This window comes from Thermostichus vulcanus str. 'Rupite', from assembly GCF_022848905.1.
Taxonomy (GTDB): domain Bacteria; phylum Cyanobacteriota; class Cyanobacteriia; order Thermostichales; family Thermostichaceae; genus Thermostichus; species Thermostichus vulcanus_A.
Map to the genome: position 1 here is coordinate 1 of NZ_JAFIRA010000034.1, position 43392 is coordinate 43392.

The 43392-nt window shown below is 53.8% G+C and carries 42 protein-coding genes, 2 tRNA genes and 2 pseudogenes; 30 read left to right on the top strand and 16 right to left on the bottom strand.

All coding sequences use genetic code 11. The features are described 5' to 3' along the window. Nucleotides 1–500: 500 nt before the first annotated feature. From JX360_RS12205 to JX360_RS12220, 4 genes are read left to right on the top strand one after another with little or no spacing between them, the layout of a single operon-like run. Nucleotides 501–1847 carry an ABC transporter substrate-binding protein gene (locus tag JX360_RS12205; protein WP_244351334.1) on the top strand — a complete coding sequence of 449 codons (1347 nt, stop codon included), beginning with the start codon at nt 501–503 and terminating at the stop codon, nt 1845–1847. A gap of 60 nt (nt 1848–1907) precedes the next feature. Then, nucleotides 1908–2759: a carbohydrate ABC transporter permease gene (locus tag JX360_RS12210; protein WP_244351337.1), complete on the top strand. Its 852-nt coding sequence runs from the start codon at nt 1908–1910 to the stop codon at nt 2757–2759. A 38-nt stretch (nt 2760–2797) separates the two neighbouring features. Next, nucleotides 2798–3607: a carbohydrate ABC transporter permease gene (locus JX360_RS12215; protein WP_244351340.1), complete on the top strand. Its 810-nt coding sequence runs from the start codon at nt 2798–2800 to the stop codon at nt 3605–3607. A gap of 57 nt (nt 3608–3664) precedes the next feature. Further along, nucleotides 3665–4447 (top strand): DeoR/GlpR family DNA-binding transcription regulator, encoded by a 783-nt coding sequence (locus tag JX360_RS12220; protein ID WP_244351342.1) that lies wholly within the window; start codon nt 3665–3667, stop codon nt 4445–4447. Here the strand turns inward: JX360_RS12220 and JX360_RS12225 are convergent. Then, nucleotides 4444–5640 (bottom strand): aspartate aminotransferase, encoded by a 1197-nt coding sequence (locus tag JX360_RS12225; RefSeq protein WP_244351344.1) that lies wholly within the window; start codon nt 5638–5640, stop codon nt 4444–4446. The two genes, JX360_RS12220 and JX360_RS12225, sit on opposite strands and share 4 nt — an antisense overlap. Before the next feature lie 160 nt (nt 5641–5800). Between JX360_RS12225 and der the strand changes: the two genes are divergently transcribed. From der to JX360_RS12245, 4 genes are all read left to right on the top strand, one after another. Then, nucleotides 5801–7177, top strand: coding sequence for a ribosome biogenesis GTPase Der (gene der / locus JX360_RS12230; RefSeq protein ID WP_244351346.1), 1377 nt, complete (start codon nt 5801–5803; stop codon nt 7175–7177). Nucleotides 7178–7240: 63 nt separating this feature from the next. Continuing rightward, nucleotides 7241–7705: an SsrA-binding protein SmpB gene (smpB, locus tag JX360_RS12235; RefSeq protein ID WP_244351348.1), complete on the top strand. Its 465-nt coding sequence runs from the start codon at nt 7241–7243 to the stop codon at nt 7703–7705. A gap of 233 nt (nt 7706–7938) precedes the next feature. Continuing rightward, entirely contained in the window at nt 7939–9186 is a 1248-nt protein-coding gene (locus JX360_RS12240; protein WP_244351350.1) for a sensor histidine kinase, read from the top strand. Between the two features lie 148 nt (nt 9187–9334). Then, complete coding sequence (locus JX360_RS12245; protein WP_244351353.1) at nt 9335–10540, top strand: BMP family lipoprotein; 1206 nt, start codon at nt 9335–9337, stop codon at nt 10538–10540. 124 nt (nt 10541–10664) lie between these two features. Here JX360_RS12245 and JX360_RS12250 read toward each other — a convergent pair whose 3' ends face one another. Next, nucleotides 10665–11267: a glutathione S-transferase family protein gene (locus tag JX360_RS12250; protein ID WP_279611474.1), complete on the bottom strand. Its 603-nt coding sequence runs from the start codon at nt 11265–11267 to the stop codon at nt 10665–10667. 436 nt (nt 11268–11703) lie between these two features. Here JX360_RS12250 and JX360_RS12255 point away from each other — a divergent pair, with 436 nt between their 5' ends. Next, nucleotides 11704–12933 (top strand): MFS transporter, encoded by a 1230-nt coding sequence (locus JX360_RS12255; protein WP_244351357.1) that lies wholly within the window; start codon nt 11704–11706, stop codon nt 12931–12933. A gap of 65 nt (nt 12934–12998) precedes the next feature. Continuing rightward, complete coding sequence (ispD, locus tag JX360_RS12260; protein WP_244351359.1) at nt 12999–13691, top strand: 2-C-methyl-D-erythritol 4-phosphate cytidylyltransferase; 693 nt, start codon at nt 12999–13001, stop codon at nt 13689–13691. A gap of 439 nt (nt 13692–14130) precedes the next feature. Here the strand turns inward: ispD and JX360_RS17980 are convergent, their stop codons facing one another. After that, entirely contained in the window at nt 14131–14322 is a 192-nt protein-coding gene (locus JX360_RS17980; RefSeq protein ID WP_425244399.1) for a hypothetical protein, read from the bottom strand. Between JX360_RS17980 and JX360_RS12270 the strand changes: the two genes are divergently transcribed. Beyond that, nucleotides 14257–14415 (top strand): hypothetical protein, encoded by a 159-nt coding sequence (locus JX360_RS12270; protein WP_244351363.1) that lies wholly within the window; start codon nt 14257–14259, stop codon nt 14413–14415. The genes JX360_RS17980 and JX360_RS12270 overlap by 66 nt on opposite strands. 73 nt (nt 14416–14488) lie before the next feature. Next, nucleotides 14489–14701 (top strand): annotated as a pseudogene (locus JX360_RS17985) (winged helix-turn-helix domain-containing protein); the annotation flags it as partial. A 39-nt stretch (nt 14702–14740) separates the two neighbouring features. On the opposite strand, the gene JX360_RS12280 reads toward JX360_RS17985, so the two are convergent. From JX360_RS12280 to gltX, 3 genes are all read right to left on the bottom strand, one after another. Beyond that, complete coding sequence (locus JX360_RS12280; protein ID WP_244351375.1) at nt 14741–15805, bottom strand: isocitrate/isopropylmalate dehydrogenase family protein; 1065 nt, start codon at nt 15803–15805, stop codon at nt 14741–14743. Nucleotides 15806–15993: 188 nt separating this feature from the next. After that, on the bottom strand, nt 15994–20610 hold the full coding sequence (locus JX360_RS12285) for a GAF domain-containing protein (RefSeq protein WP_244351377.1): 4617 nt from the start codon (nt 20608–20610) through the stop codon (nt 15994–15996). Between the two features lie 18 nt (nt 20611–20628). Then, the gene (gene gltX, locus JX360_RS12290) at nt 20629–22065 is read right to left on the bottom strand and encodes a glutamate--tRNA ligase (RefSeq protein ID WP_244351380.1); all 1437 of its coding nucleotides are present in this window, start codon (nt 22063–22065) and stop codon (nt 20629–20631) included. 242 nt (nt 22066–22307) lie between these two features. Between gltX and JX360_RS12295 the strand changes: the two genes are divergently transcribed. Together JX360_RS12295 and JX360_RS12300 are read left to right on the top strand one after the other, a co-directional pair. Continuing rightward, nucleotides 22308–22658 carry a hypothetical protein gene (locus JX360_RS12295; protein ID WP_244351383.1) on the top strand — a complete coding sequence of 117 codons (351 nt, stop codon included), beginning with the start codon at nt 22308–22310 and terminating at the stop codon, nt 22656–22658. A gap of 123 nt (nt 22659–22781) precedes the next feature. Beyond that, complete coding sequence (locus JX360_RS12300) at nt 22782–23009, top strand: DUF2555 domain-containing protein (protein ID WP_244351393.1); 228 nt, start codon at nt 22782–22784, stop codon at nt 23007–23009. Nucleotides 23010–23052: 43 nt separating this feature from the next. Here JX360_RS12300 and JX360_RS12305 read toward each other — a convergent pair whose 3' ends face one another. Both JX360_RS12305 and JX360_RS12310 read right to left on the bottom strand, forming a co-directional pair. Next, complete coding sequence (locus tag JX360_RS12305; protein WP_244351394.1) at nt 23053–23538, bottom strand: hypothetical protein; 486 nt, start codon at nt 23536–23538, stop codon at nt 23053–23055. Nucleotides 23539–23624: 86 nt separating this feature from the next. Then, nucleotides 23625–23882 (bottom strand): DUF4404 family protein, encoded by a 258-nt coding sequence (locus JX360_RS12310; RefSeq protein WP_244351395.1) that lies wholly within the window; start codon nt 23880–23882, stop codon nt 23625–23627. Between the two features lie 200 nt (nt 23883–24082). Here JX360_RS12310 and JX360_RS12315 point away from each other — a divergent pair, with 200 nt between their 5' ends. The 3 genes from JX360_RS12315 (at nt 24083) to JX360_RS12325 (ending at nt 26721) form a co-directional block, all read left to right on the top strand. After that, on the top strand, nt 24083–25255 hold the full coding sequence (locus tag JX360_RS12315; RefSeq protein WP_244351396.1) for an RNA-guided endonuclease TnpB family protein: 1173 nt from the start codon (nt 24083–24085) through the stop codon (nt 25253–25255). Nucleotides 25256–25391: 136 nt separating this feature from the next. Beyond that, nucleotides 25392–25700: a hypothetical protein gene (locus tag JX360_RS12320; RefSeq protein ID WP_244351398.1), complete on the top strand. Its 309-nt coding sequence runs from the start codon at nt 25392–25394 to the stop codon at nt 25698–25700. 226 nt (nt 25701–25926) lie between these two features. After that, nucleotides 25927–26721 (top strand): DUF4344 domain-containing metallopeptidase, encoded by a 795-nt coding sequence (locus JX360_RS12325; RefSeq protein WP_244351400.1) that lies wholly within the window; start codon nt 25927–25929, stop codon nt 26719–26721. 129 nt (nt 26722–26850) lie between these two features. On the opposite strand, the gene JX360_RS12330 is transcribed toward JX360_RS12325, so the two are convergent. Beyond that, nucleotides 26851–27213, bottom strand: coding sequence for a hypothetical protein (locus JX360_RS12330; RefSeq protein WP_244351402.1), 363 nt, complete (start codon nt 27211–27213; stop codon nt 26851–26853). Continuing rightward, nucleotides 27173–27802, bottom strand: a complete 630-nt coding sequence (locus tag JX360_RS12335; RefSeq protein WP_244351403.1) for a hypothetical protein — start codon at nt 27800–27802, stop codon at nt 27173–27175. Before JX360_RS12335 ends, JX360_RS12330 begins: the two co-directional genes overlap by 41 nt. A 383-nt stretch (nt 27803–28185) precedes the next feature. Here JX360_RS12335 and JX360_RS12340 point away from each other — a divergent pair, with 383 nt between their 5' ends. After that, nucleotides 28186–28365 carry a hypothetical protein gene (locus tag JX360_RS12340; protein WP_244351404.1) on the top strand — a complete coding sequence of 60 codons (180 nt, stop codon included), beginning with the start codon at nt 28186–28188 and terminating at the stop codon, nt 28363–28365. Between the two features lie 619 nt (nt 28366–28984). On the opposite strand, the gene JX360_RS12345 is transcribed toward JX360_RS12340, so the two are convergent. Next, nucleotides 28985–29056: transfer RNA gene (locus JX360_RS12345), tRNA-Thr, on the bottom strand. Nucleotides 29057–29064: 8 nt separating this feature from the next. Next, a tRNA-Tyr gene (locus JX360_RS12350) sits at nt 29065–29150 on the bottom strand. A 140-nt stretch (nt 29151–29290) separates the two neighbouring features. Here JX360_RS12350 and lysA point away from each other — a divergent pair. The 7 genes from lysA to JX360_RS12385 all read left to right on the top strand — a co-directional run bounded on the left by lysA (nt 29291) and on the right by JX360_RS12385 (nt 36925). Continuing rightward, the gene (gene lysA / locus JX360_RS12355; RefSeq protein ID WP_244351405.1) at nt 29291–30670 is read left to right on the top strand and encodes a diaminopimelate decarboxylase; all 1380 of its coding nucleotides are present in this window, start codon (nt 29291–29293) and stop codon (nt 30668–30670) included. A 158-nt stretch (nt 30671–30828) separates the two neighbouring features. Then, nucleotides 30829–31749 carry a diadenylate cyclase CdaA gene (gene cdaA, locus JX360_RS12360; protein ID WP_244351406.1) on the top strand — a complete coding sequence of 307 codons (921 nt, stop codon included), beginning with the start codon at nt 30829–30831 and terminating at the stop codon, nt 31747–31749. A 5-nt stretch (nt 31750–31754) separates the two neighbouring features. Continuing rightward, complete coding sequence (locus JX360_RS12365) at nt 31755–32501, top strand: isoprenyl transferase (protein WP_244351407.1); 747 nt, start codon at nt 31755–31757, stop codon at nt 32499–32501. 177 nt (nt 32502–32678) lie between these two features. Next, nucleotides 32679–34769 (top strand): dynamin family protein, encoded by a 2091-nt coding sequence (locus JX360_RS12370; RefSeq protein WP_244351408.1) that lies wholly within the window; start codon nt 32679–32681, stop codon nt 34767–34769. 58 nt (nt 34770–34827) lie between these two features. After that, nucleotides 34828–35100, top strand: a complete 273-nt coding sequence (locus JX360_RS12375) for a hypothetical protein (protein ID WP_244351410.1) — start codon at nt 34828–34830, stop codon at nt 35098–35100. Between the two features lie 4 nt (nt 35101–35104). Then, complete coding sequence (locus JX360_RS12380; protein ID WP_244351412.1) at nt 35105–35701, top strand: hypothetical protein; 597 nt, start codon at nt 35105–35107, stop codon at nt 35699–35701. 18 nt (nt 35702–35719) lie between these two features. Then, nucleotides 35720–36925, top strand: coding sequence for a hypothetical protein (locus tag JX360_RS12385; protein WP_244351414.1), 1206 nt, complete (start codon nt 35720–35722; stop codon nt 36923–36925). Between the two features lie 109 nt (nt 36926–37034). Here JX360_RS12385 and JX360_RS12390 read toward each other — a convergent pair whose 3' ends face one another. After that, entirely contained in the window at nt 37035–37496 is a 462-nt protein-coding gene (locus JX360_RS12390; RefSeq protein ID WP_244351415.1) for a DUF2996 domain-containing protein, read from the bottom strand. Nucleotides 37497–37569: 73 nt separating this feature from the next. Further along, nucleotides 37570–37935, bottom strand: a complete 366-nt coding sequence (locus JX360_RS12395; protein ID WP_244351416.1) for an NAD(P)H-quinone oxidoreductase subunit M — start codon at nt 37933–37935, stop codon at nt 37570–37572. 146 nt (nt 37936–38081) lie between these two features. On the opposite strand from JX360_RS12395, the gene JX360_RS12400 reads away from it, so the two are divergent. Next, on the top strand, nt 38082–38306 hold the full coding sequence (locus JX360_RS12400) for an aldo/keto reductase (protein WP_244351417.1): 225 nt from the start codon (nt 38082–38084) through the stop codon (nt 38304–38306). Then, entirely contained in the window at nt 38303–39106 is an 804-nt protein-coding gene (locus JX360_RS12405; protein WP_244351418.1) for a M55 family metallopeptidase, read from the top strand. The genes JX360_RS12400 and JX360_RS12405 overlap by 4 nt, the downstream gene beginning before the upstream one ends. On the opposite strand, the gene mnmH is transcribed toward JX360_RS12405, so the two are convergent. Beyond that, nucleotides 39090–40157, bottom strand: a complete 1068-nt coding sequence (gene mnmH / locus JX360_RS12410; protein ID WP_244351420.1) for a tRNA 2-selenouridine(34) synthase MnmH — start codon at nt 40155–40157, stop codon at nt 39090–39092. The genes JX360_RS12405 and mnmH overlap by 17 nt on opposite strands. A 178-nt stretch (nt 40158–40335) precedes the next feature. Here mnmH and biuH point away from each other — a divergent pair, with 178 nt between their 5' ends. The 3 genes and pseudogenes from biuH (at nt 40336) to JX360_RS12420 (ending at nt 42719) form a co-directional block, all read left to right on the top strand. After that, entirely contained in the window at nt 40336–41028 is a 693-nt protein-coding gene (gene biuH / locus JX360_RS12415; protein ID WP_244351422.1) for a biuret amidohydrolase, read from the top strand. Continuing rightward, a pseudogene (locus JX360_RS17990) lies at nt 41025–41124 on the top strand (type II toxin-antitoxin system HicB family antitoxin); the annotation flags it as partial. The gene biuH and the pseudogene JX360_RS17990, both read left to right, overlap by 4 nt. Before the next feature lie 50 nt (nt 41125–41174). After that, nucleotides 41175–42719: an ABC transporter ATP-binding protein gene (locus JX360_RS12420; RefSeq protein ID WP_244351424.1), complete on the top strand. Its 1545-nt coding sequence runs from the start codon at nt 41175–41177 to the stop codon at nt 42717–42719. A 439-nt stretch (nt 42720–43158) separates the two neighbouring features. On the opposite strand, the gene JX360_RS12425 is transcribed toward JX360_RS12420, so the two are convergent. After that, a partial coding sequence (locus JX360_RS12425) for an aminotransferase class V-fold PLP-dependent enzyme (protein ID WP_244351425.1) occupies nt 43159–43392 on the bottom strand: 234 nt, incomplete at its 5' end.

Sequence of the window (43392 nt, forward strand, 5' to 3'; positions counted from 1 at the left end):
CTTGAGTGTGGTGGTGACCCGTTTCATGGGGACTATTGTATGTACTATTTCTGTTGCTGAATAAATTCAGCCTGTGCGCTTATATCCCCCGGTTAGAAACCGGGGGCTTTACGCTGCTTTTCGTAACAGCAAGGCCAGGGATCCGGTTGCCCCACTCCAACGGAATCTCCATGAATGACCAAAACTCATAATGAACACTCCTCACAAGGCAAAGGGTCAAAGACCAACCTCGAAAGATTGGCATGACCCTCAACTGTAGGGGGCCAAATCCCTACAGACTGTATCCAATGTGCTTAATCCAATGTGCTTAAACGTGTTCGGCTATACAGTCACGTGCGGAATGGGTGGATAAATGTTTGTTTTTTCCTGTATTCAGGATATTTCTATCATTCTTAAACAAGATTCTAACAAAATTTTACCTCTGCTTAGTTTGCCCTTAACCTTAGGCGCTTATCGTGCAGCCAGAATGGTCAGCCAACCTGCCTGAGAGGAACTGGATTATGAGCATGCATCAAACCCCTGTAGAAAGGCCCTCTACGCAAGCCAAGGTCAAGTCCTTCCTACTGCCTGCCCTGTTGCTGGGGTTGTCTTTATTGGGAGAAGTCCAACCTGCTGCCAGCCAAGAGGTGACCGAGCTGACGTTTTACTATCCGGTGCTGGTGCCGGGGCCGATTACGGAGCTGTTTGACCAACTGGTGAGCGACTTTACCGCCAAAAACCCCGATGTTCGAATCACACCCGTCTATTCTGGAAGTTACGACGAAACCACCAATCGCATTCAAACGCAGCTACGGGCTGGCGGAGAGCTGCCCGATCTGGCAATTATCGGCAACCAGCACACGGTGATGTACGTGGATTTGGATGCCATTGTGCCGTTGGATGAGCGAATCCAAGCGGAGGGATCCGACTTCGAAGCCGATCTCGTGCCCGCCTTCATGCTCAACACCCGCTTCCGGGGCCAAACCTGGAGCATTCCCTTTCAACGCAGTACGCCGGTGATGTACTACAACAAGGATATGTTCCGGGCAGCAGGGCTGGATCCGGAGTCGCCCCCCACCAACTGGGCAGAAGTGATTGAGTATGCTCAAAAACTGACCCAACGGGATAGCAGTGGCAATGTCACCACCTGGGGGATCCAGATCCCTTCTGATATCGATGCTTGGGTGATCCAAGCGATGGCGGTGGGCAATGGGCAGCCTTGGGTGAACGAGACGGATGCCAACCGAGTCTTTTTCGACCATCCCGCCACCATTGGTGTGCTGCAACACCTGCGTGCCTTGGCGGAAGATTATCAGGTGATGCCGGGTGGGTTGATCCCATGGGCCCAAATTCCTGCCGAGTTCACCAGTGGCAAAGCCGCCATGGTTTATCACACCATCGGCAGCCAAACCAGCATCCTCAAGCAAACCGAAGGGAAATTTGAAGTAGGGGTGGCCTTTATCCCCGGCGGCCAAAAGTACGGGGTGATCACCGGCGGCGGCAACCTCGCCATTTTCAAACAAAGCAGCCCGGAAGAACAGAATGCCTCTTGGCGCTTTATTCGCTTCTTGCTGGAGCCAGAACAAATGGCCACCTGGTCTGCGGGCACAGGCTACTTGCCCGTTACCCGATCAGCCTATGAGCATCCGATCTTCCAAGAGTATCTGCAACGGGCACCGGGGGCGGCGGTAGCCTTTGAACAGTTGAACGTAGCTGCCAAACAAATGGCTGTACACGAGTTGCTACGGGTTACCGACGTGGTGAAAGCCGGGATCCAAGCCAGCATTACGGGAGAAAGCACCCCTGAACAAGCCATGCAGAGGGCCCAAGCAGAAGCCGATGCCATTCTCAGTCGTTACCGGGACTGATCCATGGGCCATCAGCCAAAACGGAGAGCCACTCGTACACAGCACTGGCTGGGATTTCTGTTGGTCTTACCTACCCTGGTCGTGGTGGTTCTCTTCACCCTCCTCCCTTTGGGTTTGGCTCTGTACAGCAGCCTCACCATCGACAAGTGGACGGATCCCTTCGGGGAGAATGGCACCTTTGTGGGTTGGGAAAATTACCGCACCCTGTTTGCCGATCCGGTATTCCAAAAAGTGCTACAGAATACGGGCCTCTTCATTGGGGTAACGGTACCGATCAGCCTGGCTCTGGCCTTTGGGCTGGCCCTATTGCTCAATCAGCAGATGGCTGGCCTAGGGCTGCTACGGCTGGGCTTTTTCTACCCGACTGTACTGCCGATGGTGGGGGCGGGTACCATTTGGTTGTTCATCTACAATCGCAACTTTGGTCTGGCCAATGACTTGGTGAGTTGGCTAGGGCTACCCCGGCAAAATTGGTTGGGTACGCCCCAGTGGGCTTTGTGGGCCGTGATGGTGATGAGCATTTGGAAATCCACCAGCTACTATTTGATCTTTTTTTTGGCGGGGTTACAAAGCCTACCCACAGAGGTGATGGAAGCAGGCCAACTGGATGGGGCCAATCGTTGGCAACGGTTTTGCTACCTAACTCTGCCCTTGATGCGTAACACTATCTTTTTTGTCACAGTGATTGCTCTGGCAGCCGCCTTTCAAACCTACGATCAAATAGCGGTTCTAACCAAAGATGGCGGCCCCAATCATGCCACCAATTTGCTGCTGTTCAACGTTCGTATTGCCTTCAGCAACGGGGATTACGATTTAGCCAATGCCCAAAGTATCCTGCTGGTGTTGATGGTCTTGTTTTTAACTTTACTGGCCTATGGACTGGCGGAAGCTGGACAAACAAAGGTGGACTGAGAATGCAAGGATACGAATTCAAGGGAGTTGAAATATCAATGCGTGGGATCCAAAACCGACTGGCAACACTGGCCACCTGGGGACTGATGGGGCTTTGGTTGGTACCTCTGGTCTGGGTGGTGGCCATTTCGTTGCGTCCAGAGGCGGTGCCTTTGGGGCGGGGATCCAGCCTGTATGCAGGGAGCTTCACCTGGCAAAATTATGAGCAGGCTTGGCGAACCATCGCCCCTAGCTATACCAATACCGTAATCATCGTGTTTGGAACCCTAGCGGTGCAGTTGGTCACGATTACGTTGGCAGGGTATGCTTTTGCTCGACTACGGTTTTGGGGCCGCGAGGGTTGGTTTCTACTGAGCCTAGTTCAGATCATGATCCCGATTACGGCATTGATTATCCCAAATTTTTTTATCATTCGCTCCCTTGGTCTTTATGACACCGTTTGGGCAGTGATGGTACCTTATTTTGGCTCCGCCTTTGGTACCTTTTTGATGCGACAAACCTTTCGAAGCGTACCGATTGAGCTAGAAGAATCCGCCCGCATAGATGGGGCTAACTTTCTACAGGTTTTACTCTATGTTTACCTGCCGATGGGGATCCCGGGTTTGGTGGCTTTTTCTTTGGCTTCAATCGTTTATCACTGGAACGACTTCTTGTTTCCTCTGTTGGTCACTGCTGACAAAGCTAGTCCCCTCAGTGTTCGTCTCTCCATTTTGGCTGCTACTGAAGGTGGGATCCAATGGCCACAATTGGCAGCAGCGACCGTTTGGGTAATTTTGCCCCTACTCTTGCTTTTCATGGTTTTACAGCGACAATTTGTACAGAGCTTTGCTCGCTCGGGCCTCAAATAGCCATAAAAAACTTCTGGTTTTAATTTTCCTTTAATTCTGTTTTAACCCCACTGATCAATGCTAGCCAAACTCTCTGCCGCTGAACGTCAGCAATATATCCTTGATCAGATCCAAAAAAAAGGATCCATCAGTGTTTCTGATACTGCTATTACTCTTAAAGTTTCAGAGATGACCGTGCGACGGGATTTGATGGAGTTGGAAAAACGGGGCTTACTGCAACGGCGACATGGAGGGGCAACTCTTCTGACCGCCCAACTTCTAGACGACCTCTACTCCTGGGAAACTCGGGTTCGCCACAATGTGGAGGCAAAGGTAGCCATTGCCAAGGTGGCGCTGGGATTGATTTCCGAGGGGGACAAATTAATTTTGCACAGTGGTACAACAGTTGCTTTGCTGGCGCGAATGTTGCGCAGTTATGGCAGCCTGACCATCGCCACCAACAGCATCTTGAGCATGGAAGAATTGCTCGGCTCTCCCCAGGTAGAAGTAATCTTAACTGGAGGGATCCTCAATCCTGACTTAAAACAATTGGCAGGCCCTTTGGCCTTACAATCCCTCAACTCGATTCGAGCTGATAAGGTCTTTTTAAGCTGTAGCAGTATTTCCACCCAGGATGGGCTATTTTTTACCAGCGCCATGGATGAAGTAGCCCTCGAACAAGCCTCCATCCGCAACTGTCGGGAGGCCTATTTGCTCGTGGATCACAGTAAGTTCCAACGTTCTGATTTTTGGGTGGTTGGGCAACTGACGCAACTTAAAGCCGTCATTACCGATGCCGGGATCCCTCCAGAACGAGTCAAAGAGATGGAAGCTGCTGGGATCCCTTGTATTGTCGCTTAGCTATAGCGGATCCCGGCCTCTCTCCAGCGATCCATCGCCTGCCCCATGCGCTCACAATCGGCAATCAAACTAATCCGCACATAGCCTTCGCCCCCTTCCCCAAAAGCATTGCCTGGAGTCACCACAACCCCCGTCGATTCCAAAACCCGCAAGGCAAATTCCGTCGAACCTTCTGCCCCACCACTGGCCGTGCGAGGGGTCGGGATCCAGAGGTACATCGTCGCCTGAGGAGGAGAGAGCCGCCAGCCCAATTCCGCCAACCGGCCAATCAGATAGTCGCGGCGGGTTCGGTAACGTTCTTGCACTTGGTGTAGGTAGCTATCCGGCAGGCGCAGAGCCGTTTCAGCAGCCTTCTGAATGGCAGCGAAAATGCCGTAATCCAGGTTGGTTTTCAGGGTACGCAGGCTTTGGATAATTTGGCGGTTGCCCACCACAAATCCCACCCGCCACCCGGCCATGTTGTAGGTTTTGGAGAGGGTGTGAAACTCCACCGCCAGCTCTTTAGCACCAGGGATCTGGAGCAAGCTGGTGGGCTGGTAGCCATCGAAAGCCAGCTCTGCATAACAGAGATCGTGCACCAGAATCAGATCGTAGCGGCGGGCAAATTCCACCACCGCCTCGAAAAAAGAGCGGGGTGCAACCGCCGCCGTCGGGTTGTTTGGGTAATTGAAATAGAGCACCCGCGCCTGCTGGGCCACTTCTGCGGGAATTTCCTCCAAATCGATCAGCCACCCGTTTTCGGCCCGCATCATCATTGGGTAAATTTGTCCACCGGCAATCATCGGGCCACGGAAATGAGCCGGATAGGCGGGGCTAGGCACCAACACCAAATCTCCCGGATCCACATAGGCCAAAGCCAGATGGGTGAGTCCTTCTTTGGATCCCAGTAGGGGCAAGGCTTCCCCATTGGCATCTAGCTCCACCCCATAGCGGCGGTAGTACCAATCCGTAATCGCCTGACGGAAACTGGCCGTGCCTTCAAAGGGCGGGTAACCATGATGAGCGGGATCCGCAATCGCCGCTTGGGCTGCCTCCACCACCGGCTGAGGGGTAGGACCGTCGGGATTCCCCATCCCCAAATCAATCAAGTCCAATCCCTGCTGGCGGGCGCGGGCCTTTAGCTCATCCAAACGGGCAAAGACATAGGCGGGCAGTTTATTCAGCCGTTGGGCAGGGATGAGGGCACGGTTCATAAAAAAAAAATACTGGGGGACTGAGGGATCCGGTGCAGCCGTCACTTGGGGTTAACTACCCAACTTACCGCCAGAGCCGGATCCAAAGCAATGGTTTGGTTTGGGCATTTGGGATCCCAAACAGTTAGGATAAATATCCCGATTTTCAACAGGTTGGACGGTGCCGTTACCGCTTGTGGCTATTGTTGGTCGCCCGAATGTGGGCAAATCCACCCTCGTCAATCGCATGGCAGGGACCCGTTCGGCCATTGTGCATGACGAGCCGGGAGTGACACGGGATCGTCTGTACCAGGAGGTGGAGTGGAATGGGCGTCGGTTGCGGGTGGTGGATACTGGCGGCCTGATTTTTGGGGATGATAGTGAATTTTTGCCCCATATTCGTCAGCAAGCGATGGCAGCACTAGCCGAGGCCCAAGCCGTGATCTTGGTGGTGGATGGCATGGAGGGGTTGCTTCCTGCCGATGTAGAAGTGGCCAGTTGGCTGCGCAAACAACCCCTGCCAGTGGTGGTGGCCGTGAACAAATGCGAATCGGGGCAAATGGGACTGGCCCAGGCAGCCGCCTTTTGGGAGCTGGGACTGGGGGAGCCGATCCCCTGTTCCGGCATTCATGGCAATGGCGTGGCAGAAGTGCTGGAAGCGGTGTTGCCGCATCTGCCAGAGTCAGTTCCAGACACCGCCGAGCAAGAACCGATTGCCATCTCTGTGGTGGGGCGGCCCAATGTTGGCAAATCCAGCCTACTGAATCGTTTGGTGGGATCCGAACGGGCCATCGTCAGCCCCATTTCCGGCACCACCCGCGATGCCATCGATACGGTGATCGAGTGGGAGGGACGGCCCTACCGGTTGATCGATACCGCCGGGATCCGCAAGAAAAACCGAGTCGATTATGGGGTGGAGTTTTTTAGCATCAACCGCGCCTTCAAAGCCATTCAACGCTCAGATGTCGTGTTGCTGGTGATCGATGCCCTGGATGGGGTGACGGAGCAGGATCAAAAGCTGGCCAGCCGTATCGAAGAAGAGGGCCGCGCCTGTGTGATCGTGGTCAACAAATGGGATGCCGTCGAAGACAAAGACACCTACACCCTCAACGAATTCACCTGCGACATCCGCGCCAAGCTCTACTTTTTGGAATGGGCACCACTCCTCTTTGTCAGCGCCCTGACTGGGCAACGCACCCAGAAAATCTTTGAACAGGTGGATACTGTTGTCGCCGCCCATCGTAAACGCATCTCTACTGCCGTGGTGAACGAAGTGCTCCAAGATGCCCTTTCCTGGCAATCCCCACCCACCAATCGCCAAGGCAAACAAGGAAAAATCTACTACGGCACCCAAGTTTCGGATCGGCCACCGACCTTTGTCTTATTTGTCAATGACCCGGATCTGTTTAAAGATAATTACCGACGCTTCATGGAGAAGCATTTTCGGCAAAACCTTGACTTTACGGGTACCCCGATTCGCTTTCGTTGGCGGGGAAAATCCGAGCGTTCGGTGGGGCGGGCTGTGCAGAAGTTAGAGGGATCCCCATCACCTCGCTAGGCCAAGATGGAAGTGTTTACAAGTTCCCTCTCTCCCAATGGAGTTCATTCCTAGTCCAAGCCTATGGCCGTTGATCCGAATGTTAAAACGATTGTGGATAACCGCCGTGCCCGGTTTGAGTACGAAATTTTGGAGACCTACGAAGCCGGGATCCAGCTGACCGGAACGGAGGTGAAATCCATCCGGGCGGGGAAGGCCAACCTGCAGGATGCCTTTGCTCTGTTTCGGGATGGAGAAGCCTGGCTGCACAATTTGCACATTTCCCCCCACGGCACCGCCAGCAAGGTGTTTAACCATGATCCCACCCGGCGGCGCAAGCTGCTGCTGCATCGCAAAGAGATCAACCGCATGATGGGCTTGGTGGAGCAAAAAGGGCTGACGGTGATCCCCCTGAAGTTGGTGCTGAATCGGGGCTGGATCAAGGCTCATCTCGGGGTGGCTCGCGGTAAAAAATTACACGATAAACGGCAAGCGATCAAAGACCGGCAAACCCAGCGGGATATCCAACGAGAATTGAAGGAGCGTTGACATAGCCCTGGTTGGAGCTTCGCCCCACCCCACTTGGCACGCGGGCCTAGCGGAGTATGCCGGGGGAGGGGATCCCGTAGAAACACGGTTGAATCGATGTATCTTTACCTAGATGTGATTCCAAGAAATTGTTGAATCTCTATATATTCTCGGTTTCCCCAGTTTTTTCCCTGTGGAAAGCTAGGATGGCGCATCCCACATCCTGAGCCTTTTTCAAAACAGGTTTTTGTAACGTGAGCAATTGGCTGCGTGAGTGGTTCTCCCCGCAAGGATTCATGCCCCATGGCCAGTGCTACCTATGGGAGCAAGATTTGCTTTGGCTACATGCCATCGCCGATAGCCTGATCAGCCTGGCTTATTTTTCGATTCCACTGTTGCTCATCTACTTCATTCGGCAGCGGCAGGATGTTCCCTTCAAGCGGGTCTTTGCTTTGTTTAGCCTGTTCATCATCTCCTGTGGCCTGACCCACCTGATGGGGGTATGGACGCTGTGGCACCCCGCCTATTGGATCTCTGGCTGGCTGAAAGCGTTGACAGCTCTCGTTTCTCTTTATACGGCTGTTGAATTGATCCCGATCATCCCGAAAGCCTTGAGTTTGCCGAGTCCTTCTGCTTTGGCAGCAATAAACCAAGCCTTGTCTCAGGAAATCCAGGAGCGACAAGCCGCCGAAGCACAAGTCCATCAGCTAAACGAACGGTTGCAAAAACAGGTGGATGAGCTGGAGCGGCTGAACCTCCTGAAAGATGACTTCTTGAGTACCCTTTCCCATGAGTTACGCACTCCCCTCACCAGCATTCGCCTTTCGGTGGAGCTGTTGCAGTTGTCTCTGGGGCAGTTTTCCCTTTCTGACAAGCAACAGCAGTATCTGAGCTTGCTTCGTCAAGAATGCCAACGGGAGATCGAGCTGGTGGAAGATCTGCTCATGCTACAAGAGCTGGAGACGAATTCCTATTCCAAAAACCCAGAAGACTTGAATTTCTCGCAGTGCCTAACCGCTTGGGTGCAACTGCTGCAGGAACAGGCACTGGCTGCTCAACAGTCTCTGAGCTTGCAGATTCGCTCTTTCTTTCCGCCACTGCGATTGGATGCCACCGGCTTAGAGCGCATTCTGCGGGAGCTGATCGTCAATGCCTGTAAGCATGGAGATCGCCCTGGTCAAATCCAGGTAGAAGCCACCCTAAATCCCAGACCCATTGGCGAAAACAGCCCCTACCACTTAGTACTGCAGGTGCGCAACACCGGAAACATTCCCCCAATGGAACTGCCCTATTTGTTTAATTCGTTCTATCGGGTGCCCCAGGCGGATCCCTGGAAACAAGGGGGGACAGGCTTAGGGCTAGCCTTGGTCAAAAAATTGGTGGACTCCATGCAGGGCAAAATAACCGTCAAAAGCAAGGATGGCTGGGTCAGCTTTTGGGTAGAGTTACCGGTGGCTCCGAGCCTTGAGGCAGAAACTGATATCTCCCTCAACTACCGTTAGAATCTTTCCCCTTTTTTCCCTTTGTCCAGCACCCATTTTTGGTAGCACTCGATACAATGCTCTGGGGTAGGATCCCCATGATGGAACTTGGGATTTCTAATTGAGTCCCTGCTTAGATCCCTGCCCTGCTGTATTGTCGGAGCTGCTTGTGAACTGGAACCTTACCCGTACCGTTTCTCCGCTGAAAAGTCTGGCTGTTGGCCTGTCGGTAGCTGCTTTGATGGGGGCTACACCCACTTCGGCACAGGATCCCTTCAAGGTGGGTATGGTGCTGGTGGGGCCGATGCAGGATGGAGGTTGGAGCCAGGCTCACGTACAGGGTAGCGAATACGTCAAGGCCCAGTTGCCCGGTGTGGAATTCGATTATCTGGACAAAGTCAACCCGGCGGATCGACCGAATGTGCGGGCCTCACAAGTGGCTGATGACATGATCGCCCAAGGGGCTAGGGTAATCATCTTCACCTCAGATGATCACAAAGATGATGCGGTTGAAACCGCCCGTCGGCATCCTGAAATTGCGGTCATTCACGCCTCCGGAGATATGGCCTGGCCGGAAGGAAAGAATTACATCGAGCAGCCCAACTTGGCCAACATCATGCCCCAGATGGAAGAAATGCGCATGGTGGCTGGATGTGCCGCAGCCCTGGGATCCGAAACCGGCAAAATCGGCATGCTGGGGCCCTTGATCAACGATGAAACCCGCCGTTATGCGGCTGCAGCCTACCTGGGAGCCAAGTATTGTTGGGATACCTATCGGGATCGCCCTGAAGAGCTGGAGTTCCGCGTCACCTGGATTGGTTTTTGGTTCAATATTCCCGGTGTCACCTTAGATCCGACCAAAGTCGCGGATGATTTTTATAATGGCGGCTTTGATGTGGTCATGTCGGCGCTGGATACTCCAGAAGCGGCGGTACAAGGGAAGCGGGCTGCCGAGGCTGGACAACGGGTACGCTACACTGGCTACGGTTTGGCAACAGGATGCGACTTTGCCCCCGACATTTGCTTAGGGGTTTCCTATTACAACTGGGGGCCCGGCTATAAAGAACTGATCGAAGCTGCCAAGGCTGGCACCTTTGAGAGCCAATTCGTTCGTCCCCCGATCGACTGGTCGGATATCAACAATCCCGATACCTCTTCTGCTGGCTTTGTGATCGGCGATGCTTTGGGAGCCGAGGAGCGGGCCAAGTTAGAGGAGTTTATCGCTGGCTTAGGGAATGGCAGCATCGAGCTGTTCAAGGGGCCATTGAACTTCCAGGATGGCACGCCTTTCCTCGCTGAGGGCGAAGTGGCTAGCGAAGCCGACATCTGGTACCTTGGTCAACTGCTCGAAGGGATGGATGGCGCCAGCAACTAACGACCCCAGCAGGGATCCCAATTATCAATTATTATAATTGTGCATTGGGTTCAGCAGTATGCTCTAAGCGCTCTAAGCAACGACATTGCACTTGCCAAGCATCAACGATGTGCCCCGCTGTTGGTCACGCTCCAGGTAGCGGGAAGAACTGATCCGTTTCTTGCACCCGTTGACACCAGGCTTGAATGCTGGGGAAGGGCTTGAGGTCGAACCCGCCCTGCTCTGCCACATGCGTATAGGTGAATAGAGCGACATCGGCAATGGTGTACCGCTCACCCACAAAAAAGGTTTTACCTTCTAGGTGGGTGTTCATGATGCGCAGAGCATCCGTGCCCAACTTGAGATTTTGTTCAATCAGACTGGCATTCGCTTCAGCTTGACCGGCACGCACCCAAAACCGGGTGGTGGCAATATAACGGGCAATGCGGGTTTGCTCAAAGAATAGCCATTTTAAAATCTCGGCTCGTTCCAGCTTGGTTTGGCCGTACATTGGGGTATCTTCTGCCAAGTAGACCAGAATGGCTGCTGACTCGGCCAGCACTACACCACTTTCCAGTTCTAGGGCCGGGATTTGCCCAAACGGATTCTTGGCCAAGTACTCCGGTAGACGGTTCTCTCCTTGCCTGGAATTGACCGATATCCCTTCGTAAGGGATCCCCAACTGTTTGAGGAGCAACTCCACCTTGTAGCAATTCCCAGAGGTCGGGATCCCGTACAGTCGCAACATCGTTAACCTCAGCCCAAAGCACTCAATATCAGCAACCCAAACCACCCTACCTCCAACACTTTAAAATTATAAAGATTGCCATAAAGGTTGCTGGGAAAAACGCCTCCCCTTGTGGGTGGGGATGAGAGGCAAGGCAGACGACGGGGTATGCCTACGGCAGGCTGCGCCAACAATACCCCCTGAGCCTGCCAGAAATCTATCGGGTTGAAGTGAAGTTAATCTGCTCTACAAGGTTGTGCGCGAAGCCCGTGATCCTGACCGGGTGCTCCTTATTTCTAGAGAGCACCTATGACGCTGCGGCTAATTTAGCCCATTGGGATAAAGCTGCCCTCAGACAAACTTGGTTTAAGTGAAAAGCATCTTGTTGGTTAGGCTCTGAAATGTCAGCATAGGTAAGCACGAGCTGACTTGGCTCCTGTTCTGGAAGGGATCCCTTGTGACGTTGAGTTTGCCCCTTGTCCTAACGGCGATTTTCCCATCTAAGCGCCGCCTGGAGGATCTGGATCCCCCCCTTTGGGTGAAACGGTTGTGGATTTTCTGCCTCTGTGGGGGCATGTTTGCCTTTTTTGCCCAAGCCACCGCCTTTTTCCCGATTCTGCCGGTTTATCTAACCGAACGCTGGGGATCCACGGCTCCGGTGGGGTTGGTGGTGGGGGCGATGGCGGCAGGGGTGTTGATGTTGCGGCCTTTGATTGGTATAGCCCTAGATAAGTGGGGGCGAAAGCCCTTGTTGTGTCTTGGATTATTGGCGGCATTGTTGATTCAGCCGTTGTACCTGCTGGCCCATAGCCCGGAGTGGTTGCTACCGGTGCGGATCTTACATGGCCTCAGTCAGGCGGGGGTGGCAACGGGATCCCAAACCCTTTTGGCAGACTTGGTTCCTCCAGAACGGCGGGCTGCGATGATGGGCTACCTGGCTATGGCCAATACCCTGGGGTTTGCCTTTGGGCCGTGGTTGGGCACCCGCCTCTACCAAGCAGGAGGATTTGAACAGTTCATTGTCGGTCTGCTCTGGCTGCTCATTCTCGGGATCCTGCTCAGCTTTGTGTTGCCCTGGTTACCCCCTCCCCAAAAGTCGGACTTTCCCCATGATGGAACCCCTAGCCCTTGGTCGGCGCTGCTGTATTTTCCAGTACGGGAGGCAACTTTTTTGTTCCTGATTAGCTCCTTACTGCACGGGGGCCTGACCACTTACCTGCCTTTGTTGGTGGCTGAAACGGGGGATTTTTACAGCTTATTTGCCTTGGGGGCGGTGGTTGTGCGTTGGGCCCTAGGGCAATGGGGGCATCGGGTTTCCTACCGGTTTTTGTCTACAACGGCTTTTTGTTGTTCCAGTTTGGCGTTGATGGGCATTGTCTGGCAGCCGGGCTGGCTCAGCAGTTGGGCAATTCTCTACAGCTTGGGGTTTGGCACGGTGTTTCCGGTATTGTCAGCAATTGTCTCCTTAGCTGTGCCGCCAGAACAGCGTGGGCGGGTGTACAGCCTCTTTTTGATGGGGTTTGATTCGGGTATGACCTTGGGCAGTGCCGGGATGGGATCCCTACTGGGGTTCGCTCCTTTGAGTGGGCTGTTCCTCAGTTGGGGAGGGTTGGGCTTGGGGGCAAGCTGGGTGGCGTTTCGGCAGTTTGCCCGCCCGATTCCGGTGGTAGAAGCCAAAAACTCCTAAGGGATCCCGACACAGTACACTGAGATCCGATCGCGCAGCGCGTCCTTTTTCATCTTTTCAGCCCCATGCACCTTTTGATCCCAGCGGCGGGTAGCGGTAAGCGGATGGGGGCAACGGTGAACAAGCTGTTGCTACCGCTGTTGGGGCGGCCAATTTTGGCCTGGACGTTGCGGGCTGCGGATCGGGCCCGCTCGATTGAATGGATTGGCATCCTGGCACAACCCAGCGATTGGCCGGCCATTGAGGCGATGTTAGCAGCGGATCCCTTGGCTACACCTGTGGAGATGGTGCAGGGGGGTGTTACCCGCCAAGAGTCTGTTTTCAACGGCATCCAACACCTTTGGCAACGGGGGAATGTGGAACGGGTGCTGATTCACGATGGGGCGCGCTGCTTGGCCACTCCCGAACTATTCGATCGCTGTAGTGCCGCCCTGCAGCAGGTGGATGGGTTGATCGCGGCGATCCCCGTCAAGGACACAATTAAAGTCACAGAAACTGGCCCCAACGGGATCCAAGTGCAATCCACCCCAGAGCGCAGCAGACTGTGGGCTGCTCAAACCCCGCAAGGCTTTCGGTTGCCACTGCTGTGGCAGGCCCATCAGGAAGCACAAACTCAAGGTTGGCAAGTCACCGACGATGCCGCTCTATTCGAGAAGTTGGGTTGGCCGGTTTACATTGTGGAAGGGGAGGAGTCGAACCTCAAGCTAACTACCCCCTTGGATTTGCTGCTGGCCACTCAGATTTTAGAACAGCGCTAAATATCTGTACTTGTCTGTACTTGCTCAGCTACACCCAACCGCTATGCAAGTGGTGAGCGTATCCTGTGGCTGATTATTCTTGATGAATCCTCTGCACGGTAAGTAGCTAGACATGATTAAACTTAAAAACGTCCGTTTTTGTGAACCGCGTTTCGCGTAGCTGTAGTTGAGTGGACTACAGCGTTCAAACCCGCTTTCATCCAAATACTTCAGACAAATCACACCGGCAACTGCCCATGCTTTGAGGAATTGCCAGTCGGCTTGCTGAGCTTGCTGCAACTGAAGCGATTTTGGCTCAGCAGGACGGTACCCCAGGCGCTTCTGAACAGAGCCCTTCTTTTCAATTTATTAAGATCTGTAGATCTGTCCGAGTTGCTTGCCACTGAGGACGACACCACGCTCAGTAGCCAAGCGCTCACACAACTGCACACTGGTGTAGCTACGCTGCTCTTGCAGCCAGGTTTCGACCGCTTTGATATCGGAGTTTTGCCACTTGGTCTTGCCCCCACGCCCTGCTGCTTCCCACGGCCCACCGAGCCCACCGTTGCAGGGTTTGGCGCACCGTATGTTCACACTGATGCAGGGGTTGAGCAATCTGGGGCGTTGTCCAACCACTGGCATTGAGCCGCAAGGTGATAGCTCTGAGCCGGAGGCGACGGGCAATGCCATCAGCCAAGCTCATCTCATCAAGGGACGGTCTTCTTCGGCACTCAGTTCGATGTGATGAGCCGCAGGCACAGATGCGCACAAAATCAACTGCCCCATCTTAATAACTTTTCTTGTCTAACTACTTAGAACTCTTAGAACTGCTCATGCAAAGTGGGCGACGAGTCCTGAGCCGAACCTTTCTCCTCGAACGGCTTTGGTCTCTCAGCGATCCCCCCAACGAAGAAACCATCAAAGCCCACATTAAATCCTTGCGCAAATAACTCTCTCAAGCCGGAGCCCCCCAGAATCTGATTGAAACAATCCATGGTATGGGCTACCGACTTCAGTCAGTGGAACGTTAATCACGAATGAATGATCAAAAATGTGATCAAATAAATGACCTATAGCCGCTCTGCAATCGCTTCCGCCATCTCTTGGGTACCGACGGGATCCCCTTTGGCCAGATCGTAGGTGACCCGCTTGCCTTCCGCAATCACAGCCTGGACTGCCGCTTCCACCCTTTCAGCTACTTCCCGTTCCCCGAGGTAGCGCAACATCATTACCCCAGACAGGATCAACGCCACCGGGTTAACCTTATTTTGTCCGGCATACTTGGGCGCTGAACCATGAATGGCCTCAAATACCGCCATGTCATCCCCAATATTTGCCCCCGGTGCTACCCCTAGCCCGCCGATCATCCCCGCGCATAGATCGGAAATGATATCGCCGTAGAGATTGGTTAGCACCAGCACATCGTAGAGTTCCGGCTTTTGCATCAACTGCATACACATGTTGTCCACAATGCGGTCTTCGAATTCAATATCGGGGTAATCTTTGGCCACCTCCCGCGCCACCTCCAGGAACAACCCATCGGTAAACTTCATGATGTTGGCCTTATGCACTGCTGTTACTTTTTTGCGGCCATTCTGTTGGGCATAGTCGAAAGCAAATTTGACAATACGTCGGCTGCCGAAATCTGAGATCGGTTTGATGCCAATCGCGGATCCCTCCCGGATTGATTTGCCAGACAGTTGCATCATCTGTTCCCGCGCCTGGATAGCTTCGGGAGTGCCGCGCTCAAACTCGATACCGGCGTAGAGATCCTCGGTATTTTCCCGCACCACCACCAAATCAATGTTTTGAAACGGGCTTTTGACGCCGATCATGGATTTGGCCGGGCGCAGGTTGGCGTACAGATCCAGCTCTTTGCGAATGGCCACATTCACCGAACGAAAGCCAGTACCCACAGGGGTACCAATCGGGCCTTTGATCGCCAGCTTGGTTTCCCGAATCGACTCCAACACCTGCGGCGGCAAGGGAGTGCCATATTTTTCGATCACATCCACTCCCGCATCCACCGGGATCCATTCAAACGGGATCCCCGTCGCATCCAGTACGGTGGTCATTGCTTTGGCCACTTCCGGGCCGATACCATCTCCAGGGATCAAGGTCACACGATAGGTCACAGATGTTCTCCTCACAGCCCAATGTTCATTGGTCGCAGGTCTCCCGGTTCTTAAGTCTTAGTTCTTTAGGTCTCAGACTCCGACCCGTTGGGAGCTCCAGAGCTTAGATGACTATAAAGCATGTTGGAATTGGGAATGATACGTCAGCTACTTTGTCGGGCAATCAAGACTGGATCCCTTTGAATCCTCTAAGTGCGGGGTGGCAACGGTACGAGCAACTCCACCACTGTGCCACTGCCAAAGCGGCGGCTTCGCCAAGCAATCGTGGCCCCGATCAATTCCGCTCGGTAGCGCATGTTGAGTAATCCATGTCCACGGCTTGGGGGCTCAGTGGGATCCGTTTCGTCGTCCAATTGCGGCATGCCCCGGCCATCATCAATGATCTTCAATTCCAAGTGCGTGTAGAGATCCGGAGGTGTGGAGGAGGGTAAGGCACCCTCCTCTTTTGCTGTCGGAATGCCCGTTCCCAAAGCCCTTGGCTGGATGGTGACATCAATCCGCTGCGCCCCCGCATGTTTGACGATGTTGTTCAGGGCTTCCTGCACAATGCGAAAAAGGCTGCTTTGACTGGCGGTGCTGAGACGCGCGAGCAACCCATTGGCCCGATTATCAAAACGGGTGACAAGGGGATGGGGAGAGCGTTGGGCAGCACGTTCCAAGAGACTGCGCAGGGCTGGGCCAAGGTTAAACGCCCGCATAGCAGTGGGTTGTAAATCTTCTACAATTCCCCGCAATTCGGCGATCGTCTCCCGCAGTTGCGCGCTCATGACTTGTAACTGATCCCGCCCAGACTGTCCAATGCTGGGATCGCCAGAAAGCTCCTGAATTTGTCGGGACAAGGCCCCCAGATCTGCCAGGGTTTGGTCGTGCAAATCGGCTGCCAAGCGACGGCTTTCCGCCTCCCGCCCCTCCGTCAGACCTCGTAAGGCTGCTGCTGTTGCTTCTTGACGCCGTACCCGTTCATAAAACAAGGCCCGTTGGAGAGCCACCGCCGCAATATCCGCCAGCGCCTTGACCAAATCCGTATCACTTTCGGAAAACCCGGCCTCTTCCGCGCGGGTCAGGGTGCCACCGGCCTCGGCAGCTTCCGGTGGAGTAAACGCACAGAGAACCCCGGCAATTTGGTCAGCATCGGTGGTCACCGGCACACACAGCAAAGAGCGGATCCCGGCTTGCAGCAAATTCTGTCGGGTTTCGGCGGGTAACGGAAACTGGTTCACATCCGGAATCAGCAGGGTGTCGCGGTTGCTATAGCAATGGAGTAGGAGCAGCCAGTTGAGATCGGGAGGTACCGCTTGCCCTAAGTGGGAGGAGATCCCCGGTTGACGACGATATTCCTGCAAGATCTTCAGAGGTTCGGATGAAGCCGGCAGGTTGAGCAAGGGATCCATTGCGGACGAAGAATCTTGTACCACCGCGCGACCAGACCACCCAACAACCTGGGGATCCTGGAGAGCGATAAAGTCACACTGGTTAATTTGCAGCGCATCCGCCATGCCTTCGAGGGCAATTTGCACCACCTGATGGGGGTCATAGGTACCACTCAGGCGTTGGGCAACCTGCCGTAACAGGCTCTCCCGCTGGGCGGAGATGCGGGTTTGCTCGTAGAGTTGCGCTTGCTTGAGGGCGATCCCGGCTTGTTCTGCTACGGCCATGGCCAAAGACAGTTCCTCCGGGCGAAACTCCCGCGGTTGCGGGGCAGCAATCAGAGCAATCGTACCAATCAACTCTCCCCCTTGCCGAATTGGGATCAAGGCCATGCTGCGAATCGCCAAGACCTGGAAAAAGTGGCGCAGCCGCTCGGTTACCTCTGCTCCCAAATCCGGAAACAAGGGATCCCGCTGCACATCTTTGATGAGAAACGGTTCTCCCCGCCGCAACAGCTCGTAGGTCTCCGGGTGCATCAGGCAAAATTCCAGATGGGCTTCCAAAAAGCGATCCCCCGGTTGTCCCTGCAGTGAAGTATGCAGCACCACACTCGGATCCCGTAGAGAATGAAAGGGAATCGGCACTTCGTTCGCAACTGAACCCGGCCCCGACTCGTGAACATCCTCCTGCATTAAGCCCCGCACAAATATCCCCTCCGACCAAACCACCGGCTGCCGCATCTGGGCCAGTCCCTCTGTAAAAGGCACCCCGCCCGCCAGGGGTCGAGTATCCATCCAGCGCAGAAAAGAGTGGCAATGGTGAATCCAGTCCTCCCGCACACTGGGCTGGGAGCGGTAGAGAATGATCTCACAGCGATCATGGGATCCCGGTTGACTCGATTCCGACCCGATTTGGGTTTGCCGATTCAAGTGCAGTGCTGCTTCCAAAGAACGGACAATCGAGTACAACACCTGGCGCGGTTCTAAAGAGGTGCGGATTTGGGCGGTCAACTCATTCAGTAAGGTCTCACGGCGAGCCTGTTGCTGGGTTTTTTCGTAAAGGCGGGAATGGGTAATGGCCAAAATCAGTTGCTCCGCCACCAAGCGCAGCAGCGTTTGATCGGCCTGCGACCAATCCTCCAAACAGGCAGGCTGCTCCCCAGGTTGGCCGTAGTCCGCATGACAACGATGCACACTCAGGACCCCGAAGGTGCCGGATCCCAATTGCAGACTGGCGGAGATCACCGTTCTCACCCCCGCCTCCTGAAAGCGCCTGCGGCTCTCCAGATCAAAGCTCTCTAGCCCCGACCAGATGCGAATTTCCAAGGGATCCGACTGTGCTTCCAAGTAAGGGGCAATCGGGTTGTCGCGAATGGGAATGGAGCGGCCTTGCCAGCTATCAATGCCCGGCCGCGCATAGGCATGGCGAAAGACGCCGGTCTCCTGAGCCGGGTCGAAAAAGACAAATTGGGCTCGACAGGCTTTCAAGGCTTGGCCCACTTCCTCCACTGCCGACTGCAAAATTTCATCCAAATCCAAAGAATGTCGAATCCGGTCGGTCATGCGGTTGAGCAATGAAGCCTGTTCCGCCTGCTGCCGGGTTTGTGCTAGGAGGTGCTGAGTTTGCTTCAACAGTCGCGCCTGACCAATGGCCATCGCCGCCTGCTCAGCCACCGCCTCCGCCAATTCCAAGTCGTCCGCCTGCCAAGGGGGAGGGAGCTGGGATCCCGGCTGGGGATGCCGCATCAGGGCAATACCCCCCAGCAGTTCCTGCCCATCTGGATTTCCTGCCGCGAAGAGGGGCACCAACAACAGCCCACTGCCCTGGCGACGAGGCTCCAAATCCGCCAAACACTGCACCATCTTCGGATCCGGCAGAACGACAGGCTCCGTCAAATGGGCCAGCAAACTACCCCCTAGGCGCAACTTGGCTTTGATGGTTTCTGGCAATGCCTGCGGGATCCCAGGCTCTACCCAAGGATGTTCTGGGGATCCCACCAGCAGAGCCATCCCCGGTAAGAGTGCTTCCAATTGGGCTGGGGTGAGCTGCGGTGCATAAATGCCGACGGGGTGCAATAGCTCCTGTTCTGGCTGCCAAAGGGCGAGGGTACACACATCCGCCTGAAAAGCCGCCCCGATCTGCTGGGTAATGGCGTGGAAGAGGGTGGTCGGCTCCAAGCTGGAGCGAATCGCCGCCGTGATCGAGTGCAACAGGGCCAGCCGTCCCGCTTGCCGATGAGCCTGATCAAACAGGCTGGAGCGGGTGAGGGCAATCGCCAGTTGATAGGCCACCGAACGCAGCAGCTCGATCTCTTCCGCCTGCCAGGTATGGGGCGTAGTCATGTATACCCCCAGCAAGCCGATCATCCCCTCCGGCTCTGGGGTTGACCTCTCCCTTAGCAGCATCTCCCCCCCCAACTGGGGATCCCCTGACCCCGATTCAAAAAACTCCACCCCCGCCGAGCCGACCGAGTGAATCGGGATCAACACCACTGAGCGAGCCTCCAACGCCTGAAAAGCCCTCAACCCTTGCGGGGGTAAGGAATCCTGACCGGGCTCCTGGGGTAGAGCCAGTTGTACCACCTCCCCTTGGCGCAACGGCTCACACAGAGGGCCAAAATCCTGCATGGGATAAATCTGCCCCAGCGAAGCAGTTAAGCCAGCACTATGAGCCTCATGGGTCACCTGAATGGTTTGTTGATGGGGGTTAAGGCTGTAAAAACAGCAACGACTCAACCCTTTCAGCCCAGACGGCAGGAGCGCTTGTTGCAACGCCTGCAGGGCGGTGGTCACGATCTGATCCCAGTGCAAAGAGCAGTGAACGGTATTGGTGATGCGGTTTAACAAGGCCTCACGGGCGGCCTGCCGCTGGCTGCGCTCCAACAGTTGCGCATTGATGATGGCGCTGGCGGTGTAGGAACAGAGGAACTTCACCACCTCCAAGAAATTGGCATCCAAGGGAGTATGGCTAAAAAGACCCAAAGCCCCCAATCGCTCCTCACCCCGGTTGATCGGGTAGGCGACAAAGCTGCGCAAATGATTGGCTTCCACCCACTCAGGGGCAGGCATCCAGGGTTCTTGGGCCGGATTGTTGCTCAACAGCGGCAATCCCTGCTGAGCCACCCGTCCTAACGGGCTGTCATCTGGAACAATGCGCTGTATTTGTTCTTTCGCCGGGCTTGCTAGGCCAGCATGAGCTACCGACTGAAAACACCCCTGCTGGGGGTCGAAAAACCAAATGCGGGCAGAGGCAGCCCCCAAGCGACTGACCACCTGCTGCACCAGCGTTTCCGCCAGTTTCAGAAGGCGCTGCTCCAACGCCCCAGCTTCAGAAGGCAGTTGGGAAGACAGCAGCACCAATTCCTGCACAATTTGGTTGGCAGCCTGAAGCTGTACCAACAAAGTGGGATCCAAACCTGCAAGAGCAACTGAAGACATGTCAGTACAGAACCCAGCTCAAGCAACCAACTTCTGCACAGCCTGAAGCCGTCCCAACGCCCAACCCCGCCGCTGCAGGAGGACAAACGACTCCATCAAATCCGGCCCCTGTAAATCTCCTGTCAGAGCCGCCCGCAAACTTTTCAGCAGCAGACCCTTTTTCAGACCCTGGGTTTTGGCCACCTGATCCACCAAAGGCTTCAGGGTCTCAACCGTTACTTTGACAGAAGTAACGGTTTGCAAGGCTTCTGCCATTGCCGTCATTGCCTCTGCCACCCCTGGGATCCGCAACTGTTCTAGCGCCGGCAAGGTATAGCTGAGGGATTCCTGCAGCAAAAAGCGACTCAAGGAGGGAGCATCCGTCAAGCGGTCAATGCCATCCCCGATCAGACGGGCCACATCCTCCAGCCAAGCGGGATCCGGCACCGTTGCCAGCTCCAACCCCGCCGCTTGCCAAAAGGGGCTAAGCCGCTCCACGAGTTCCGGTGGGGAGAGCTGTTTGATGTACTGGCTATTGATCCAGTTGAGCTTATCCCAGTCGAAGCGGGCTGCAGAGCGGGTCACCCGGTCAAAGTCAAACAGCGTGGCTGCCTTTTCAAAGGAGAAAATCTCCTCCCCATCCGGAGGCGACCAACTGAGCAAAGCCAAATAGTTTTTCAACGCTTCCGGCAAAAAGCCCATCTGCTGAAACTCCGCCACAGAGGTTGCCCCATCCCGTTTGGAGAGCTTTTTCCCTTCCGGGTTCAGAATCAAAGGCGAGTGGGCAAACTGAGGCGGTTCATGGCCGAGGGCTCGGTAGAGCAAAATTTGCTTCGGGGTATTGCCGATGTGATCTTCGCCGCGAATCACATGGGTAATGGCCATGTCGAGGTCATCCACCACCACCGCCAAATTGTAAAGGGGGTAGCCATCCGCCCGCGCAATCACCATATCCCCACCCAAATCCTGAGTATTCCAGGTAATTTGGCCACGAATCAGATCCACCCAAGAGACCTCTAGCGGCTCCTCAATTTTGAAGCGGATCACCGGCTGCCGACCCTCGGCTTCGTAGGCTTGTCGTTGCTCTTCGGTGAGATAGCGATGGCGGTTATCGTAGCGGGGGGCCTTGCCGGCGGCTTTTTGAGCGGTGCGCATTTCCTCCAATTCCGCCTCACTGACGTAGCAGCGATAGGCCAATCCTTGCTCCAGAAGCTGCTGCACCACCTCTCGGTAGCGTTCGATGCGATTGGATTGGTAGATCGGCCCCTCATCCCAGTCCAGCCCCAACCAAGCCAATCCGGCCAAAATGTTACGAGTGTAGCGGGGTAAAGACCGCTCGCGGTCGGTATCCTCAATGCGTAAAACAAAGGTGCCACCATGCCTACGGGCATACAGCCAATTGAAAACCGCTGTCCGGGCTGTGCCAATGTGCAAATTCCCGGTGGGGCTAGGGGCGATGCGAACACGAACAGTCACAGGCTAGGGATCCCGAGCAGAGCATTCAGATCCTAGTCGGCGGTGGGATCCTTTGTCATGTTGGGGTGCTGTTAAGCCCGATCCGCCTAAAACCGTTGCCAATTTGGACATTTCGAGTAGAATCGGCTTCATCTGCCGGTCAAAATGTAGGTTTTGTGGGGATAAGGGCTGATTAGCAATATCCCAATCCCCTTTTTTCTGGTGTTGAGGAACGAGCTGTCGCGCAAGAGGAATCACGACACATGCGTCTTACTTTGGCAATCGCTCTTGGACTGGTGTCTGCCGGGATCCCATTGGGATCTGCTTTCGCCCAAATGGCTTATCCTTCTTATCCAGTGGGCAACGCCCTGGATGCGATTCTGTTCGATACGGGCAAGGATGTGGATCCAGTTGTCTACCCCGAAGAGGTGGTGCGTTCCCAGGCCCGACAAACCAACGCCTACTTTACCACCCTCTTGGATCAGCGCACCAGTGCTCCGCCCTTACGGTCGCTGGATTTGCCTAGCCCCTATCAAGCTTCGGTTCGTACCCAGGCGGGCTACTACCGTGTCACCCAAACGGAGCCGGTTTTGGATTTTGAAATCTTGCGCTAGGCAAGACAATCCGGGCAGGGGGTCTGGGCAGGTCGTATGTAGAACCTGTACAAATCCGCCTTTCCGGCGAGGGGCTTCGGAGCGAAGAGGCTAAGATCGGCTTGTAGCGTGTTCAGGCTGCCTATGTCTGCTCGATCCAACAAAATCGAAGCTCCAGTCAAGGGAGTGGATCCCCGCCAGTTTACCGAATCTGATGTGGCAGCCATTGCAGAACGGTTGGAGCGAAACGATTATCCAACCGTCTTTGGCTGTTTAGAAGACTGGCATGCCCTCCGCGCCATTGCCTTTTATTCCCCCAGCTTGGTTGCTCCCTATGCCCACCTGCTGGAGTGGGAAGTGGATGAGGATTAGAACTTCAATCCTGCTGAGGAATTCGTAAATTCCCGATGCAACTTCAATCTGAATTGGATGGTGGCTCCTGCGGCTGATCTTGTCGGCGAATCAGGTAGCGCACCTCCTCAAGCAAGACGTAGAACCTCTGATCCGCTTCGACCCGATACTGGCGCATCTCTTCTAAAGCTCGCTCCTGCCTTTCCTGAAGGACTGTGATCCTGACTATCATCTGGGTGACTTCCTCGGCCCATTCGACAAAGTGGGCGAGGTCAGAGCGAGTCTCGCTGACGACCTGCTGTAGATCTCTCAGTCCTTGGGCGTTGGCGGCAGCTTGTTCAGCGAATTCAGCGCGGCTGTCCCGGATGACCTGCTGTAGCTCACGGATTCCTTGGGCGTTGGCGGCAGCTTGTTCAGCGAATTCAGCGCGGCTGTCCCGGATGACCTGCTGTAGCTCTCTCAGTCCTTGGGTGTTGGCAGCAGTTTGTTCGGCTACTCTGACCAGTAACTGCTCCACCCGATCTAATCGATCCTGACTCTGGCTGTGCATTAACTATTTTGACTCTATTTCAACTTCTTTCGGTTTGCCCTTTTCCGATAAGCCTTGGGTCAGCCTTGAAGGCTAAATAGGGTGAGTTACAAACCCATGCCTGCCAGGGTATCAATCACCTGCTCCAAAATCAGAGTGAGCTGGGGGTGAGAGGTTTCAAATAAACCCACGGCTTCTCCGATGCGGTCTTTGCTTTGGGCCGGGGATCCCATTTCAGCCAGTACAGCTGCTACTTCTTGGCGGATGGAGGCGATCTGTTGTCGCTGCTTCTCATCCAGGCCAGGAGTTTTTTGCAGTTCGGTATCCAGATTGTGCAGCAGTTGCCGCAGTTTCGATTCGGCCATTCTCGAATAGATCCTGATAGATGCTGACCAAGACACCTCGGTGGCGCTCCGCCCCGTGCATAGCACAATCATACAGCCTGATGCGGTTGACCAGGGATCCCTTACGAAGAGCAGCGTAAAGCCCCCGGTTTCCAACCGGGGGATATAAGCGCACAGGCTGAATTTATTCAGCAACAGAAATAGTACATACAATAGTCCCCATGAAACGGGTCACCACGACACTCAAGCTCAAGTTTCTTGGCCTCAATGCGGTCAAAGCAGAGATGTTCGACCAGACGGTTTGTGCGACAACCGCACTGGCAAACGAACTGCTCCGCATCAGTCCGAAGGAACGAAAAGCATTAACAACCGCCAAAGTGGTGACACCACTCAAGTCGGCCCTCTCCAACCAGGTGATTCGCATCCTCAAAGGGAAGGCGGGTAGGCGGGTCAAACACTTCAAAGTGTTCTGGCCAGAGGTCAACAACCAAAACTGGAAGCTGCACAAAGTAGGTAGCACCTACTCAGTGAGTTTCCCCACAATTCAGGGTGACAAGCGGGTTCCCCTTGAGGTTGGCAGTTCCTACTATGCCGAGCGTCTTGAGCGCATCCTGGCCGAACAGGATTGTGAACGGGGAACCTTGAAGCTGATGCAAATACGTGGGGTTTGGTATGCTGTTCTGTCTATCACTTGGGAAGTTCCCGAAGTGAAGAGTACGGAGCGACTGGGTGTTGACCGTGGGCAGAACCGTTTGGCAGTGGCGGCCACCCGTTGGGGTCGGGCGGTGTTTTTTGGGGGTGGAGAGGTAGCCTATCGTCGTCGTCGTTTCCAGAAGCGTCGCGCCCAGTTGCAGCAGGCGGGTAAATACCGAGCACTCAAGCGACTGGAGCGCAAAGAAGCCCGTTGGATGAGGGCGGTCAACCACACCGTTAGCCGTCGCATTGTACGGTTTGCCAATGCGGTAAATGCGGATGTGTGGATGGAAGACCTATCGGGTATCCGCCAATCCAGACAGAGCCAGAAGGCGCGTTCGGATGCCGGGAAATCGCGCCATACCTGGTCGTACTACGACCTGGAGTGGAAGGTTGCCTACAAGCTGGAGATGGCGGGTAGGACGCTGCATAAACGTCCTGCTGCCTACACATCCAAAACCGACCACAGGACAGGATTGATTGGGAAAAGGAGTGGGCATTTGTTCACCGGGCAGGACGGGTATTGCTGTGATGCCGACTGGAATGCCGCAATGAACATTGCCCAGTGGGACGGGTTTTCGTGTCCTCTGAGTCTAAAAGAAGCCCTGCCCGTAATAGGTAGGGTCGGCTCAGGGGATGGGGTAGTTGGCAATCCCCTGAACTCCATGAATCCTCCACAGCTTCAAGCTGTGGGGAGCTAGAAGGGAGAATCCCCCGGTTTCTAACCGGGGGAGTGTCAACCCAGTCAGTTAACTTTTGCAGCCAAGGGATCCACTCCCTGGATGAGCCCCTTAACATCGGCAATAGCGGCTTCTTTTGCACCCCCGCTTCCTTTTCATGTCTGATCTCGCTTTGCTGCTGTTGGTGCTGGCTGCGATCAGCTTCGCGATTTGGAGTATTTTTTGGCAGCAGAAGCGGAGCCAAGAATTGCTTCAGCGATGGGCAGCAGAACATGGCTATCAGATCCTGAGCCAAGAGGTACGGTACTGGCGGCGGGGGCCTTTTTTTTGGACCACTTCTCGCTATCAGTGGGTGTTTTATGTGCGGGTACGGGATTCTTGGGGGCGAGAACGCACCGGCTGGGTGAGGCTGGGAGACTGGTGGTGGGGACTATGGTCGGATCGGGTGGAAGATCGCTGGGAGTGAGAGTGTTGGTGGATCAGGGTGGATAAAACAGCGTTTTGCTTCCGCCAACTGTGCGTTTTAACCCTATCGGCAGCCTCCTAAAAAGAGGTTGAAGCAATCAAGATGAGAAGCTCAACAGAATTTGAAATTTGAATGGAGAGCTTGAATTGTCCTTACTGAAGTCCTCAGATTCATCAAGACGAGTAAAATGCTATACTCTCCCCAGGATCTGACTCAAAGAGGAGTTATGCGGAGCTGGCTCAGTCGAATGGTTGGCGGGGTTTTGGCAGGTACGCTGACTTGGGTCGGGATCCCGTCCTTGAGTTTGGCGCAGACCATCGAGGACGAAGGAGATCTGGTTCTCACCTACGAAGCAACTGAGGATGTCGAACTGGAGGCAGTGCGCCTGATCCTGGAAAGCAATGGCACCTTTGATGAGTTGATTGCTGGCCTAAATGAAGAGTTTGCTTTCCCTCAAGATATCCAGGTGGTTTTCACCGAGTGTGGCACAGTTAACGCCTTTTACGATCCTGAGGTTGTGCAGATCTCAATGTGCTACGAGCTAATCGCCTACTATGCCGCCCTTTTTGCGGATGAGAACATGTCCCCAGAAGATCTGGAAGCTCAGGTGATCGATTCGGGCCTGTTTACTTTTTTTCATGAGCTAGGCCACGCCCTGGTGGATCAGTATGAACTGCCGATCACCGGGCGGGAAGAGGATGTAGTAGATGAGTTTGCCGTTTTATCTTTGCTGGAATACGGCTCGGAAGGAGAATGGGCCGCCATTGTTGGCATGGCTCAATTCGCCTTTGATGCGGCTCAAGAGGCAGAAGTGGGGAACCTAGCCTACTGGGGAGAGCATGCTCTCAGCGCCCAGCGGTTTTACAGTATGGCCTGTCTGATCTACGGCAGCAACCCAGAACAATTCGCGGATTTGGTCGGCGAGGATGGTTTGCCGGAAGAACGCGCCACCCAGTGTCCCTATGAATATGAACAAAAGTACAACAGCTGGACAGTGCTGCTGGATCCCTACCTAAAGTAACCGGAGGTAACCGAGCCAACTGTTCTAGGGATCCCCTGGAATCTACCCAGCTGGGATCCCATTGTTCATTTACCGGAAGGCGCTTCTCCGAAGCTTTGGCCGATCTTCGGTTGAAGGCAAGCTGCAAGCTCAGATCCAGCCTAATTCATCCAAAACCAGGGCAAATACTGTCGCACAACTGGCCACTAACACAGACACATAAGCCGGCTGACCATGGGCAATGCAGACAGCGGCTGCCACCGAGGCCCCGACAGCAGCGGAGAAGGTGCGGCCAGCCCAGTTACCCTTGGAAGGTTTGTCTGAAGGATTGAATTTGTTAAACATTTTTAAGCAAGAAATGGGGATACAAAAGGGATCCAACCAATCCATCTGTTGGGATGAATCCATTGGGAAACCGCCCCAGACTACCATTCTCAGCTTGGTAATAAAGCCATTCTCAATATTTCTTCGCTTAGGCTTCAATCTTTCGTAAAATTGCGCTGAGATGCTCATAATCCTCCCGCAGGAGCGAACTCAGGTGTCGCCCCGCCTGTAAAAGCCAGTTGCGATCCCGGTTCAAGATCTGGTAGCTCTGGCGGATCACGGCAGCCACCAACTCATCGGCAGGGATCCCGCCTACCTGCAGCAGGGTGCGCAAAAACTCGAAAGAGCTACAAAACTCCGCCACCTCTGCTTCAGAGCAACGGTAAACCGGTTGGTGAATCTGGGGAGGGCGGGGGGGCAAATACTGATAGATGCGCCCTTCGCTGACAAATCCGACAATCGCTGAGCGGAAATCGGTTCGCAACATGGCAAAAATTTGGGGTTGTTGCTCCCGTAGCTCCTGGGCGGATAGACCTAAAGCTCTGGCACGGTGAACGGTGTCGATGGGGGTGATGGCGGCATGGCAAACTACCCCATAAATCCAGTTGCCAGTCTCTTCATCCTGGGAGCGTGTCCAACTGCCGAGGGCAGGCATCGTCGGGAAAGTCAGCCGTTCCGGTTCAAAACACTGGGCGACAAAGGTTGTGGTACTGGCCTCCACCACTTCCCCAAGGGCAGAACGGGGCTGGGAAGTCAGAGGAGGAGAGGCGGCTCGCATATTCTGAGTGGGTGTTCGGGTAGAAGAACGAAGAAGCGACTGCCCATGTAGATAGATTAGACGGATCTAACGGATTGATGCAGCTCAACTAGATCCAATCCACAGACAGATGTGTCGATGGACAGATGATTGAGTTTAAGACTTATGAAGCAAAGGTCAATCGACTTGCCTGATATTTTGCCACTTTTGTGAAGCTTTTCTTTCACCTTCTCAAAAAAATCGGTATCCTTCCGCAGCCAATCCACGACTTGGCAGTCTTCGAGCTTGTAATTGCTAAGAAAGTTAGCAGCTGTCGCGTGGGACTGCGTAATATATTTTTTCACACGCTCTTGGATGGATTCGCCATCCTAAATATAGGTAGTTGGCGAGTGGAGGAAGAAGAAATGAACGCCCAGCAACGTGGTCAAATCATCGCTTCTGAGTGGATGATCGACAGTCAAAATCCAGTGCACTCCATTTCTCGGCTTAAGCGCAGAGCTACCTATTCCGATGTAACCCTGTGGTGGTTGGTGGTGCAATTGAACTTGATGGAGCAAACCTCCATGCACTCAGAGCACCGCTAGAACCTGCTTAGCCCTAGCGGGATCCCAATCCAGAACCCCCCAGATTCTAAACTCAACCTTAAGAAGAAGAGCTAAGGTTCGAGCTTGGCGGGGACTCAGTCAAGGTGGATGGACTGAACTCCCCAGTGGGCCTACAAGTATTCTCAAAGAAAAGTGTTAAGGGATCCCAAAAGGATGACGCAGATCCCCATCAGGCTCAGTAGCGTAGAAACTGTTGCAAACCTTCTGGCGCGGGAGCACTGCCCAATGACCCCTTCCGAATTGCTGACGTTGGTGACGTTGCTTTTTCCCGGCATCCTGCTGTCACTGATTTTGATGGCGACCTTTGCAGCAGGGGGATGATCACTCCAGTATCGATGATCAAGAGGAACCGGCGTCCGCAGAGGTCGCAAATCTCGGATTGCTAGGGATTCCATCCGTTGGATGGGTCGTCGAGAAACGCTGCAATCCGTATTCCTCGAAGGTGTGTAGGCGGGTGGGTTCATCGCTGACAACGGCCCAAAACTCACCATCTTTTGTCAGTCAATCAGGCTGACAAAGTTGCCAGAAAACTTCATCCAAAAGGGTCAAAACAAGACTGACTTGTAAGGGCCCCACTATCTATCTGGAACAGCTTGCAAGCCCACGACGAGGATTGAACTCGTGACCTCCCCCTTACCAAGGGGGTGCTCTACCACTGAGCCACGTGGGCAATTGGAATGGTGGGCCGAGTTGGATTTGAACCAACGTAGGCGTAAGCCAGCGGATTTACAGTCCGCCCCCTTTAACCCCTCGGGCATCGACCCAGTCATGCAGGCTTCCCATGTTAGCAGAAAGTGTTGGAATTGATCGAGAGCTGACTGGGAAAAACCCCTCGTTTTTTCAAGGCTGGTCATCGCCCCGGGGAAACTTGATATGGTAAAGAACGGTTTTCATTTCCTCATCTATGGTTTCTACCCTCAGCAGCTCCACTCAAGCGACTCCAGTAGTCTCTCCCAACCAGTCACTATACCCCTTAACCAGTCGAACCAACAGCCAGGGACACCTGGAAATCGGGGGGTGTGATGTGGTGGAGTTGGTGCAAGAGTTCGGATCCCCTCTCTACATCTTGGACGAGTGGACACTGCGGCGAGCCTGTCAGCTTTATCGAGATACCCTGGCTCAGTGCTACGGAGGCACCTCCCAGGTTTTGTATGCCACGAAAGCCTGGAATTGTTTGGCGATTTGTGCGTTGGCTTTGCAGGAAGGGTTGGGTTTGGATGTAGCCTCTGGCGGGGAGCTGTACACAGCTCTGCAGGCGGGAGCCAAGGGAGAGGATCTCTACCTACACGGCAATGCCAAGTCGGTGGAGGAGCTAAAAATGGCCCTTGAAGTGGGTTGCACCGTGGTTGTGGATAGCCTATTTGAGCTGGAGCAACTGGCAGCCCTGGCCACTCCAGAACAGCCGGCTCGGCTGCTACTGAGAATCAACCCCGGCATCGATGTGCATACCCACGAGTACATCCGCACCGGACAAACCGACAGCAAGTTTGGCATTGGGCAGTTTCAATTGCCGCAGGCCTTCGAGTTCTTAAGCCAGCATCTCCAGTTGCGTTGTGTTGGGTTCCATGCCCATATCGGATCCCAGATTTTTGATCTGCAGGGTCATCGGGATCTGGTGGGGGTATTGGCCCAAATCTGGCGGCAAGGGCTGCACAAAGGGTTGCCGTTGCAAGAACTGAATGTGGGCGGGGGCCTCGGGATCCGCTATGTGGAGTCGGATGATCCCCCCTCGATTCCAGCCTGGGTGGAAACCGTGGCTACCGCCGTTCAACAGGGGTTTGGATTGGCCGGGATCCCGTTGCCCAAGTTGCTCTGTGAGCCGGGACGGTCTCTGATTGGGCCAGCCGCCGTTACCGCCTACACCTTAGGGGGTCAAAAAGGGATCCCGGCCAGCGATGACCTACCGGAAGGACGCACCTATATCACCATCGACGGGGGTATGTCCGACAACCCGCGCCCCATGACCTATCAAGCCCGCTACACGGCGCGACTGGCCAATCGACCGGAAGCTGAACCTACCCAACTGGTGACGGTGGCCGGCAAGCACTGTGAATCAGGGGATGTGTTGCTGAGGGATATCCGCTTACCCGATCCGGTGGCAGGGGAGGTGTTGGTGGTGCTGGCCACAGGCGCCTACAACTACAGCATGGCCTCCAATTACAATCGTTACCCCCGGCCAGCTGCGGTGCTGGTCAATGAAGGACAGGCTCAACTGATTCTGCGACGGGAAACCTATGCAGATCTCATCCGTCAAGACCTTCTGCCGGAGCGGTTGCTGCGCTGAAGGGAAAAGTGAGTCACAATTGAGCGTCTATGGCCAGAGGAGGCGTAAGTCTGGTGGGGGTGAGTGGTAGGCTGGTCAGGGGGCCGCAGGTCTGAAAGTTCTGGGACGGGGCAGGCAGAGGTTCCGCAATGAGAGGAGCGTGAACGGGGTTTTTCGCCATGCTGGCGGCCATATGGGCTTGGCTACAGCAATTTAACTTTCTCAGCCTCTTGGACTGGGCTCTGGCAGTCTTGTTGTTGGCACTGGCTCTTTATTACACCCGCGACAGTCGTGCTGGGGTGCTGGTTCGGGGATTTATTCTGTTGTTGGTATTATTTCTGGTTACCACCCCACTGCCGTTGGTCAATCTGATTTTGGATCGGTTGTTGGTCGCTACAGCGGTGGCGATGGGCGTGCTGTTTCAGCCGGAGTTTCGGCGGCTCCTGGAGCAGTTGGCCAAGGCAATCCGCATTGAGTGGCCGGGTAACGCGGGAGACTACGAAGACGATCCCGAAGAGGACTTGCTGGAGGAGCTGGTGCAGGCGGTGCGGGAGCTCTCCCAAAATCGAACAGGGGCATTGATCGTGATTGAGCCGGATCAACCGATTGATTCACGGGTCTTTACTGACAAAGGAGTGCTGCTGCAGGCGCGGGTATCGCGGGAGATCTTGCAGACCATTTTTCAAACCACAACCTTGCTCCACGATGGGGCAGTGGTCATCCATCAGGATCGGATTCGGGCAGCGGGGGTGATCCTACCTGTATCGGAACGGGTGGCCTCCCGGCAGTTGGGAACACGGCACCGCGCAGCGATGGGGATCACAGAACAAACCAACTGTTTGTGTATTGTGGTCTCAGAAGAGACGGGATCCATCTCTCTGGCGGAAGGAGGCCGTCTGGAACGACCCCTAACCAGTACCAAATTGCAAGAGCTGCTGGCAAAACGATTGCGGGGTAGCCGCGATGCCAAACGGGAGGTACCGTTGCAAGGATTGTGGTCCCATCCCTGGTTTCGCAATGGGCCGCAACGCTGGTGGGGATCCCTGCGGGATCTGGCCAAATTGCCTCGCAAACCTGAGAAAACTCTTCCTAAAGAATAATCCGCATGACCCTTTCTCCAGCCCATCTTCTACAGTTGCCCGCCGATCTGGATCGTCAGTTGTTACCCCACCATGTGGCGGTGGTCATGGATGGCAACGGTCGTTGGGCACAAAAGCGAGGATTACCCCGTAGCCTTGGACATCGACAGGGGGTCTTGGCCCTGAAGGAGTTGCTGCGCTGCTGCGATGATTGGGGGATCCCGGCCCTGACCGCCTATGCTTTTTCCACCGAAAACTGGGGCCGTGCCCATGAAGAGGTGGATTTTCTCATGACTCTATTCGAGCAGGTGCTCTGGCAAGAATTGGAGGAAATGGTGCAGCAGGGGGTGCGCATTCAGTTTGCCGGTCAACTGTCGGCATTACCCACTTCATTGCAAGACACCATTTTGCACGCCGTGGAGAGCACCCGCCAAAACCAGGGGATTTGTCTGACGGTGGCCCTCAACTACGGCGGTAGACAGGAGATCCTACAAGCCTGCCGTTCTATTGCCACCTTGGTGCAGCAGGGGCTTTTGCACCCGGATCAGATCGATGAGGCTTTGTTTTCCCAGTTTCTGTACACCACTGGCCTATCGGATCCCGATCTGTTGATTCGTACCAGCGGCGAAATGCGGATTAGCAACTTTCTCCTCTGGCAGATGGCCTATACCGAGCAGTATTTCACCCCGATTCTATGGCCAGATTTTGACCGGGCCGCTTTTCACGAGGCATTGCTCAGCTATCAGTCTCGGCAGCGGCGGTTTGGCAAGTAGATCCCAGGGATCCCCGATACCTGCCTGGCTTCAACTGTGGGCTTACATCTCTACTCCCAATCCAAAATTTAGAAATAAGTAGAAATAAGTAAAGAAGACTACACGACTCCTATGCTGTTTATGGTAGGGTTTAAGGAAATTTGCTTTTAATTTGGCTGAACAGGGAGGTTCCCCCCAATGCATCCCTCACAGGTCTTACAAACAAGCCGCGAGCTGCTTTTTCAGCTGGGTAACGCTGTCAAGGGGATCCCCAACGAGTATCAAGACACGATTGGGGATCCACTCATCCTAGAGAAATTGGAAAAATTCCGCGTTGATTACGAGGAGGCCGTCGCTCGCCTAGAGAACCCTTCCTTCCGCATTGCCACCATCGGTACTACTTCGTCCGGCAAGTCCACCATTGTCAATGCCCTGATCGGCAGGCAGATAGCCCCAATCGAAGCTCAAGAGATGAGTGCCGGGATCCTGCGCGTTAAGCACAGCGAGGAAACCAAGCTGGTGATCCACGAAACCGAGGGATCCACATGGGAAACCGGAATGTGGGAGGGTCTGAGTGACCAGGAGATATACAGCAAGGTAGAGCATGTCATGGGTGCTTACCATCAAGAGCGCAAAAAGAAGAAAAATAATGTTGAAGCAATGGTGCCAGAAGTAGATGTTTATTGCCCGATTCTGCCAGTCAGGGATCCATCTTTGCTGAATTTGCCGAAGGAGGTGGGTGTCGAGATTTATGATTTGCCGGGATTAAAATCAATTCAGGACAGGAGTAACCTACGGGTTATCCAAGAGCAAGTAAGCAAATGTTTTAGTATTGTTTCTCTGGATTACACTCAAGTCGATGATCAGCATCGAGCTTCTCTGTTAAAAGAACTCAAAAATGTAGTGGAGTATTTAGGGGGCCGAACCGACCAAATCCTCTTTTTGCTCAACAGGGTGGACTTGCGAACTCAGCAGGATAAGCCTCTGGAGGAGCGTATCGAAGAATTGCAGCGCGAGATCCAAAATGTCCTAGAGCTTCCTGATCAGCCCCATGTTGTTCCGCTGAGCGCTCTGATGCTTTTCTACGCTCAGTGTGCATGGGGAGCCAATTCATTTCAATCTTCAGATGTAGATCCCGGTGTCCGAAAACGGATGCTTGACTCTCTTTTTAAGGACTGTGCCAAGTTAATCAAAACTTCCACGAGTGGGGATAGAATCCTGAGAAGCTGGCTACATGATTTAGAGCAAGATATTGAGGAAGGCCTAGATATCAGTGATGAGGATGTCAAGAAAGTTCTAATGTATGCATTAGATTGGAGTGGCGGAGGAACACTATGGAATGCCTTACGAGAAAGGGTTAGATCTGCCTTCCCAGCAGCCGTAATAACACCGGCATTATTTCAAGTAGTCAACACAGCCAAAGATTTTGTTGCCTCGATGGATATTGTAATAGAAGCAAGACGGATTGAGACCATTGAAGAGGTGGACAGGCAGCAGCGCTATATTCAGCAAAGACAAGAGAGCTGTAAAGCAGAGGCAGAAAAGCTTGTTGCAAAATTTGTTGATGACATCTCAGATCTAGAAGAACAAATTTCCAAAAGTGATGGAAGTCCTGAGGATAACTTAAAGATCGAAAAGAAGGCGAAAGAAAAAGGATGGACAGGGTTTCCAGCCTTCTCTGATTTCCTAGAGGATCGGGCAAAGGATCTTACACTGCAGGTCATTCTACCTATTCGTGGAGCACTCAGGGGAGAGATTGGGATTTACGAACTGGAAGATTCTCTCTCAAAGGTTGTACCTGGGCATTTGGCAAATCGTGTGGCTAGATGCTGCGATCTGGCCATCAGAGTTTTTAGTGATTTTGAGCGAGGCGCAGATAACTTTACAATCCGGATCGAGACTGAGGCGTCTGATGGCCAAAAGCACAAAAAAATAGAGAATGCTGAATTTGTAACTCGGGCCTTGTATCAATCAGTCAGGCAAGCGCTCACATGCAGGGCTGAATTTCTACTGCAAGCCAAGGCGAAAACCTTTGTGTCGTTTGGCAACTCCTTGATCTCACAGCTCGTTGAAGGCCTAATTAACATTTATAAAGACTCCCCAGATTCTTTATCTATTAGCCAAGCGATTGTTAATGACATTAAGGTTTACACTGAGAGCCACCCTTTGACTCTCCCAGAAGATGAGGTTTTTGTTTTCCCAGATCCTCTAACTGTGGAGGAAGAAACAGAACCCATAAAGACAAAAAAAAACCAAACGAAGATCCTGCTGGGGAGGGGTCGACTATAAGGAAGTTATTATCGGCACAAGAAACTATCAGCGATTGAGTGTCCCAAGCTTCGATGTAATGGCTAGCCAGTGGTCGGAGGGGATAAATCTTGGCAAGAAGGAGTTGTGGAATGCTCTGAAGAAATGGCTGATCGACTATGTTAGTAAAGCAAAGGAAGTTATCCAGGAATCCCATGAGAGAACCATTAACTTGGCTCTCAACGAGCTGGACAAACAAAGGCAAGAACTCAATGCACAAACAGACATAAAAACGATTATCATCGATTCTCTAGAAGAAAGGAAGAAATGGATTGAGGAAGCGTTGGAATCATTATCTGCGGTAGGGAGATGAGAAAATGCCAGGAGAGAATCAAGACCAAGTCATTAGGGTTGGGGGAGCTGCCGCTGCTGGTGGTTTGCTAGGTGCATTGATAGGGGGACCGATAGGTGCTGCTGCTGGTGCTGGGGTAGGAGTTTGGCTTGCTGAGCAGCTTGGCGAACTTCAGGGGGGGAACCAGGAAACTAGGTCAGCTCCTCAAAAAGGCTCTACGTTCTTAGTGCTAGCGTTCAGAACTTCCGAAATCGAAAGTATCAGCTCTATCCCAATAGGTAAACCATTAGATGAGGATTCTTGTAAGAAACTTTTCCAGTGCTCAAAATATATGTGGAAAGGATCAAGTCAGTCATTTAATACAAACAACTTTATGGATCTAATTAAGGGTAGGAACATCCAAAAAGCAGATCCAAGTGATGAGTATGCTTTTCATCTGATAGCTCTTGAAGTAGACAAAGACATCTCTTCTAAGTTAGATAGAGGATTGGATAAAGGGGTAGATCTTCTAGATAAACTAGATGCTTTCATGCAGCTAGCTGGTAGGGCGAGGATTGTAGGGGTCTCTCCCCCATTACTGCCTGCTTCTTTTGAGCATAAAGGTTTTTACAAGTTGGTTTAAGGTTTAGGAGCTTGTCTTGTGCTTATCCCTACTCTGCTCTCTGCTTCAGCTCCCATTGTCAAGGGACTTCTCGATGGATCCTTGGTTCGTTACGGTGGTGTGATTCGGGAAGCCAGCAGTGGACGTATTGTTAAACACTTAACTGAGTCACCTGGCCTGACAGAAGCGCTGATGCACAGCCCGGATACTCCTATTTTAGGTGGAGCAAATCCAATCATTAATGTCCTTGGGCGTCAGGTTAACCCGCAAATCCCTGGTCTTTTGTCCAGTTCTGCCATGGGTATGTCTCAGATTGCTGCTGGGGCCAGCGCTCTCAACCTAGGAGTTAGCATCATTGGCTTCACTTACATGCACTTCCGCATGAATCAGCTACAAAATGCTATTATCGATCTCAAAAACACTGTTGAAGCCGGGATCCGAGACATCGAATCTAGACTGGATACTCTCTCTGGTCAGTTGGCCTACTTGAAAGTTCTAGCGGAGCAAAGCCGAACCGAAATTTTGGATGCCATCTCTGAACTCCATCGCGCCATCTTCATCCAAAACCTTGCCAAACTTCAGGCCGAGCTTGCCAGCCTAGCCCGCTTTCCTGATTCTTCTCCTCGGGATGCCCTCAAGGCTTTAACTGAAGCTCGCGTCTTTTTTGTCGATCAGGCTCATCAAATCCCTACCCAGCGGCAAGCCCGATACCTCCTTCTGGGTGATATTGCTCTCAAGGGTTGGGCCGTTTCTCTGGCTACCGAGTCGCAGCTGCTCATCAAACACGGTTTTGTCAAAGATTCCACTGCTATCCTTAATTCAGAAGTTCCCCGGTTTCGTCAACTGTCCCAAAAGTGGTGTGAGGCTCTTCTTCCAGACGATCGCCCCCGTCTCAAAACCGCCTACACTTACGATGCCCCCCGATTTGCTCCTTACATTTCTACTGAACGTATTCGGCGTATTGCCCGTCTTTCACCCGTCGATCAGTCTCTCACTCCTGAGCAACTTTACCGAAGAAAAAGTGATCTTGACGTCGAGTTTCAAATGTCCTATTTCCGCGACCTGGATAAATCCTGGTATCTGACTCAAGTCGGTATTGCGGAGTATCTGGATCAACTGAGTGAACTCACCGAGCGGCTAGAGAGTTTGCAAGCATTCGCCAAGCTTTGTGAAAGTCTTGATGAAAGGGATCCCTACCGGTTCTTGCCTGCAAGCTCAGAGGATAAGGGATTATACTTAATCTGATTTCAATATGATTTCAATATGTATTTCAGACAAGCTGCCGTTACCTCAGTCAGGAATTCTGGGAACTCTAGAACCCTTCGCTTTCCTACAGCAGCCCTCTCTCCTGACTTCAATACCACTGTTGGGCATAAAGCCGCTGGACCAAGTAAAACACCAGTAGATTGACATCCACCCGCCGCTCATCAATCATAAAAGACTCAATGGTGCTGGCCGGGGATCCCTCGGTGGTACAGCGAAAGAACTTCCGACCGTTCAGGGATCCCTCGGCAAACAACACGCTAAATTGCTTTTTCCCGCCCGCAAAGGAGCCAAGCAGCGTTTTCCCCTCGAGGCGCAGTTGTAGATCGGTCACGCCCCGTTTTTGAAAGGCAGCGATGGCAGCTGGGATCACATCCTCGGTGATTTCTTGCTCAAAGGGTTTTTCTTCTTTGGCCTTGGCGGCTTTCTTACCCGCCGCTTTTGCAGGCGCTTCAGCAGCATCAGACTCAGGGGCAGCCGCTTTGGATCGAGGGGGCTTCTTGGCTGTGGCCTCTTCAGGCACCGAGGTTTCGGGGGTAGGTTCTCCAGACATGGGAAAAGTGCTCCAGCGATAAGTGCAGACAGGATCCAATTGAATGAGTCACACTCAAAACACTAACAAGACACTAGCCTTTGGGAATGTACTGGCCGACAATCTCTTCCGCCGGAATCTGAGGGAAGCCCATGCTGAAGTTCGGGGTACGGCCCTGAAGGTTGTAGGCGATCTCCCCTTGTTTGAGCAGAGAGCGAATGAAGTGCTCCAGATCCGACCCAATGCGGCGCATGTTGTACTCCGTCAAGTCCCTTCCTTGGTAAGCAGCCACCAACTCCTCAAAGCGGGCATACACCTTCTGCAGAGCGGCATCATTCCAGACCAGCTCGTTGTCCGGGTCAACATCCAAGGTAAACAGGTCTTCTCGGGGCAAAAAGTCGTTGTTGGCAGTGACCTCACCAGCAAAGATATGGACGTGGCGGGTGGTGCATTTCAGCATCTTGATTGCTCCGGTTCGGATCCCAACTTTTACCCAAGGTATCATTCCTCTCGCTCCTCAGGGGATCCCCTGCCATCCAGTTTCAGAAGATCGCTACAGTATCACCAGGCTCCCTCAGGGGCCAGTGCTCCTTCTGACGGGATCCCATGCAATCTATCAATCTGGGCAAAACGGGCTTGAAAGTCTTTGTTGCTCCGCAACGCTTGTGCGACCGACGATGCTTGGGCACCATGACTGATGGCAACAAACAGGGGCGGGATTGGGTGCTGATGGAAGCGGAGAGCTGCCCCTTTTTTCAAGCGGCCTTGGGAGCAGGCATCAATTTTTTCGATACTGCCGATAGGTATTCTTTAGGAATGAAAGAGGAATGAAAGTTTATATCAGCGCCGACATCGAAGGGATCACCGGAATCGACCATTGGGATGAAGCCACCATTGGCCAACCCGGTTATGAGCTGTTTCGAGAGCAAATGACCCGCGAGGTGATTGCCGCTTGCGAGGGATCCCTGGCTGCCGGAGCCACCCATATCACCGTCAAAGATGCTCACGATTCTGGGCGTAATCTCATCCCGGACCGACTCCCCGAACCGGTACAGCTGATCCGGGGCTGGAGCGGGCACCCCTACTGCATGGTGCAGGAGTTGGATCGCAGTTATGATGCCTTGATCCTGATTGGCTACCATTCCCCCGCCGGCTCCGGTGCTAACCCCCTTGCCCACACCTACACCACTGAAGTCAGCCAAATCCGATTGAATGGCCAACGCATTTCTGAGTTCCATCTGGTCAGCTTCACCGCCGCCCACGAAGGGATCCCGGTGGTTTTTCTGGCCGGGGATGCGGACTTGTGTGCGGAAGCGAAGGCTTATGATCCCACCATTCAAACGGTGATTACCCACAAAGGAATCGGTCAATCGGTGATCGCCCAGCATCCGCAGCGCACTCTACAAGCCATCCGAGAAGGGGTGGAGGGATCCCTGCGGCGCCTTAAGGAGTATCGGCCTCGCCCCCTGCCGGAGCACTTTCTTCTGGAGGTGGACTACAAAGAGCCTTCCCGCGCCTATCGCAAGTCTTTTTATCCCGGTTGCCAGTTGGTTGCGGATGCTACGGTTCACCTGCAGGTTTCCGATTGGTTCGAGGTGCTGCGGGCTCTGGAGTTTATTGTGCTGACCTAGCCAGGGATGAATCGGTTAAGAGCTGTCTGGCGGCCTCTTTCAAGCTGTCCTCTGAGAGGTTGGGCAGCTCAATCCGGGTGCGGATGCGATTAAAATACCGCTGCAACCCATGCCGATAGGTGGGATCATAGTGCTGCTCCAACAGCTCCTGCACCAATACCGACCAGTTTTGGGCATCAATCAGTTCAAACCACCACTGCAAACAGGCTTGGCCATAGCGAGCCTTGAGGGGCCATAACTTCTGCTTCAACGCCTGCGGATGGGCAATCCAATGGGGGTAATGGGCAATAATCCCTTGCACCCGTTCCTGCAGGGGCAACTGCACTTCTATACAGTCGGCCTCCGTCAGAGCTTGCCAAAGAGCGGGTGGCAAATGCAACTGGCCCACCTTGGCACTCTCCGATTCCACCCACACCCACTTGGTGGGATCCCAGCTGAGAAAAGCTTGCAGCAACCGGCTCTCAAACCCCTTCTGACTGGGTTGCGGCAACTGCCACTCTGCCCCCAACAGGGATCCCCGATGCCGTGCTAGCCCCTCTAAGTCCAGAACCTGTGCCCCCTGCACCTGCAGCTGATGGAGCAACTGGGTTTTGCCGCTTCCCGTTGCCCCACACAAAACCCGGTAAGTAAACTGTTGCGGTAGGGTCTGAAGTTGTCTGCGCACCCAAGCTCGGTAGGTCTTGTATCCGCCTTCCAGAACCGTGACCAGCCAGCCCACCTGAGACAGCACCAAAGCCAAACTGCCGGATCGTTGTCCGCCTCGCCAGCAATAGATTAGGGGACGATAGTCACGATCTTTATCCGCAAAATGGGTTTGCAAATGGCGGCTAATGTTTTGGGCCACCAAGCTGGCCCCCCGTTTGCGGGCTGTGAAGGGATCCACCTGCTTGTAGAGCGTTCCCACCTCCGCCCGTTCTGCATCCTGTAAAACCGGCAAATTAATCGCCCCGGGCCAATGATCCTCCGCAAACTCGGCGGGAGAACGCACATCGATAATTTCGCTGTAGGTGTGCGACCAAGGTTCTGCGGTGAACTGAATCGGAGGAGACACAAGCCCAAAGATAAAGATGGCAAACTTTGCTTTATCTTGGCAGGTCTTATTGTTCTGCCGGAGGTCGCCACCCCCATTCAGCTTGCCAGACCTGCTCGGTAGCCCTAGAGTCATATCACCCAAAGATGATCGACCGGATGATCCGTTCTTCGATAACCTATTTTTCGCTAGAGGTGCCATGGGATCCTACGTTGCAGCAGAACCCTACCCCTATCCCTACAATGGCGACTTGCGGCCTGAAAACACCGCCCTGATCATCATCGATATGCAGACGGATTTCTGCGGTGTTGGCGGCTACGTGGACAAAATGGGCTACGACCTCTCCCTCACCCGCGCCCCCATCGAGCCGATTCGTCGCGTTTTGGCGGTGATGCGTACCAAGGGCTTTTTGATTTTGCATACCCGCGAGGGCCATCGTCCCGATCTTTCGGACTTGCCAGAAAACAAACGCTGGCGCAGTCAACGCATTGGGGCAGGCATTGGGGATCCCGGGCCTTGTGGGCGGATCTTGGTGCGGGGGGAACCCGGTTGGGAGATCATCCCCGAATTGGCACCCCTGCCAGGCGAGGTGATCATCGACAAGCCGGGCAAAGGGTCCTTCTACGCCACTGATTTGGACTTGATCCTAAGGCGCAAAGGCATCCAGAACCTGATTCTGACCGGGATTACCACCGATGTCTGTGTCCACACCACCCTGCGGGATGCCAACGACCGTGGTTATGAATGTTTGTTGCTGTCCGATTGCACAGGTGCCACAGACTACGGAAATTATCTCGCCGCTCTGAAAATGATCCAGATGCAAGGCGGTGTTTTCGGGGCAGTCGCCAGTTCCGCTGCTTTGATCGAGACACTAGAGGGAGTTGAGGGATGAAGCTCAAGGTTGTTCTGGAGCCCAGTGAAGAAGGAGGGTACACCCTCTATGTTCCTAATTTTGCCGGGTTGCATTAGCGAGGGAGACACGATTGAACTCCTCTTTATGTATAGACAAAACCATCCATTCAGGAGATCTTTCCATCCATGACCACCACTGCCCAATCCCAAGTCTCCACGACACGAGAAGCTCCTCCAGAACTAGAAGCTGTTAACATTACCAAACGATTTGGATCCCTGTTGGCCCTAGACCACGTTTCCATGAAGCTAAGGCCGGGATCCTTTCATGCCTTGCTGGGAGAAAACGGGGCTGGCAAAAGCACGCTGGTGAAGTGCATCATGGGCTTTTATCATGCCGACTCTGGCGATATCTGTATTGGTAAACGGGCTCGTGCCATCCATAGCCCACGGGATGCTTACCACTACGGCATTGGCATGGTGTACCAACATTTCACCTCTGTTCCTGCTATGACCGTGGCAGAAAATTTGGTGCTGGCTCGTCCGGATTTGCCTTTGGTGATCAATTGGAAGGAGGAGCAGGAAAAACTGGCTGCCTTCATGGAAACCGCTCCATTTCAGGTGAATTTACGGGCCTCTATTTCCGATTTGGCGGCAGGGGAAAAGCAAAAAGTTGAAATTCTGAAGCAGCTTTACCTGAATACCAAGATCCTGATTTTGGATGAACCGACGTCGGTCTTAACCCCAGAAGAAGCGGATGAAGTGCTGGGGTTGGTACGCCGCTCCGTAGAAGCTGGGGAGTTGAGTGTATTGCTGATCACCCACAAGTTTCGGGAGGTGAATGCCTTTGCCGATGAGGTGACGGTGTTACGGCGTGGAAAATTGGCTGGCCATGGTGAGGTGAAGGATCTATCGACGGCAGAGATGGCTGAGATGATGCTGGGTCAGCAACGGGTGCAGGTGCAACTGGAGAAAGCTCTGAGCGAAACGGGATCCCCTCTGCTGCAAATTGAAGGGATCCATGCCGATAAAGACAATGGCTTGCCCGCTGTACGGGGGGTGACCCTAACTGTCCATGGCGGTGAGATCGTCGGGATTGCGGGGGTCTCCGGCAACGGCCAACGGGAACTGATGGAGGTTTTGGCAGGGCAGCGGATGGCAACGGGGGGCCAGATCAAGGTGAATGGACAACTGTATACGGCAACTCGTGCAGAAATGGTGCGTCATCGGGTTTGCTGCCTGCCGGAGGAACCTTTGAGAAATGCCTCCATCCCCAATATGAGCGTTGGGGAGAACCTGGCTTTGCGCTGTTACGACCGGGATCCGATGGCGAAAGGCTGGATGTTGATCTGGCAAGAAATTTGGCGCTCTGCCCGGGCCTTGATCGGGCAATTTAAGGTGAAGACGCCTACAGCCCAAACCCCGATTGGCCACTTGTCGGGGGGCAATGTGCAGCGGGCAGTTCTGGCGCGGGAACTATCTGGGGATCCGCAAATTTTGATCGCTGCCAACCCTTGTTTTGGCCTAGATTTTGCGGCAGTGGATTACATTCACTCCCAAATTGTGGATGCCCGTAACCGGGGGGTGGCTGTTTTGCTGATTAGCGAGGATCTAGATGAACTGCTCAAACTTTCCGACCGATTGGTGGTGATGGCGGGAGGTCAATTTGTCTACGAGAGCCCCATCGGTAGTGCGGATCTCAAGGAAATTGGCCACAAGATGGGTGGTCACTAGAAGCTAGAAGGAGAAGACTAGATCACTAGATCAAGATCAAACTGGATCCCTTGCTGGAGGACACTCAATACTCGAGCTACAGCCCTTTAATGCTCCGCAGTCGCGTGTCGCGTAGCATTAGCGTTGCGTAGCAACAATGCCTACAGCAGGCTGCGCCACCCCTGAAGTGAACGCGGGTTTGCGACACCAACGGTAGTTTCCATAATCGATTTCAAAAGGGCTAGCGTGCTCCGCACCGCTGGCGCGAAAGGGATTGACCCTGTGCTAGGTGACTAGCGGTCGCGCTAGCGTCCAACAGGCTTTGCCAACGTCTCTCGTCCTCCGCACGACCCAGAGGGTCATCGTGCTCCAACACTGGTCACCTAGCACGGACGCAGCGCCTTGGTTCTGATTTGCCCTGGCCTTGACTGGCCTTGATCTAGGATCTAGAGACAACTCCTCAACTTAAAGCCACACTGAAAAACTCCACCGCCTCCGCCAAAACCTCCAAGAAGCGATCTACTTCCGCCAAAGTGTTGTAAAGATAAACGCTAGCCCGTGCTGTCGATTGCACCTTCAAGTAGCGATGCAACGGCTGCGTGCAGTGGTGGCCGGCCCGGATGGCAATGCCATGCTCATCTAGTAACGTTGACAGATCGTGAGGGTGAATCGCCTCTGCCGAAAAACTGACCAA

Coding starts and splice junctions, on each gene's coding strand:
- JX360_RS12205 (WP_244351334.1), top strand. CDS start 501: ATGAGCATGCATCAAACCCCTGTAGAAAGGCCCTCTACGCAAGCCAAG.
- JX360_RS12215 (WP_244351340.1), top strand. CDS start 2,798: ATGCGTGGGATCCAAAACCGACTGGCAACACTGGCCACCTGGGGACTG.
- JX360_RS12220 (WP_244351342.1), top strand. CDS start 3,665: ATGCTAGCCAAACTCTCTGCCGCTGAACGTCAGCAATATATCCTTGAT.
- JX360_RS12225 (WP_244351344.1), bottom strand. CDS start 5,640: ATGAACCGTGCCCTCATCCCTGCCCAACGGCTGAATAAACTGCCCGCC.
- smpB (WP_244351348.1), top strand. CDS start 7,241: ATGGCCGTTGATCCGAATGTTAAAACGATTGTGGATAACCGCCGTGCC.
- JX360_RS12250 (WP_279611474.1), bottom strand. CDS start 11,267: ATGTTGCGACTGTACGGGATCCCGACCTCTGGGAATTGCTACAAGGTG.
- ispD (WP_244351359.1), top strand. CDS start 12,999: ATGCACCTTTTGATCCCAGCGGCGGGTAGCGGTAAGCGGATGGGGGCA.
- JX360_RS12270 (WP_244351363.1), top strand. CDS start 14,257: ATGTTCACACTGATGCAGGGGTTGAGCAATCTGGGGCGTTGTCCAACC.
- JX360_RS12285 (WP_244351377.1), bottom strand. CDS start 20,610: ATGTCTTCAGTTGCTCTTGCAGGTTTGGATCCCACTTTGTTGGTACAG.
- JX360_RS12295 (WP_244351383.1), top strand. CDS start 22,308: ATGCGTCTTACTTTGGCAATCGCTCTTGGACTGGTGTCTGCCGGGATC.
- JX360_RS12300 (WP_244351393.1), top strand. CDS start 22,782: ATGTCTGCTCGATCCAACAAAATCGAAGCTCCAGTCAAGGGAGTGGAT.
- JX360_RS12305 (WP_244351394.1), bottom strand. CDS start 23,538: ATGCACAGCCAGAGTCAGGATCGATTAGATCGGGTGGAGCAGTTACTG.
- JX360_RS12310 (WP_244351395.1), bottom strand. CDS start 23,882: ATGGCCGAATCGAAACTGCGGCAACTGCTGCACAATCTGGATACCGAA.
- JX360_RS12315 (WP_244351396.1), top strand. CDS start 24,083: ATGAAACGGGTCACCACGACACTCAAGCTCAAGTTTCTTGGCCTCAAT.
- JX360_RS12320 (WP_244351398.1), top strand. CDS start 25,392: ATGTCTGATCTCGCTTTGCTGCTGTTGGTGCTGGCTGCGATCAGCTTC.
- JX360_RS12325 (WP_244351400.1), top strand. CDS start 25,927: ATGCGGAGCTGGCTCAGTCGAATGGTTGGCGGGGTTTTGGCAGGTACG.
- JX360_RS12330 (WP_244351402.1), bottom strand. CDS start 27,213: ATGAGCATCTCAGCGCAATTTTACGAAAGATTGAAGCCTAAGCGAAGA.
- JX360_RS12335 (WP_244351403.1), bottom strand. CDS start 27,802: ATGCGAGCCGCCTCTCCTCCTCTGACTTCCCAGCCCCGTTCTGCCCTT.
- JX360_RS12340 (WP_244351404.1), top strand. CDS start 28,186: ATGAACGCCCAGCAACGTGGTCAAATCATCGCTTCTGAGTGGATGATC.
- lysA (WP_244351405.1), top strand. CDS start 29,291: ATGGTTTCTACCCTCAGCAGCTCCACTCAAGCGACTCCAGTAGTCTCT.
- cdaA (WP_244351406.1), top strand. CDS start 30,829: ATGCTGGCGGCCATATGGGCTTGGCTACAGCAATTTAACTTTCTCAGC.
- JX360_RS12365 (WP_244351407.1), top strand. CDS start 31,755: ATGACCCTTTCTCCAGCCCATCTTCTACAGTTGCCCGCCGATCTGGAT.
- JX360_RS12370 (WP_244351408.1), top strand. CDS start 32,679: ATGCATCCCTCACAGGTCTTACAAACAAGCCGCGAGCTGCTTTTTCAG.
- JX360_RS12375 (WP_244351410.1), top strand. CDS start 34,828: ATGGCTAGCCAGTGGTCGGAGGGGATAAATCTTGGCAAGAAGGAGTTG.
- JX360_RS12380 (WP_244351412.1), top strand. CDS start 35,105: ATGCCAGGAGAGAATCAAGACCAAGTCATTAGGGTTGGGGGAGCTGCC.
- JX360_RS12390 (WP_244351415.1), bottom strand. CDS start 37,496: ATGTCTGGAGAACCTACCCCCGAAACCTCGGTGCCTGAAGAGGCCACA.
- JX360_RS12395 (WP_244351416.1), bottom strand. CDS start 37,935: ATGCTGAAATGCACCACCCGCCACGTCCATATCTTTGCTGGTGAGGTC.
- JX360_RS12400 (WP_244351417.1), top strand. CDS start 38,082: ATGCAATCTATCAATCTGGGCAAAACGGGCTTGAAAGTCTTTGTTGCT.
- JX360_RS12405 (WP_244351418.1), top strand. CDS start 38,303: ATGAAAGTTTATATCAGCGCCGACATCGAAGGGATCACCGGAATCGAC.
- biuH (WP_244351422.1), top strand. CDS start 40,336: ATGGGATCCTACGTTGCAGCAGAACCCTACCCCTATCCCTACAATGGC.
- JX360_RS12420 (WP_244351424.1), top strand. CDS start 41,175: ATGACCACCACTGCCCAATCCCAAGTCTCCACGACACGAGAAGCTCCT.